Source organism: bacterium (assembly GCA_035419245.1).
In the GTDB taxonomy this organism is placed as follows: domain Bacteria; phylum Zhuqueibacterota; class Zhuqueibacteria; order Residuimicrobiales; family Residuimicrobiaceae; genus JAKPUX01.
The window spans coordinates 1-57,671 of sequence record DAOLSP010000019.1 but is presented as its reverse complement, the minus strand read 5'-3'; the positions used below and the strand labels follow the sequence as shown (position 1 = coordinate 57,671).

47 protein-coding genes, 1 tRNA gene and 1 pseudogene (1 of these 49 running past the window's edge) are annotated in these 57,671 nt (G+C 56.4%); 38 read left to right on the top strand and 11 right to left on the bottom strand.

What is annotated here, in order from left to right:
* From PLH32_15820 to rlmB, 33 genes are all read left to right on the top strand, one after another.
* A protein-coding gene (locus tag PLH32_15820; protein HQJ66074.1) for a redoxin family protein crosses the window boundary here: on the top strand, positions 1–416 show its 3' portion. 757 nt of this gene lie to the left of the window's left edge; 416 of the gene's 1,173 nt are visible here — the last part of the coding sequence; the start codon falls outside the window, past its left edge; its stop codon occupies positions 414–416.
* Between the two features lie 65 nt (positions 417–481).
* Positions 482–1,258 carry a glycerophosphodiester phosphodiesterase family protein gene (locus tag PLH32_15815; protein HQJ66073.1) on the top strand — a complete coding sequence of 259 codons (777 nt, stop codon included), beginning with the start codon at positions 482–484 and terminating at the stop codon, positions 1,256–1,258.
* A 41-nt stretch (positions 1,259–1,299) separates the two neighbouring features.
* Positions 1,300–1,371: transfer RNA gene (locus PLH32_15810), tRNA-Glu, on the top strand.
* Positions 1,372–1,524: 153 nt separating this feature from the next.
* A complete protein-coding gene (locus PLH32_15805; protein ID HQJ66072.1) occupies positions 1,525–3,633 on the top strand; it encodes a glycosyltransferase in 2,109 nt (702 codons plus the stop codon).
* The gene (locus tag PLH32_15800) at positions 3,621–4,577 is read left to right on the top strand and encodes an acetyl-CoA carboxylase carboxyltransferase subunit alpha (GenBank protein ID HQJ66071.1); all 957 of its coding nucleotides are present in this window, start codon (positions 3,621–3,623) and stop codon (positions 4,575–4,577) included. Before PLH32_15805 ends, PLH32_15800 begins: the two co-directional genes overlap by 13 nt.
* Positions 4,578–4,589: 12 nt before the next feature.
* On the top strand, positions 4,590–4,844 hold the full coding sequence (locus tag PLH32_15795) for a hypothetical protein (GenBank protein ID HQJ66070.1): 255 nt from the start codon (positions 4,590–4,592) through the stop codon (positions 4,842–4,844).
* Positions 4,845–5,054: 210 nt separating this feature from the next.
* Complete coding sequence (locus PLH32_15790) at positions 5,055–5,558, top strand: HNH endonuclease (protein ID HQJ66069.1); 504 nt, start codon at positions 5,055–5,057, stop codon at positions 5,556–5,558.
* Positions 5,559–5,703: 145 nt separating this feature from the next.
* On the top strand, positions 5,704–6,453 hold the full coding sequence (locus PLH32_15785) for a segregation/condensation protein A (GenBank protein ID HQJ66068.1): 750 nt from the start codon (positions 5,704–5,706) through the stop codon (positions 6,451–6,453).
* Positions 6,422–7,120: an SMC-Scp complex subunit ScpB gene (gene scpB / locus PLH32_15780; GenBank protein HQJ66067.1), complete on the top strand. Its 699-nt coding sequence runs from the start codon at positions 6,422–6,424 to the stop codon at positions 7,118–7,120. Before PLH32_15785 ends, scpB begins: the two co-directional genes overlap by 32 nt.
* Entirely contained in the window at positions 7,065–7,820 is a 756-nt protein-coding gene (locus tag PLH32_15775; protein HQJ66066.1) for a pseudouridine synthase, read from the top strand. Before scpB ends, PLH32_15775 begins: the two co-directional genes overlap by 56 nt.
* Positions 7,821–7,835: 15 nt before the next feature.
* Positions 7,836–8,525: a (d)CMP kinase gene (gene cmk, locus PLH32_15770; protein ID HQJ66065.1), complete on the top strand. Its 690-nt coding sequence runs from the start codon at positions 7,836–7,838 to the stop codon at positions 8,523–8,525.
* Positions 8,522–9,409: a 4-hydroxy-3-methylbut-2-enyl diphosphate reductase gene (gene ispH, locus PLH32_15765; protein ID HQJ66064.1), complete on the top strand. Its 888-nt coding sequence runs from the start codon at positions 8,522–8,524 to the stop codon at positions 9,407–9,409. Before cmk ends, ispH begins: the two co-directional genes overlap by 4 nt.
* Positions 9,410–9,451: 42 nt before the next feature.
* Entirely contained in the window at positions 9,452–11,410 is a 1,959-nt protein-coding gene (gene rpsA, locus PLH32_15760; protein HQJ66063.1) for a 30S ribosomal protein S1, read from the top strand.
* A gap of 170 nt (positions 11,411–11,580) precedes the next feature.
* Positions 11,581–12,402, top strand: coding sequence for an SPOR domain-containing protein (locus tag PLH32_15755; GenBank protein ID HQJ66062.1), 822 nt, complete (start codon positions 11,581–11,583; stop codon positions 12,400–12,402).
* 8 nt (positions 12,403–12,410) lie between these two features.
* The gene (locus tag PLH32_15750; GenBank protein ID HQJ66061.1) at positions 12,411–13,301 is read left to right on the top strand and encodes a homocysteine S-methyltransferase family protein; all 891 of its coding nucleotides are present in this window, start codon (positions 12,411–12,413) and stop codon (positions 13,299–13,301) included.
* Positions 13,294–14,046 (top strand): universal stress protein, encoded by a 753-nt coding sequence (locus tag PLH32_15745; GenBank protein HQJ66060.1) that lies wholly within the window; start codon positions 13,294–13,296, stop codon positions 14,044–14,046. The genes PLH32_15750 and PLH32_15745 overlap by 8 nt, the downstream gene beginning before the upstream one ends.
* Positions 14,047–14,175: 129 nt before the next feature.
* Positions 14,176–16,350, top strand: coding sequence for a PAS domain-containing protein (locus PLH32_15740; GenBank protein ID HQJ66059.1), 2,175 nt, complete (start codon positions 14,176–14,178; stop codon positions 16,348–16,350).
* 180 nt (positions 16,351–16,530) lie between these two features.
* Complete coding sequence (locus tag PLH32_15735; GenBank protein ID HQJ66058.1) at positions 16,531–17,403, top strand: DUF362 domain-containing protein; 873 nt, start codon at positions 16,531–16,533, stop codon at positions 17,401–17,403.
* Positions 17,404–17,443: 40 nt separating this feature from the next.
* Entirely contained in the window at positions 17,444–18,559 is a 1,116-nt protein-coding gene (amrS, locus tag PLH32_15730) for an AmmeMemoRadiSam system radical SAM enzyme (protein ID HQJ66057.1), read from the top strand.
* Between the two features lie 47 nt (positions 18,560–18,606).
* Positions 18,607–20,085, top strand: coding sequence for an AmmeMemoRadiSam system protein B (gene amrB / locus PLH32_15725; protein HQJ66056.1), 1,479 nt, complete (start codon positions 18,607–18,609; stop codon positions 20,083–20,085).
* 179 nt (positions 20,086–20,264) lie between these two features.
* Complete coding sequence (locus tag PLH32_15720; GenBank protein HQJ66055.1) at positions 20,265–22,685, top strand: PP2C family protein-serine/threonine phosphatase; 2,421 nt, start codon at positions 20,265–20,267, stop codon at positions 22,683–22,685.
* A gap of 10 nt (positions 22,686–22,695) precedes the next feature.
* On the top strand, positions 22,696–24,771 hold the full coding sequence (locus PLH32_15715; GenBank protein HQJ66054.1) for a SpoIIE family protein phosphatase: 2,076 nt from the start codon (positions 22,696–22,698) through the stop codon (positions 24,769–24,771).
* Positions 24,772–24,809: 38 nt separating this feature from the next.
* Entirely contained in the window at positions 24,810–25,181 is a 372-nt protein-coding gene (locus PLH32_15710; protein HQJ66053.1) for an STAS domain-containing protein, read from the top strand.
* An 80-nt stretch (positions 25,182–25,261) separates the two neighbouring features.
* On the top strand, positions 25,262–25,723 hold the full coding sequence (locus PLH32_15705) for an ATP-binding protein (GenBank protein ID HQJ66052.1): 462 nt from the start codon (positions 25,262–25,264) through the stop codon (positions 25,721–25,723).
* Between the two features lie 10 nt (positions 25,724–25,733).
* Entirely contained in the window at positions 25,734–27,491 is a 1,758-nt protein-coding gene (locus tag PLH32_15700) for a SpoIIE family protein phosphatase (protein ID HQJ66051.1), read from the top strand.
* Positions 27,479–28,657, top strand: a complete 1,179-nt coding sequence (locus PLH32_15695) for a SpoIIE family protein phosphatase (GenBank protein HQJ66050.1) — start codon at positions 27,479–27,481, stop codon at positions 28,655–28,657. The genes PLH32_15700 and PLH32_15695 overlap by 13 nt, the downstream gene beginning before the upstream one ends.
* 12 nt (positions 28,658–28,669) lie before the next feature.
* Positions 28,670–30,073 carry a radical SAM protein gene (locus PLH32_15690; GenBank protein HQJ66049.1) on the top strand — a complete coding sequence of 468 codons (1,404 nt, stop codon included), beginning with the start codon at positions 28,670–28,672 and terminating at the stop codon, positions 30,071–30,073.
* Entirely contained in the window at positions 30,043–30,723 is a 681-nt protein-coding gene (locus PLH32_15685) for a deoxynucleoside kinase (protein ID HQJ66048.1), read from the top strand. The genes PLH32_15690 and PLH32_15685 overlap by 31 nt, the downstream gene beginning before the upstream one ends.
* 5 nt (positions 30,724–30,728) lie before the next feature.
* The gene (locus tag PLH32_15680) at positions 30,729–31,610 is read left to right on the top strand and encodes a site-2 protease family protein (GenBank protein ID HQJ66047.1); all 882 of its coding nucleotides are present in this window, start codon (positions 30,729–30,731) and stop codon (positions 31,608–31,610) included.
* A gap of 13 nt (positions 31,611–31,623) precedes the next feature.
* On the top strand, positions 31,624–32,499 hold the full coding sequence (locus PLH32_15675) for a hypothetical protein (protein HQJ66046.1): 876 nt from the start codon (positions 31,624–31,626) through the stop codon (positions 32,497–32,499).
* A complete protein-coding gene (locus PLH32_15670) occupies positions 32,492–34,453 on the top strand; it encodes a PBP1A family penicillin-binding protein (GenBank protein ID HQJ66045.1) in 1,962 nt (653 codons plus the stop codon). Before PLH32_15675 ends, PLH32_15670 begins: the two co-directional genes overlap by 8 nt.
* Entirely contained in the window at positions 34,450–35,370 is a 921-nt protein-coding gene (locus PLH32_15665) for a carbohydrate kinase (GenBank protein HQJ66044.1), read from the top strand. The genes PLH32_15670 and PLH32_15665 overlap by 4 nt, the downstream gene beginning before the upstream one ends.
* On the top strand, positions 35,351–36,115 hold the full coding sequence (gene rlmB / locus PLH32_15660) for a 23S rRNA (guanosine(2251)-2'-O)-methyltransferase RlmB (GenBank protein ID HQJ66043.1): 765 nt from the start codon (positions 35,351–35,353) through the stop codon (positions 36,113–36,115). The genes PLH32_15665 and rlmB overlap by 20 nt, the downstream gene beginning before the upstream one ends.
* Positions 36,116–36,158: 43 nt before the next feature.
* On the opposite strand, the gene PLH32_15655 is transcribed toward rlmB, so the two are convergent.
* The 5 genes and pseudogenes from PLH32_15655 to rfaE1 form a co-directional block, all read right to left on the bottom strand.
* Positions 36,159–37,382, bottom strand: a complete 1,224-nt coding sequence (locus tag PLH32_15655) for a hypothetical protein (protein HQJ66042.1) — start codon at positions 37,380–37,382, stop codon at positions 36,159–36,161.
* Between the two features lie 15 nt (positions 37,383–37,397).
* A complete protein-coding gene (locus PLH32_15650) occupies positions 37,398–38,741 on the bottom strand; it encodes a multiheme c-type cytochrome (protein ID HQJ66041.1) in 1,344 nt (447 codons plus the stop codon).
* Positions 38,742–38,783: 42 nt separating this feature from the next.
* Positions 38,784–39,155, bottom strand: a complete 372-nt coding sequence (locus PLH32_15645) for a desulfoferrodoxin (GenBank protein HQJ66040.1) — start codon at positions 39,153–39,155, stop codon at positions 38,784–38,786.
* 90 nt (positions 39,156–39,245) lie between these two features.
* A pseudogene (locus PLH32_15640) lies at positions 39,246–39,746 on the bottom strand (HAD family hydrolase).
* Positions 39,739–40,740, bottom strand: a complete 1,002-nt coding sequence (rfaE1, locus tag PLH32_15635) for a D-glycero-beta-D-manno-heptose-7-phosphate kinase (protein ID HQJ66039.1) — start codon at positions 40,738–40,740, stop codon at positions 39,739–39,741. The pseudogene PLH32_15640 and the gene rfaE1 overlap by 8 nt, the downstream one beginning before the upstream one ends.
* Before the next feature lie 311 nt (positions 40,741–41,051).
* Between rfaE1 and PLH32_15630 the strand changes: the two genes are divergently transcribed.
* The 4 genes from PLH32_15630 to PLH32_15615 all read left to right on the top strand — a co-directional run bounded on the left by PLH32_15630 (position 41,052) and on the right by PLH32_15615 (position 47,127).
* Entirely contained in the window at positions 41,052–42,002 is a 951-nt protein-coding gene (locus PLH32_15630; protein HQJ66038.1) for a hypothetical protein, read from the top strand.
* A 41-nt stretch (positions 42,003–42,043) separates the two neighbouring features.
* Positions 42,044–44,554, top strand: a complete 2,511-nt coding sequence (locus tag PLH32_15625) for an Ig-like domain-containing protein (GenBank protein HQJ66037.1) — start codon at positions 42,044–42,046, stop codon at positions 44,552–44,554.
* Positions 44,555–45,537: 983 nt separating this feature from the next.
* The gene (locus tag PLH32_15620) at positions 45,538–46,506 is read left to right on the top strand and encodes a carboxypeptidase-like regulatory domain-containing protein (protein ID HQJ66036.1); all 969 of its coding nucleotides are present in this window, start codon (positions 45,538–45,540) and stop codon (positions 46,504–46,506) included.
* Between the two features lie 87 nt (positions 46,507–46,593).
* Positions 46,594–47,127, top strand: a complete 534-nt coding sequence (locus PLH32_15615; protein HQJ66035.1) for a hypothetical protein — start codon at positions 46,594–46,596, stop codon at positions 47,125–47,127.
* 47 nt (positions 47,128–47,174) lie between these two features.
* Here PLH32_15615 and pepF read toward each other — a convergent pair whose 3' ends face one another.
* Positions 47,175–49,052 carry an oligoendopeptidase F gene (pepF, locus tag PLH32_15610; protein ID HQJ66034.1) on the bottom strand — a complete coding sequence of 626 codons (1,878 nt, stop codon included), beginning with the start codon at positions 49,050–49,052 and terminating at the stop codon, positions 47,175–47,177.
* A 208-nt stretch (positions 49,053–49,260) separates the two neighbouring features.
* Between pepF and PLH32_15605 the strand changes: the two genes are divergently transcribed.
* Positions 49,261–51,621 carry a 6-phosphogluconolactonase gene (locus tag PLH32_15605; GenBank protein ID HQJ66033.1) on the top strand — a complete coding sequence of 787 codons (2,361 nt, stop codon included), beginning with the start codon at positions 49,261–49,263 and terminating at the stop codon, positions 51,619–51,621.
* Positions 51,622–51,638: 17 nt separating this feature from the next.
* Here the strand turns inward: PLH32_15605 and PLH32_15600 are convergent, their stop codons facing one another.
* From PLH32_15600 to nrfD, 5 genes are all read right to left on the bottom strand, one after another.
* Positions 51,639–52,199 (bottom strand): archaemetzincin, encoded by a 561-nt coding sequence (locus PLH32_15600; GenBank protein HQJ66032.1) that lies wholly within the window; start codon positions 52,197–52,199, stop codon positions 51,639–51,641.
* A 5-nt stretch (positions 52,200–52,204) separates the two neighbouring features.
* Positions 52,205–53,548: a sigma-54 dependent transcriptional regulator gene (locus tag PLH32_15595; GenBank protein HQJ66031.1), complete on the bottom strand. Its 1,344-nt coding sequence runs from the start codon at positions 53,546–53,548 to the stop codon at positions 52,205–52,207.
* A 55-nt stretch (positions 53,549–53,603) separates the two neighbouring features.
* Complete coding sequence (locus tag PLH32_15590; protein HQJ66030.1) at positions 53,604–55,244, bottom strand: ATP-binding protein; 1,641 nt, start codon at positions 55,242–55,244, stop codon at positions 53,604–53,606.
* 234 nt (positions 55,245–55,478) lie between these two features.
* Complete coding sequence (locus PLH32_15585; GenBank protein HQJ66029.1) at positions 55,479–56,042, bottom strand: hypothetical protein; 564 nt, start codon at positions 56,040–56,042, stop codon at positions 55,479–55,481.
* A 289-nt stretch (positions 56,043–56,331) separates the two neighbouring features.
* Positions 56,332–57,671 (bottom strand): polysulfide reductase NrfD (gene nrfD / locus PLH32_15580; protein HQJ66028.1); only part of this gene is annotated, 1,340 nt, incomplete at its 5' end.

Here is a 57,671-nt window from a genome sequence, read left to right as displayed (position 1 = left end):
TGCGCGGCAAGGTTGTCTTCCTCGATTTCTGGGCGCCCTGGTGCGGCCCTTGCCGTGCCATGTTTCCCCATGTTAAGAAGCTCTATGAGGAATATGCCGGCAAAGGTCTGGTTATCATCGGCCTGACCCGCTATTACGGCCGCTTCAATCAACTCGGCCAGAACCTCCGCGACATCAAACCGGCCGAGGAACTGGACTGGATCAAGAAATTTAAGAGCTTCCACCAGATTCCCTTCGCTTATGCCATTGCCGGCGGTGACCAGGCTGCCACCAACGAGTTGAGTTATGGCGTCTATGGCATCCCGCACATGGTCCTCATCGATAAAAAGGGCATTGTGCGCGAGTATGCGATCGGTTCCGGTCCCGCTTCTGAATTAAAGCTGAGCCAGGCTGTGGCCCGTTTGATCGCTGAATGACTGGAAATCGGTCGATCTAGCAAAATCCAGAGAGTGGATACCGAGCTGCAAGGGAAGAGATACCGATGGATCCCTTCTTCATCCCGCACCGGCCGCTGCTGCTCGCCCATCGCGGAGCCTCCGGGCATGCCCCTGAACTTACGATGGCCGCTTTCCGGCTCGCCGCAGCGATGCATGCAGATGGTTGTGAGCTGGATGTCCAACTTTCCGCTGATGGCCACGTCGCTGTCTTCCACGATGAGACACTGCGCCGCACCACCGGCCGACCGGAGCGGCTCGACAGCCTGAACTGGACCGATTTGCAGGAGTTGGATGCAGGCCGCTGGTTCTCCAGCACCTTCACCGGCGAGCGCATCCCCGGTCTCGAGCAAATTCTGCGACTGGAACCCCGTACCTGGCGTCTCAACATCGAGCTGAAAGGAACACCTTCCCCACGGCTCCTTGCTGAGCGGGTCGCGGAACTGGTTCATCATGAGCCGCATCCGGAGCGCTTGATTTTCACCTCTTTTGATCCGGAAGCCCTTAGCCATCTCGCGACCCTGATGCCGAAGGCGCGTCGGGGCCTGATCTTCGCACATCAATGGCCGCAGGATGAAGCCCTCGCGGCGTGGCCAATCTGGAGCGTGGAACAGAGTCTGCTGACACGGACGCGAATCCAGCAGGCGCATGCGCGCGGGATCCGGGTGTGCGCATGGACCGTAAATTCGGTCGAGGCGATGCGCCATCTGATGGCACTCGGCGTGGATGCGATCATCACCAACTATCCCGACCGATATCATCAAGCTTGGTCTATTTTTTCTGCAGAAAACGAGAATTCTCTTGATTTCAATGTAAAAAAATGATAAATTATAATTCTTAATGAATTTCATTGGCCTGTTTTAGCGTCCCCATCGTCTAGGGGTCAGGACTCGGGATTTTCGATCCCGTAACAGGGGTTCGAATCCCCTTGGGGACACGCGCATAGGGCGGCACCGATAGCCGCCCTTTTATTTTATGCTGGAAAAAATGAATACGACTCAGTCTGGCTGCACTATTCCATTGCGAAAGTGCGCCTTTTTTTGTATGTTTAAAATCAAAGCAGCAGATGGACGCGATAAATGGCGCTTGCATGACCCTGAGCATCATCATCGTCAGCTATAATGTCCGCGAATTCCTCGAACAGGCCTTAATCTCGATCGAGCGGGCGACCGCCAATCTCGACTGTGAGATCCTGGTAGCCGATAATAATTCCATGGATGGCAGCGCCGAATTCGTGCGGCGCCGTTTTCCGACCGTTCGGCTCATCGCCAATTCGGAAAACCAGGGCTTTGCCCGCGCCAATAATCAGGCGATTGCACTCAGCCGTGGACGCTATATCTGCCTGATCAATCCCGACACCATTGTTCAGGAAGATACCTTTACTTCACTACTCGCGTTCTTTGAAAGCCATCCCCGGGCCGGATTGTTGGGATGCAAGATCCTAAATCCGGACGGCACACTGCAGCTCGCCTGCCGCCGTAGCTTCCCAACACCCTGGGTCGCTTTCACGAAAATCGTCGGGCTTGCCGCCGTATTCCCGCGCAGCCGCCTCTTCGGCCGCTACAATCTGACCTACCTGGATGAAGAGACTACTTGCGAGGTCGAGGCGATCTCCGGTTCCTTCATGCTCCTCCGCCGCGAGGTCGTCGACCAGGTCGGCCTGCTTGATGACGCCTTTTTCATGTATGGGGAGGACCTCGATTATTGTTTTCGTGTTCACTCCGCCGGCTGGAAGATCTATTACGTCCCTGAGACCCGCATCATTCATTTCAAGGGGGAGAGTTCGAAGCGCAGCCCCTTCGAACAGCGACGCCTCTTCTATGAAGCCATGCGCCTTTTTGTCAATAAGCACTTTGGCTCGAACCGCGCCTGGATGCCTTCCTGGGCACTGATCATCGCCATCCGCATGCGCGCTCTAGCGGCCTTTTGCAGTGCGCTGTTATCGCGGGCGGCCTGGCCGCTGCTCGACCTGGGCCTGATGACCCTCTCCCTGGGCGCTGCAATCTACTTCCGCTTTGCGCCGCGCTTTCCCTGGGACGCCTTTTTGATTGTGCACGCCATCTATAGCGCGTTCTGGCTGGCAGCACTGGCCGCACAAGGCGCCTATGGTGCATGGCGCCTCTCTGTGGCCCGAAGCGGCGTCGCTGTGCTGACCGGACTGGTCATCAACAGCGCGATCACCTTCTTCTTCAAAGAGATCGGCTTTTCGCGCCTGGTGGTCCTCTATGCCGGCGCCTTGAATCTTCTTGCGCTACCAGGCTGGCGTCTTCTGCTCAAGCTTGCGGCCCAGCTCCAGGGCCGTCGCTTTGGACGGAAACTGCAAACCTTGGGCCTGCATCGCTCCGTAATCCTGGCCGGTGACCTCCCCAGCTGTGAGGCCCTCAGCGCACGTCTCCGCCGCCGCATGGATCCGGTCTACGAAATCTGTGCGATGGTGTTGCCCGAGCAGCACGAGGAGGTCGTCGCTCTTCAAGGCATCCCGGTCTACGTCGGCTTATCCCATTTGCGCGAATTGCTGCAGCGCGAAAAGGTCCAAGAGGTCATCTTCGCCACCGACCGCCTGCCCTACCAGGAGATGCTCGCCGTCATTTCGTCCTGCACCGGCTCGGGTGTCAGTTTCAAATTGGTGCCCAGCAGCATGGATGTCATCATCGGCAAGGCTTCGGTGGAATATATCGAGGACATGCCCCTGATGGAGATCCGCTATACGCTGCAAAGCCCTCTCTATCGTCTGATCAAGCGGCTGAGCGACCTTTCCCTTGCCTCGCTCCTTCTGCTGATCACCTGGCCGGTCTGGCTATGGCTGAGGCTGGTCCGGGGGGTGCATCAAAAAGCAGTCCCCTACTTCAACGGCCGGCAGCAGCGGTTGGTGATTCATGAATGGGATGTACCCGCGGATACCCGCAAGTGGTGGCTGCTGTTGCCGTGGATTGCCGCAATCTGGCGGGGCGAAATGAGTTTTGTTGGCCCCCGGCCGGAGCGACAGGCCGCCAGCGTACCGCTCGCCTGGGCTCTGCGTCCGGGTTTGACAAGTCTTGAAGAGGTCGATTATCCACAACCCGCAACCGGGGAGGAGAGAGAGCGTTCACGCCTCTATTATCTGAAGAACTATTCTCCCTTTCTCGATGCGGAGATTCTGATTAAAACCCTGATCCATTATGGGCAAAAAAGAGAGCAGGTTTGGCCATGGCTGGATTGATACTGGAGTTTGAAAAACCTATCGCCGAAATTGAACGGCGCATCGCGGAACTACGCGAATACTCCGCAAGCGAGGATCTCGAGATGCACAAGGAGATCGAACGGCTGGAGGAAAAAGCCCGCCAGCTGCGCGAGGAGGTCTACAGCAATCTGACGCGTTGGCAGCGCGTCCAGCTTGCACGCCATCCTAACCGGCCCTATACGCTCGATTATGTCCGCTGGATGATGCCCGATTTCATGGAACTGCACGGCGATCGCGCTTTTGCCGACGACCCGGCCATAGTATGCGGCATCGGCACACTCGGCACCCGTCCGGTCACGCTGATCGGCCATCAAAAAGCGCGGGACACTCGCGAGAAAATCCGCCGTAATTTCGGCATGCCCAACCCAGAGGGGTACCGCAAGGCGCTGCGGCTGATGCGGATGTCGGCCCGTTTCAAACGTCCGGTAATTTGCCTGGTGGATACCCCTGGTGCGTTTCCCGGGACCGGCGGGGAAGAGCGCGGGCAGGCCGAAGCCATCGCCAGAAATCTGTTCGAGATGGCCCACCTGCCGGTGCCGATTGTCGTGGTCATCATCGGCGAAGGGGCCAGCGGCGGCGCACTCGGAATCGGGGTCGGCGACCGCATCCTGATGCTGGAAAACACCTGGTACTCGGTCATCACCCCGGAAGGATGTGCAGCCATTCTCTACCGCGACAGCGCCAATGCACCCCTGGCGGCGGAAGCAATGAAAGTGGCCCCGGCCGATCTCCTGGAATTGGGCGTAATCGACCGTATTCTCAAGGAACCGCGCGGCGGCGCCCACAACGACCACGAAGGCGCGGCTGCGCTGGTCAAGGAAGCCCTGGTAGAAGAACTGGAAGCACTTGCCGAAATCAAACCCGCGGAGCTGGTGCGTCGGCGTATCGATAAATTTGCCCATATGGGCGTCTGGGACGAATAACTGGAGGAAATGATGGTCAGCAAGGAACTTTTGGAGATTTTGATCTGTCCGTCCTGTCACGGCGAACTGGAGTACGATGCCACCATCGATGCCCTGACCTGCCGGGGACCCCACTGCCCCATTTGCGGCATGCCGGCTGGTGCAGAGGGGCGTTGTAGCAACGGCGACTGCAGCTGGAAAGGGGAGGTTCCGGTGGGGTTACGCTATCGGGTTGAGGAAAATATACCGGTGATGCTCATCGATGAGGCGGAAAGAATACAGATGTAGCCCCTCTGTGGTCCGGGTGGCCCGAGGTGTTGGGCTGGAGCCGGATGGCACCGGTCGGATGAAGAGAAAAAACTTGACTATTTCATTATTTAATCATATATTTTTTAATATTTTTGGGACATCCAGGCCCGGCATACGGCCGGCGTGGGATGACCGGAATGCGGCCGGACTTGGCTAAGCGCCAGATGGATCCTTGTGAGAGGATCGTCCATGCAAAATGTCAAAGTATTGCTTCTCAACCAGAATTACGAGCCGGTGACTGTGGTCAGCGCTCAGAAGGCGATCATCCTGACCTTTCTCGAAAAGGTGGAGATCGTCGAACGCCACGACCGCTGGGTTCATTCGCAACACATGGCCCTCCCCTTGCCGAGCATTGTGCGGCTGCTGCGCTATATCCGAATTCCGCACCAGCACGTTGAACTGTCGCGCCGCAATATTCTGAAGCGGGATAACTTTCGCTGCCAGTATTGCGGCACAACCAAGGGGCCCTTTACCGTGGATCACATTATCCCCAGGGTCAAAGGCGGGGGGGATAGTTGGGAAAATCTGGTTTGTGCCTGCGTACGCTGCAATAACCGCAAGGGAGACCGCACCCCAGAACAGGCCAATCTCAAACTGGTCAAATCGCCGCGACGGCCCAGCCATCTTTTTTTTATCCAGCATCACATGGGCGTCAGCGACGATTGCTGGAAGCCCTACATATTTTTAAATTGATCGAGCCTATCCAGATACAGCGCATCTCCTTTTCTGCTGCCAAGGCCGTGCTTTTAGCGGCCTTCGTCATGTCAGGCGGAAACAATGCTGTCGTCGGTCCTAACGAGCAAATGTGCAGCGCACCAAAAGGCAATCCTGATTCATTATGAGCTATAAGGTCAAACTGGAAAGCTTTGAAGGACCACTGGATCTGCTCCTCTTCCTTATCAAAAAGGAAGAGGTTGATATTTACGATATTCCGATCGCCAAGATCACCCAGCAATATCTGCAATATATCGAAATCATCCAGTTGCTTGATCTAGAGGCGGCCAGCGATTTTATCCTCATGGCGGCCACGCTGATGCGTATAAAGGCTCAGATGCTCCTGCCCAAGCCCGATCTCGGGGAGGAACAGGCCGAGATTTCCGATCCCCGACAGGAACTGGTGCAGCGGCTGTTGGAGTACAAACGTTTTAAGGATGTCGCCGAGGACCTCGGCGAGAAGGAGACACGATCCCTCAAACAGTACAACCGTGGCAGCTATAAGGTCGAGGAAGAGATACTGGGTGAGGAGTTTCAGGCCAGCTCAGAAGTCACTCTGTTCGATCTGGTCGCCGCTTTCAAGAAGATCGTCGATCAATCGCAAAAAAAAGTCACCGTCCATCGCGTTGTCGAGATCAATGTCACCCTCGAGGAGTGCATGGCCCGAATCCTCGACGCCCTGGACAAAACACCGCAAATGGCATTCCGCGAACTCTTCGCTCCCGACACCGACAAGATTGTCCTGGTGGTGACCTTTATCGCGATCCTCGAATTGATCAAGCGCAGCGAGATTCAGGCCGTGCAGGATGAACCCTTTGCTGAAATTATGATCAGAAGGATAGATGGAACAGGAGAAACTCAAATCGGTTCTTGAGGCGCTGATCTTCGCCTCTGATGTTCCGATCTCCCTCAACCAGCTCCAGGTAATCCTTGAAGGGGTGGATAAGTCGGAGATCGAAAAGGCGCTGGCAGCGCTCTCTGACGAACTTAAGAGTCGGGCCTTTTTCTTGAAAAAGGTGGGCGGCGGCTGGCAGTTCGCCACCCGGCCGGAGTATTATCGCTGGATCAAACAGATGTTCGCCGGCCGCGAACGCAATCGCCTCACCCGAGCCGCGCTGGAAACCCTGGCCATCATCGCCTTCAAGCAGCCGATCAGCAGGGTGGAGGTGGCGGCGATTCGCGGCGTTAATTCCGATGGCGTCATGCAAACCCTGCTTGAACGCAAGCTCATTGCCATCACCGGGCGCGATGAGGGGCAGGGACGCGCCTTGCTCTTCAGCACCACCAAGGAGTTCTTGCTGTACTTCGGAATCGACGACATCGCCGATTTGCCCAAGCCCAAGGAGATCGAGGAACTGCTGGCCAGCGGCGAGGGCCAGAAGATCATCCAGGAGATCCCGGAAGAGGAGATCCTCGAGCAGGAGGTTGCAGCGGAGAATTCGCTCGATTCGGAATTCGTTGCTGCGCCTGATCCGGAGTCCGCTGTTGCGGCTGATCAGGCGGCATCTACAGAATCCATCCCGGCCGACGATGCGCATTAACCGCTATCTGGCCGGCTGCGGCGTGGCGTCGAGACGGGCAGCCGAAGGCCTGGTGCTGAAGGGACGTATCACCGTCAACGGGGTGGTGGTTACCAGCCTGGCCACCCAGATCGATGAGGGCAAAGATCAGGTCGCTCTGGACGGACAGCCGATTGCGCCGCAAGCGGAAAAGATCTATGTTCTTTTGAATAAGCCCAAAGGATATATAACAACGGCCAGCGATGAGCGCGGCCGTCGCACTGTCCTCGAACTCGTACCCTTGCCGCAGCGTCTCTTTCCGGTAGGCCGGCTTGACTACAATACCACCGGCGCACTCCTCCTCACCAACGATGGCGAACTGGCCTTCCGGTTGATGCATCCCCGGTATAAGGTTCCCAAACGGTATCATGCCCGGCTTGAGGAGGCTTTCAATCCGGATCATTTCGCCCGGCTGACCGGAGGCCTTTTTCTAGAAGATGGCCCCACGCAACCCTGCGTGGCGCGCTTTTATTCGCCATCGCGGAATGAGGTGGAAATCGAATTGAAAGAGGGACGTCAGCAGCAGGTGCGGCGCATGTTTGCCGCCCTGGGCTATCGCGTCAAGGAGTTGAAGCGGGTGCGCTTCGGCCCGATCCCGCTCGGGCGTCTCGAACGCGGTGACTGGCGCGAACTGGATGCGCAGGAGATCCATGCTCTGCGCAAGATGGTTGGATTGGATTGAGAGCCCCCTCGACGCATGTCTGCTGCTATTAAAAAGGTGACCATCACCATCGACGGGCCCGCTGGGTCCGGCAAGAGCACCACAGCGCGCCGGGTGGCAGCGCGTCTCGGCTACCTGTATCTCGATTCGGGCGCGCTCTATCGCGCAGTTACGCTCGCCGCCCTGCGCCGCCAATGCGACTTTCATGATTCTGAAGCGCTCGCTCAAATCGCCCGCACCTGCCGGATCGAGCTGATCCCCGGGCCGGAAGGCCTGCTGGTGCTGCTGGAGGGAGAGGACGTCAGCACAGCGATCCGGACTCCGGAAGTTGCGGCAGCGATTGGGCCGGTTGCAGCGAATGCCGGAGTTCGCCAGGCCCTGCTGGCGCAGCAGCGCCGGATGGGAGAACGCGGCGGCATTGTCGCTGAAGGGCGAGACATGGGAAGTGTGGTCTTCCCCCGGGCTGAGGTCAAGATCTACCTCGTCGCCTCGATCGAAGAGCGCGCCCGCCGACGGCAGAAGGAATTGGCTGAGCGAGGCCGCTATGTGGAGTTAGATGACCTGGTTCGTTCCATCCGCAAACGCGACGAGGACGACAGCCAACGGGATGTCAGTCCCCTGATCAAACCCGAGGATGCTCTTGAACTCGACACGACCCGGCTCAGCATCGACGAGCAAGTGGACTGGATCGTCGCGATCGCGAAGGAACGGGGCGCTGTAAAATGAAGATTATAATCGACAGACGGGCTGGCTTTTGTCCTGGAGTGAGCAAAGCAGTACGCATGGTGGAAGAAGAGCTGTCTCAGGGCAAGGCGGTGACCGCGCTCGGCGCCCTGATCCACAATCCGCGTGAAATCGCACGTCTCGAGGCGATGGGTTTGCAGACCATCGCCCAGGATTTCGCCGGCGATCCGGAAAAACAGGCAGAGCTGCAGGGCCGGGAGCTTTTCGTACGCACCCATGGCGTCGGCGTAAGGCTCCGTGACCAACTGGAAGCTGCGGCCTTTTGTGTCGTCGATGGCACCTGCGGGACGGTGAGCCGGGTCCAGAAACTGATTGCTGAACATCATGCCCTCGGCGAACAGATCGTGATCATCGGTAAAAAAGGGCATGCGGAAGTTGTCGGGCTTCTGGGTCATTGCGATGAGCAGGGCATCGTCGTCGAGAAGGAAGCGGACGTGGAATCGATTCCGGAGAATCGTCCGACCTTCGTCGTCGCCCAAACGACCATCGGACGCGATCGGTTCACCGTGTTGAGCGGTCTGATCCGCGCCCGTGTGCGGCAAACGCAGGTACTGGATACTACCTGCGGTTATATCGACCGGCGCTATGATCAGATCAGGGAATTTGCTGCGAGTGTGGATGTTATACTTTTCGTCGGCGGCAAGGAGAGCTCGAACTCCAGGGTTCTCTATGAAATCTGCCGTCAGGCCAATCCCAGAAGCTATGCGATCGAATCTCCACAGCAGATCGCACCGGATTGGATAGGTGCCGAGGAGAGGGTTGGTTTGACTGGCGGCGCCTCAACCCCGCTATGGCAGCTCGAGGAGATCCGCGATCTGCTGTTGAAGCGGGAAACCGTACCCAACCAGCAGGACAAAAAAACTTGACCCAGTTGGGCAAGTATTCATACAAAAGGAGAAATAAAACCAATGGACGAACTAACCAACACCAACCCGGCTGAAGAGGCTGGACAGACCCCATCACAACCCGAAACGGAAATGCCGGAACCCACCGTCACTGTTGACGAGCCCCAATCGGCTCCCGCTGTTGCTGAACCCGTCGCTACTGCACCGGTTATCGACCCGATTGAAAAATCACCCACCATCGAAGAACTCGACCAAATGGAGAATGAGTACACCCCCCAGGAACGCGAGAGCATGCTCAAGCTCTATGAAGAGACCCTGGCCGATTTTGTCTCCGGTGTCGTGGTCACTGGCAAGGTACTCGCTATCAATGAGAAGGAAGTCGCCGTCGATATCGGTTTCAAATCGGAAGGCACCATTCCAATTGAAGAGTTTCCCGATCCCAAGGAGATCAACGTCGGTGATAACATCCAGGTTTTCATTGACAACATCGAAGACTCGGATGGGATGCTCATTCTCTCCAAGAAAAAGGCCGATTTCATGCGCGTTTGGGAGATGGTCAACCGCTCCTACGACAAGGGTGAAATCATTCAGGGCCGCTGCGTACGCCGCATCAAGGGCGGCATCGTTGTGGATCTTTCCGGAGTTGATGCCTTCCTTCCGGGCTCGCAAATCGATGTTCGCCCGATCCGTGATTTCGATGCCCTGATCGGACAGACCATGGATTTCAAGATTGTCAAAATCAATAATCTGCGCAAGAATATCGTCGTCTCGCACCGCGTCCTCGTGGAAGAGGAGATGAAGGGCCAGCGCGAAAAGATCCTTGAAGATCTGCAGAAAGGCCAGATCCTCGAAGGCACTGTCAAGAATATCACCGATTTCGGCGTCTTCATCGACCTCGGCGGCGTCGACGGCCTGCTCCATATCAACGACCTCTCCTGGGGCCGTGTGGCCCATCCCTCCGAAGTGGTCGCCCTCGACGAAAAAATCAAGGTCGTCGTCCTTGATTTCAATGAGGACAAGGACCGCATATCCCTCGGTCTGAAACAGCTGCAGCCTCATCCGTGGGAGGATGTCGAGAAAAAGTACCCGGTCGGTTCGGTCATTCGCGGCAAGGTCGTCAGCATCTCCGACTATGGCGCCTTTGTCGAGTTGGAGAAAGGCGTTGAAGGCCTTATCCATATCTCGGAAATGTCCTGGACTCAGCACATCAAACACCCCTCCAAGGTGCTTTCGGTCGGCGAGATGGTCGATGCCAAGGTGCTCAATATCATGAAAGAGGAGCGCAAGATCAGCCTTGGTCTGAAACAGCTGGAGCCCGATCCCTGGCAAACCCTCTCGGAGCGCTATCCGGTCGGCTCGCGCCACAAGGGCAAGGTGCGCAATCTGACCAACTTCGGCGCCTTTGTCGAGTTGGAGGACGGCATCGATGGCCTGATCCATATCTCCGATCTCTCCTGGACCAAAAAGATCCGTCACCCCGGCGAAGTGGTCAAGAAAGGCGACGAAATTGACGTGGTGGTTCTCAACGTTGACCGTGATAACCGCCGCATCTCTCTGGGCTATAAGCAAACCCAGGACAATCCATGGGACTTTTTCGAAGACAAGTATCACCCCGGCGCTCTGGTCGAGGGCAAGGTGGTGCGCCTAATCGAAAAAGGGTTGATCGTCGAACTTCCCGACGCCGTGGACGGTTTTGTGCCCATGTCCCAGCTGGCCAAGGATAATCTCAGCAAGCCGGCTGATGCCTATCAGATCGATGATGCACTCACCCTCTCGGTGATCGAATTCAACAAGGAGAATAAAAAGATCGTCCTCTCCGAGAAAAATGCAATCAAGCTGGAAAACCGTGAGGCCCGGGCCGCTGCGGCTGCTGCTGAGAAGGCTGCTGCTGCCGAAAATGCGGCGGTTGACGTGCCGGAAGCGGTGAGCGAGGCCGAACCGGCTGCCGCTGAAGAGGTCGAAGCACCTGCCGAGGAGGGCGCTGAAAAGCCCAAGCGCACCCGCAAGAAGAAAGCCGAGTAAAACCACCCCGGCTGACAGCAGGGTTCTGCAACGGGAGCCGAGTTCTCAGGAATTCGGCTCCTTTTTTTTAGGGCCACCGGGTAAAAAGCTGTTTGAAATGTCCCGGAATTGTGATACATTGCGGCGGAACCACGCTATTGATCCCCTCTTGAGAGATGAGGTCACTTTCTATGTACCGTTGGCAACGCTGCATCATCGGGATGCTTATTGGCCTGGCCGGGTTGATGACCCGCCCCTGTGCAGCACAGAACGGTATCATCGCGCTGGAGCTTGCCTGGCAGGAAGACCGTTTTGATGATATCGAAAAATTGCTTCCAGCTGCTGAGAAAGAGGACCCGAAAAATCCTGATGTGGCATTCTTCCGCGCCCTGATCCAGGCGGATGCCGAAGCGGCTGTGAACAACTATAAAAAGGTTTTCGAAAGTGAAGAGATGAGCCGGTTTGCCGACACCGCCCTCTTCAAAATGGCCCAGTATCAGTATGCGCGCGAGCGTTATGCGGTTGCCCGAAAGTCCTTTCGGATGCTGCAAAAGCGTTTTCCACAGAGCAAATGGGTTGATGACAGTGCCTATTTGACAGGTCAGTGTTATATGGCTGAAGGGAAACCGGATTCAGCGCGACAGGAATGGAAACTTTTCATCAAGCGCTTTCCCCGTTCGCCCTATTGCGACATGGCCGTCGCTGATCTGGAGGCGCAGGCGGAGTCGACCGCGTCGAGCGGCCAGCCGACTCAACCTGCCGCCGCCGACACCAAAACGCCCTGGTATACCATCCAGGTCGGTGCTTTCGCCAATCCGGATAACGCCCGCACGATTCTAAGCGGTCTTGAAAAAGTGGGCTATGAGGGTCTGATCTCCCAAAAGACAGTCGGCAGCCGCACCTTTTATCTGGTGTGGATCGGACGTTTCACCGATCGTGCTGCAGCGGAAGATTATGCGAAACGGTTTATCGTCAAGTTGACCAAGGAATACAGCATCATCAAAAACCAGTGAGGGCCCTCATGCGACCAGATCTTCTGCTCGCTGTCCAGAAACGAACCTTGCTTTTCGATGGCGGACTTGGAACCCAATTACAGGCCCGAGGGCTTCCCGTCGGCTCTTCCCCTGAACTCTGGAACCAGCTTCATCCGGACCAGATCGCCGCGGTCCATCAGGATTATCTCAAGGCGGGCGCGGAAATCCTCACCACCAACTCCTTCGGGGGCTCGCCCAAAAAGCTGCAAATGGATAAGGTTTCCGGCGATCCGGAAGAGATCAACCTTATCGCCGCCCGAATCGCGCGCGAGGCGGCCGGAGAGCGCGCCTGGGTCGCCGGATCGGTCGGGCCGACCGGGGTCATACTGGCTCTGGGTGACCAGTCGGAGGCGGAGATTCAGGCCGGATTCGAACAGCAGACCCGCGGTCTGGCACGCGGCGGAGCCGATTTCATTCTCCTTGAGACGATGTCCGATCTGGGTGAGGCCTTGCTGGCTGTACGCGGAGCGCAGGCCGGTTGCGCTTTGCCGATTTTTGCCTCTTTCACCTTCTCGCCCGGCCAACGCGGTTATCGCACTCTTATGGGCAACAGCATCCCGGAAGTCGCTGCTGCCCTCGCGAATGCCGGGGTTGCCGGGATGGGATGCAACTGCGGCACGGGGATCGAGGATGCTATCGCCATTGTTCAGGAGATCCGCCGCGTGTGGAGCGGACCAGTGCTCGCTGAGCCCAATGCTGGGCTGCCGCAGTGGGTGGATGGTATGATGCGCTATAACGAAACCCCTGAAAAAATGGCTGCCCAACTCCCGGGCCTGATAGCTGCCGGGGCCTCTGCGGTAGGCGGATGCTGCGGCACCACGCCGGCCCATATCCTCGCCTTTCACAAGGTTCTCATGGAGATGCACCAAGATGATTAAGCGAATCCTGCTGATACTGGACGGCTCGCCGCAAATGCCGGCTGCAGTAGGCTATACCCTCAACCTGGCCCGGGATCTCGGAAGTGAGATCCTGCTTTATCCCCTCGCCACAAAACGGGCTTCCGGGAGTGCCGCGATGGTCGGAGAAGAATGGATTGGCCCCGTCATCCGGAATGCCGAGAAGGAGGGGATTGAACTGCAGGTGTTGTCCGCTGCAGCTGCATCGTTCAAGGAGAGCCTCGAGTGGGCAACCAGCTGCGATCTGACTGTATTACCCCCGGCAATTCCTGATGATGTGATTCGGTCCGAAAGACGGCTGGTGCTGCTGCTGACCGCGGGTGGGAGCGCCGTGATGCTACCCTGTACCAACCAAAGGAGTTCCCGGACCGTGGCCATCGCCTGGGACGGATCAGTGGCCTGTGCACGGGCACTCAAGCTCCATCTGCAGCTCTTCCACCGGCCCCATCTCCATTATCTGCTTTTGCATATCGGCGGTGAACCGGAAGCCGCTGAAGCGCTCCTCGATCGGGGGGGAGCCTTGATCCGGGCGCATGGCGCATCGGTTGAAACATTGGCGCGTTCGGGAAAACCGGCAGAACGCCTCCTCGAAATCACGGCGTCCCTCAAACCGGATCACCTCCTGTTAGCACCCCATTGGCGCCGTCTCCTGGACAAAAAACGCCTGGGCCGGACCAGCCGGAAGATGCTGCAAGCCGGCACGGTTTCGCTCTTCATGGCCGTGTAGACGAGGGGACCGGCTGATAAATAATATATTATTTATTATTCGCTTGATTATTTTTTAATCTTTCGCTAATTTTAACTATAACTAACGCCAACGACGTGTTGTGACGGGAAAACGGGAGAGCACGGTGGCATGAAAGTCCAGATAGCGCACCCCATCACCTCTTATTTTGATGCAACCAGCCAGCTCTTGAAAGCCCAGGGCGAAGATTTCCAGCTTGCTGGCGCTACCTCTTTGACTCAGGTCCTGGAATCGAGCGCCCAGAATCGTGAAGACGTCTATGTGATCGACAGCATCATGCTGCGAGATGAGCCAGGGGAAACCTTTAAGAAACTCGCCGCCATGAGCCGGCAGGTTCCGGCCATCGTTATGATTGAGGAGAATGAGGAAGCGCTCGCCGAGGAACTGCGCAACTGTGGTCCCTTCACGCTGCTCTACAAACGCAAGGGCTATCTCACCGCCCTGGCAGAAGCCATCCGCCAATCGTATTCGGAACATCTCAAACGCCTCGAGGCCGCTCGGGCAGAAGCGCTGAAAGCAGAGACCTTGCGTGCCGAAGCCGCCAGGGCGGAAGCGTTGCGTCTGGACGCCCTAAAGGCCGAAGCGCTCAAGGCGGAGGCTTTGAAAAAAGCGGAGAGCACAAGAGCGGCAGCGGAACAGCGTCAGCGACTGACAATGGAGACAGCCCCGACGCCGGCAGCTACACAGGAACCAGCCGAGGAAGGTTTTTTTATTTGCGATCGCCGCGGACGCTTCCTTTCGGCCAATAAAATATTGCAGACCATGCTCAATTACACCGAGGATGAGTTGCTCGAGTTATCGCTGGCCGATCTGCTCTCCCGGGAGGAAGAAACCCGTCTTTTCAATGAGATTTTTGCTGACATGGGCACCCGGGAAAGTTTCCCTGTTCAGCTTCAGTTCATTGACAAGGTGGGCACGCGACGTCCGGTCAATCTGAAAATCCGCATGCTGCGCGATGAATCGAAGGAAAAACGGATCATCGGATTCCGAGGCAGTGTTACGCTCATGGCTCCGCGCTTGATGGAAACCGGACTGCCTGCCAGCCCGGTAGACCAGCAAATCATGATCCATGATCTCATGGATCTGGTGCAGATGAGCTATACGGAGCCGCTGAATGTGCTTCTCAAGCGCATCGGCGAAGTCGTGTGCCAGGTGTTTGGCTTCCAGCGCGCCACTGTTGCCATTCTCGACCGCCGTAAAAAAGCCTATGTCAAGCAGGCTATGATCGGCTATGGGCAAAGTGGTGATTCCGCGGGCGAATCCAGGATCCTTGAGGTCCCGCAAGACCTCCTCGATCGCCTCTTCATTGACCGGGAACCGGTCAAGGTCATCTATTATAACCAGGAAAGCCGTTCCGCCCATGCAGGCCTTGATGCCCTGGATACGACGGCGGCCTTGATCCGGCAGCCAGAGATGCCCGCCGAAACCCAGTGGCACCCCCGCGATCTCGTTCTGCTCCGCCTCGCGGATCACCGTGGCCAGCAGTTTGGCTACATCTCCATCGATGAGCCGCTCGATAGCGTGGCGCCCTCCCGTGCTCTTTTTTTCAATCTCGAACTCTTCAGCCAGATGGCTGCGATGGTCATCGAGAACTACTACCGTTTCTCGACCATCGAACGCCGCAGCCGCCGCCTCAAACAGATCCTGATCAACAGCAATATCTTCAAGCTCTATCTGAGTCTGAATGAACTTCTCAAAGAGGTGGTCTGGGCGGTCAAATTCTCCCTCGAATTCAATCTGGTCAGCCTCGTTTTGATCAGTAAAAAAAGCGGCCAGCTGGAAACCAAAGCCGTTGCCTGTGATGACCGCATCAAACTGGGGCAAATACATGATCTGGCTTTTGATCTCAAGGACTTTAGCGGCCTTTTGAGAGAAGAATATCGGCGTGGCAGGTCCTTTCTCATCAGCAGTGAGGAGAAGGTACTGCAGCATCTTAAACAAATCTATTATGGTAGCTTTACAAACGGTCATTACATAGATGGTTGGCCTCGGTATGCCCTGCTGCTGGTCCCTATCAAAAGCCGGGAGGGCAAGATCATCGGCTTTATCCTCGCTGATGACCCGGCCGACGGTCGGCTGCCCACGACCGAAAGCGTGCAGATTCTCGAGATCCTCGCCAATCAGGTGGCCATTGCCATCGACAACCGGATGCTCTATGTGCAGTCCAGAGAGAAACCGCAGACCGCCATACCGCCTGAGGAGCCCGCACCGGCTCCTGCGACGGAGGAGTATCCCGAAGAAAATAGCAGTGGATTGCGCAGACTGGTGGACCGGTTTCTGCGCTGACCGGCATACGACCGCATCGTTTCCAGTTCAACCGTGATCTCGTGCGGCCTGCAGGGGATCACGGTTTTTTATTGGGATAGGGGCACCATGAACCGACGGCAATTTTTGCGTAACGGGGCTTTGCTGGGCGCCGGCACCTGCCTGCTTTCCGGTCATCGGCGGGCAGGGGAGGAAGCATCCATGTCATCAGCCCGCGTGGTCCTTGCCCAGTCGCCTGCTCAGAGCCGTTCTGACGGTACAGAAGCGCTTGGGATAGTCCTTGATCGCGGCATCTCAGCGCTCACCGGCCTGCCGGCTCGAGAGGCCTGGAAAAGCCTCTTTTCGCCGCATGATGTGGTCGGACTCAAAATCAACGGACTCGCCGGCCGGGGCATTTCAACGACGCCGGCCCTGGCGGCTGCCGTTGCTGCCAAACTCCAGGAAGCCGGAATACCGGCCGGTCATATCATTGTCTGGGATCGGCTGAATGATGATCTCAAACGCGCCGGCTATGCCATCGCCATGAATCCGGACAAGGTCCGCTGCTTCGGGAACGACGCCGCGGGCTATTCGGACCGGCTCTACGAAACGGGGATGATTTGCAGCCGGCTATCGCGCGTCGTGACTGAATTATGCTCCGCCCTTATCAATCTGCCGGTGCTCAAAGACCATGGCATAGTCGGATTGAGCGCCGGTATGAAAAATTACTTCGGGGCCATTGATAATCCGAACAAGTACCATTCTCATGCGGGCGATCCCTATGTTGCTGATGTCAGCCGGCTGCCGATCTTGCGGCAGAAAACCAGGCTGGTGATTTGCGATGCTATGACCGCGCAATACGAAGGCGGTCCACCATATAGGCCACAGTGGTGCTGGCCCCTCCAGCGATTGATCCTTGCAACCGATGTTGTGGCTCACGACCAAATCGCTTGGCAACTGATCGAGGAGAAGCGCAGGAGTGCCGGGATGCCCTCCCTCAAGGAAGCAAACCGTGAGCCCCGCTATATCAAGAGCGCTGCCGAGGCGGGACTGGGCATCGCCGATCCCGGACGGATCGAGATCCATCCTGTCTAAACGAAAAGGTGGTGCCTGTAGAATTGCCATGGAGAAGCCTATGATCACACGCAGAGCCTTCGTCGGATCCATGGCGGGTGCAGGCTGCTGGCTGCTCACGGGCCGGAGCAGCACGGCCGGTGCCCGGCCTGCTACAGTCCCAGAGGCGCTGGTAGAGGCTCGTTATTATAAAAAACTCCCCAACCGCAAGATCCAGTGCACGCTCTGCCCGCGAGGCTGTCTGATCGATGATCTTGAGCGCGGGTACTGCGGCGTTCGCGAGAATCGCAGCGGCACCTATTATAGTCTGGTATACGGACGGCCCTGCTCCATCCATGTCGATCCCATCGAAAAGAAGCCGTTCTTCCACTTTCTTCCCGCCAGAAAGGCGCTCTCGCTTGCTACCGCCGGCTGCAACGTCTTTTGCAAATTCTGCCAGAATTGGGAGATTTCACAATCCCGTCCGGAGCAGGTGGAATCGGTCTCCATGCCGCCGGATCAGGTGGCTACACTCGCCGTCCGGCAAAACTGTCCGGTCCTTGCGTTCACTTATAATGAACCGGTCGTATTTGCTGAGTATATGTCCGATATCGCCAGGGCAGCCGGACAACACAGCCTGCGCAGTGTGATGATCTCCAATGGCTACATCCAGAAAGAGCCGATGCTGGACCTCTGCAAGATCCTTGCAGCTGTCAAGATCGATCTCAAGGCTTTCAGCGAGCGGTTCTACCGTGAACTGGTTGATGGCCAGCTGCAACCTGTTCTCGATACCCTCATCCTGCTGCGCCAGCAAAAAATCTGGTTTGAGGTGGTTTACCTGGTCCTTCCCGGTGAAAATGATGCACCCGAGGAGATTGCAGCGCTCTGCCGTTGGATGATCGCCCAACTCGGCCCTGATGTACCACTTCATTTTACCCGCTTCTACCCCCAGTACCGGATGACCAATCTGCCGCCGACGCCCATAAAGACCCTACAGCAGGTACGAAACATCGCACTTGAAGCCGGCGTACACTTTGTCTATACGGGGAATGTTCCCGGAGATGCGGGAGAAAACACCTACTGCCCCGGCTGTGGCAAGCTGCTCATTGGACGAATGGGCTATACCGTGACGGAAAATCATCTCAAGTCGGGTAATTGCCCCGGTTGTGGACGCAGTATTCCCGGAGTCTGGTACTGAACCTCCGCTGCACCTGGCGGAGCCACCGATTATAGAAGGAGGGCGCCATGTCTGTAAAATGGCATGCAGCCGGCTTTTTGCTGTCAGTCATTCTGCTGCCGGCTTGCTCCGCACTTCACGCCCAGATTCGCAAGCCGGGTGTTGCAGGACAGTTTTATCCCGCAGACCCGTCGCAGCTGCGCGCTGAAATCGAGGGCTTCCTGAAACAGACCTCCGCTGCCGCCCTCCCCGGTGATTTGGTCGGACTCAGCGTCTCACATGCTGGCTATCCCTATTCAGGTGCCACTGCCGCAGCCGGTTTCAAGGCAGCCGCCGGAAAAGAATACGATCTGATCGTTGTTTTGGCTCCCAGCCATCAAGAGTATTTTCGGGGCGGCTCCATCTATCCCGGGGAGGCCTATGATACGCCGCTCGGAAACCTGCCCATTGATCATGACGCCGCGGTTCAGTTAGCCCGCAAGTGCGATCTTTTCAAGTTATCGATGATCGGTCATGGGGATAAGGAACATAGCCTTGAGGTCCAGCTGCCATTTTTGCAGGTTCTCTTTAAGAAATGCCGGATTTTGCCGCTGGAGATCGGTGACTGCAGCTGGGATGAATGCGAGACCATGGGCAAGGCTCTAGCAGCGCTTCTCAAAGGGCGAAAAAGCTTGATGGTAGCCAGCACCGATCTCTACCACGGCTACTCCTACAGCGCATGTAAGGAGAGCGATGCGGCAACGCTCGCTGCCTTTACGCGGCTTGACCCGCGATCGCTCTGGACGGGCTTGCATAACGCAACATATCAGGCCTGTGGCGGGTTGCCGGTGGTAGTCATGCAGGTGGCGCTTAATCAGCGCGGTGCCTGCGGAGCCAGGGTGCTCGCCCGGACCAACTCCAACGATGTCACTGGCGAGCGGGGCGGCTATGTCGTTGGGTATGCTGCAGTGGCCTATTATCTTCAGGAGAAAAACATGAACAAGATAACCTACGCTCCGCTCTCAATAGCTGCACAAAAAGAACTAATGCGGCTTGCCAAGGAAAGCATAAAGTATTACTTGATGCATGGCGCCCTTCCGGAAAGCCACAGTACCAATCCCGAACTTCAAGAACGCCGCGGCGTCTTCGTGACGATCACCAAAGACGGCGACTTGCGAGGCTGCATCGGTATGCACGAGTCCGACAAGCCTCTTTACCAATTGGTCCCCGACCGGGCTGTCGCAGCGGCTTTCGACGACCCACGCTTCATGCCGCTTCAGGCCGAAGAACTCGATCGTATCAAGATTAAAGTCTCCGTCTATTTGAGCAACGTCTATGAGGCGACTCTCGATGATTTTGTCATGGGCAAACACGGCATTATCCTGATGAAAGGCGGCCGGGGCGCTACCTATCTGCCGGAGGTGCCCCTCGAAGCCGGATGGCGGAGCAAGGAGGAGGAGATGACCAGCCTCTGCCGGAAAGCCGGCCTGCCGCCGGACGGCTGGAAACAGGGAGCGCAAATCTATCTCTACGAAACCCAGGTTTTCGATGAAAGTGTGCTCCAATAGCCCTCTATTTATTCACACGCCGGTGGAAATGCGCGATGCACCCGATGCTCACCATGATGGTGCCGCAGTCCGCTAAGGCGTTCCGCTGATATTTATCTTGATTTGAAGCTCTAATTTCAGTACAATAAAGAAATTTGTCACACCCAGACCCCATTTGTGAAGGAATCGCCATCTCTGCCATGACCAGCGAGAAGAAAGGATACCATTGGCCGATGCTGCTGGGGGTTGCATTGACCGGTGCTTTGGTCTTCGCTCTCTTTGCGCCCCGCATCCTCTCCGTCTTGCCGCGCCAGGTTGCCCTCAATCGCAACGAGGCCCTCAAGACCGCTGCGCGGCAGCTTTCCTCCTTCGGGTTGCAACCCGATGAGTATCGCCCCGATGTAACGATGCAGGTTCGCCGGGATCTGATTCAGTACATCGAGAGCCAGTATCAGCCAACAGAACGCGATTCCGCTTTGCGCCAGCTGCCGGCGTATACCTGGCAGATCAGCTGGACGCGTCCTGAGGATTTCGAACTGGCGCCTGGCCGCACCACCAAATCCGCTGCCTCCAGTTTCAAGCAGTTTGTGCTGCAAATCGACCTTTACGGCAAGCCAGTCGCCTTCTGGTCGGAATTGAGCAAGGAAAGCCTGGGCGTCAATCTGACCGACTCTATGGCCCGCGTGCTCGCCGATTCATCCCTGCGGAAGGCTATGGGATCCGAGTTCGGCAAGTACACCCTGGCCCGATCGAGCAGCAATAAGCTCGATTCGTACACTGAACATCAGTTCACCTATACCCGCAGTGAACCGGTATGCGGATTGCAGCAGCAGCTCAATATTGTCATCAGCGGCACCCTGGTGAGCAAATTCGCCCGCCAGTATAATCCTCCGGTCACCTCCTCGTCCTGGCAAAATGGCCGGGCCTTGCAGCTTTTCCCCTTCATCCTGCTGATGATTGGCCTCAGTCTGATCTATCTGGCACAGCTGATTCGCCGACTGCGGAACGACAGCATCAATTTCCGTTACGCCCTGATACCGGCCCTGATGGCCAGCGGCTTGACCATCCTGATGATCCTGCTCGATCCGGACCATCGTGACATGACCACCCTGATATTCAGCACCGCCGTTTCGGCCTTCATGGTTGGCATGGCCATGCTGCTGGCGGTTGCGGTAGGTGAATCCTCAGCCCGTTCGCTCTCCGGTGAGAAATTGCTCAATCTTGATGCCATGCTCCGCGGTCAGGTCCGTCATCGCGCCCTCGCTGAAGCGCTGCTGCACGGCCTAAGCTATGGTCTTGGCCTCGCCGGGTTGATCTCACTCCTGTTGACGACGGCATCTCTTTTCTCAACCGTAAGTCTGGCGGAGTGGGCCGCGGAGCTGCATCGCGAAGGGAGCAGCAATCCCTTCCTTTTCAGCATTCTCCGGGTCTTGGACGAGGTACTATGGTATCAGTTCGCTCTGGTCCTGGCGTCGGTCTCCCTGCTGGCCAAATGGCTGCCGCGGCCGAACTGGGCGGCGCCGCTTTTTGGGTTGATGGCAGGCATTGGTCTGCACGATTCGATTCACCTTCCGAGCCAGCCGCTGGCGGTCAATCTCCTGATCGGCGTGGTGATGGGGCTGGTCTATGCCGCTATTTATCTGCGCTATGATTTCATCGCGGTGATCACGACCCATTTCACTTTTGCCGCTCTATTTGCTGCGGCACGGCTGATCACGCTGGGGCACCCCACCTTTTGGTACTCCGGCCTTTTTCTGCTGGCACCGTTGCTGGGCCTCGTGGTCTTTGCGGCCTGGGCCTGGCCGGTCTACTTGAGCCGGGAACAACTGCGCAACTATGTGCCGCGGCAGGCTATAAAAATGGTGGAGAACGAGCGCCTCAAACGGGAGCTGGAAATCGCACGGCGCGTGCAAATGAGCTTCTTGCCTAAGGGAAATCCTCGGCTGCAGGGTCTGGAAATTGCCAGTGCCTGCGTTCCCGCCTCGGAAGTGGGCGGGGACTATTTCGATTTTATCGACCTTGGCGGTAATCGTCTCGGTTTCGCGATCGGCGATGTCTCCGGCAAAGGTGTCTCGGCTGCATTCTATATGACGCTGACCAAAGGATTCCTCCGTTCTTTGAGCCGTACCACCTGGAGTCCCGCCCAGATTTTAATCGAGATGAACCGGCTCTTTTATGAAAATGTCGATCGCGGCCATTTTATCAGCCTCATCTTTGGCGTTCTCGATCTTACAGCCCAAAAAATGACAGTTGCCCGGGCAGGACATGACCCTATCCTCTGGTACCGGCCGCAGGATGATTTCTTCAAACGCTTGCTGCCTCCGGGCATCGCACTCGGGCTGGAGCCGGGGGAGATATTCGACGATATTATCAAGGAAGAGTGTATAGCCGTCCAGCCGGGCGATCTCTTTGTGCTGTACACCGACGGTTTTTCGGAGGCAATGAATCAGTATGCCAATGAGTTCAGCGAGGAGCGGCTCGTCCAGTCGATCCGGCGCTGTGCCGATCTCCCCGCTGAGGAGATCCTCGTCAAAATCAAAACGCAGGTGGCTCATTTCGTTGGACACTCGCCTCAGCACGACGATATGACCATGATCATCATGCGCATTCTGCCCACATAACGAGGACGCCATGAAGCGCTTTGGCAACATATCGCTGATCCTTCCGCTTGTTCTTTTCCTCTGCGGCGTTGTTATAGATCTCAACCTGCTTGGCGGCCTGTTTGACAATGCCCCTTTGCGCTATCTCCGGGAGGGTCTGATCACCCTGGCTTTGATCCTCTCCCTGCCGATCATCTACAGTCAGCGTTGGGCCTCGGACCGCAATATCGTTCGCGGACTGCGGTCGCTCTTTGCCCTGATCCTGGGGACCTTTCTGCTGCTTCTTTTCTCCGATCTCGAACCCTTTGCTGCCGAGAGCATCAGCACCGGACATAATGTCCTTTATGGCAGCATGGTCACCTACCTTATTCTGACGGCCTGGACCCTTTTTTCGACCCTTTTCGTATTGGTGATTCTGGGGACACTGCGCAATCTGATCTTCATCAAGCAGAAAAAGAATACCGCGCTCCATTTCCTGCTGCTGATGCTGGTTCTGGTTTTCTATGCCATCCTCAGTGTCTTTACAATCGGCGATTTGACGGTTCGTTTTTCATATAAACTGAGCGGCGAAAACATCGGCTATATCCTGCTCTTTCTCGTGATCAATCTGATGGTGCTCAATTCGTTTCGCGTTGGCTGGCTTAATTTTCTCAACCGCAGACAAAAGCTGACCCTTTTCTGGGGCGGTCTGGTTCTCGTGCCCGTCGAATGGCTCCTCTATATGAAGTACCATACCTCCAATCCTGCGGCCCTTTTCAGCCCGGTGCTCGGCCGCTTTGTCGACCTGGGCTTTCTTTTCCTCTCCATTTATATCACCATGGCTTTTATTGCCTTGATTTCCCGGCTTCCGACTGCCACTCTGCTCGATCGGCAATATAAACAGCTCTCTTCCCTGCACTCCCTGAGCCGTGCGATCAGCTCAGAGTTCGATCTCACCCGCCTGGCCGAGACCACTGTTGATCTGGCTTTGCAGGTAACCGAGTCCGACAGCAGCTGGTTGACCCTGATTAGCGCCAAGGGCGAGGACCGCCTGGCCGCTGCGCGAAATCTCTCCCCGGACGAACTGGCCACCGGTGTGCCGCAGCCGATCGCGGCATGGGGGTTGGCGCAGCTACAGCCCAAACTCATCAATCAGGTTGGAAAAAGCACTCTGAATGTCCCCTTGAGCGTCTGGAAACGGGACGTCCAGTCGGTCATCGCGGTCCCGCTCAAGAGCGCGGAAGAGGCTGTTGGCTGTCTCTATGTGGCCAAGCACATCGAATACGGCTTTGAGCAGGATGACCTCGATATGCTCCGGGCCTTCAGTGAACAGGTTGTCATCGCCATTCGTAACGCCCGCCTTGTCGAATCCTCCCTCGTGCGGGAGCGGCTTGAGGAGGAGTTGCGCATTGCCCATAACGCCCAGATGAAACTATTGCCTAAAAAGATGCCGCAGCTGCCAGGACTGGAGATCGAAGCGGTCTGCATCACAGCCAACGAGGTGGGCGGAGATTACTATGATTTTTTTCCGATCGACGCAAATCGTCTTGGTCTGGTGATCGGCGACGTTTCCGGCAAGGGGGCCTCGGCAGCATTTATAATGGCGGAATTGAAGGGCATTATGGAAGCGCTTGCTCCCAAAAATGATTCGCCGAAATCGCTGTTGCTCGCTGCGAACGAGACCCTGTACCGCAACATTGACCGCAATATCTTCGTCAGTTTAATCTACGGAATAATCGATGCCCGCGACCGGCTGTTCCGTTTTTGCCGGGCGGGGCAATGCCCGATCTTGCTGGCCACCTGCGAAGCCGCGGAGGTGCAGGTTCTGCGGCCGTCGGGAATGGGCCTGGGGCTGGATGGGGGCTCTGCCTTTGCAGGCGCCATCGAGGAGATACAAAGGCCCATCCGGCCTGGTGATACCTACCTGTTCTATACCGACGGCGCTGAAGAAGCCCGCAATCCGCGCGGCGAAGAGTTCACCGAGATCCGCCTGGTGGCGCTGTTCCAGCGCCACCACCAGAAGGGGCCACACGAGATCATCGATCGTCTGGTGGCCGAGATCAACGCTTTCGCCGGGTCCGCCCGTTCCCATGATGATTTGACCTTTTTGGTCGTGAAAGCTGTTTAGATAACTGTAGTGGATGCTACATGGATGGAGGAGTTTGAATGGAGAATTTTAAAGTAGTGCGCCAGGATGGAGTTGACCTTACGACGCTTAAAATCATCGGTTTTCTCGATGCCCATACCGCACCGATGCTCGAAGAGGCAATCCAGAAGCTGATTGACGATCAAAAGGTCAACATCCTGGTCGACTTCAAGGAACTGAATTACATCAGCAGCGCCGGACTCGGGGTCTTCATGGGATTCATCGAAGAAGTTAGAAGCCGAAACGGCGACATCAAGATGTGCAGCATGTCTCCCAAAATCTACCGCGTTTTTGATTTGTTGGGTTTCCCGACGATTTACCAGATCTTCGATAAACAGGATGAAGCGGCGGCGATGTTCCTGAAGGATTCGGCCGCCGCTTCGGATGAGTGACAGGACACCTGCTTGCTCTTCGGGCTGATGCCGGTCGTACAAGTCCTGAACTATTCCATGTAAATTAGGTGGAACCCTCGATGCCAAAAGAAAAAATTGAATACAAGCTGCGCATTCCCAGTCAGACCGAGAACCTGGAGTTAATCCGATTCTTTGTTGGCAAAGTCGCCGAAAAGGTGGGCTTTGTGGAGGATGATGTCGGCAAAATCGAACTGGCCGTGGACGAGGCCTGTACCAATGTCATAAAGCATGCCTATACGGACACCACACGCGACAAGACCCTCGATGTCGCAATCTGTATTGATTACCGCAAACTGACCCTGGTGGTCACCGACCATGGCAAGGGATTCAATCCTGATTCCATCCGGCCTCCGGATATGAAGGAGTATCTGGCTGAACTTCGCGTCGGAGGCCTTGGCATCTTTTTGATGCGGACGTTGATGGATGAGGTCGATTATGACATCAAACCCGGCGTGCGCAATCAGGTACGGATGGTAAAATATCTGATCAATCGTAAAAGCTCGAAAGTCATCAACTCATGATGGTTGCCCGGTGAAAGAACCGCTCCCGCAAAATCCTGTGGCCCGTGAGCTGGATGAGCGCCTGGTTGAGTTGCAGTCTCTCTTCGAGATGAGTCAGGTCCTCAATTCCTCTCTACAGCTGCGCACCACCCTCAATAACCTCCTGCTGACTCCGATGGGGCGCATGATGATCAGTCGCGGTGTCGTTCTGGTGGCCCAGGACAACCATCTCTTCGAACTCGCCGCGCTCAAGGGGCTGCCTCGCTCCCTCGCCGGCAAAAAGATCGCCTTCACCGGCGAGATGAGCGAACCCCTGGCCGTGACCGAACTCGCTCCAGGCAACGAGCCGCTTAGATCCTTCTTCGAAGAACACAGAATCAGCCTCATTATCCCCATCCTCAGCGTCCAGCGCACGGTAGGCATCATGGGGCTCGGACCCAAGCTCGGCGGCATCGCCTTCACACCCTCCGAGGTCGAGTACCTGATCTCGCTTTCCAACATCGCCTCCTCTGCCATCGAAAACGCCCTGATGTACCAGAAACTGGAGCTGGTCAATCGGCAACTGGACAAAAAGGTGCAGGAGCTGCGAACTCTCTTCGAAATCGGCAAGGAACTCAATGCCACGCTGGAGCGGGAGCGCATCGTCAATCTGCTCATCTATGCAGTAATGGGTGAACTGGTCGTCAGCCGGTGTTATCTCTTTTTACGCGGGGAGGAGGGACTGGCTCTATGCGCAGCCCGCGGGTTGCGGGTTGATGACCAGACCCGCCAGGAACTCTCCGCTCCTGCGGTCCTGACCGTTCTGAACCGGATCGAGAATGTCACCGCCGTCGATGCGCAGCAGACGCCTGCCGGACTAGAGATCCTCGGGGCGCACCAGCTCAGGCTGCTGGTACCGATGAAGATCCAGGAGGAGACCCGCGGTCTTCTCGCCATCGGCGACAAAATTACCCAGCAGCCCTTCCAGTCCGATGAGGTTGAGTTTCTTTCGACTCTTTGCAACCTCGCCATGATCTCCATCGAAAACGCACGGCTCTTCGAAGAGGCCCTTGAAAAAGAGCGCATCGAGGAAGAACTCAATATCGCCCGCGATATCCAGCAGCGGCTCCTACCTCACGAGTGCCCCCATTATGAAGGATGTGAGATCTACGGTCTGAATATACCGACGCGCCAGGTTGGTGGAGATTATTTTGACTGCATCGAGATCGATGCCGACAACGTCGCCGTAACCATCGCCGATGTCTCCGGCAAGGGCGTACCTGCCTCGCTCCTGATGTCTTCTCTCCACGCCGGATTACACAATCTGGTGACTCCCGGCGGGGATATCCCCGCCATGGTCGGCCGACTCAACAATTTCATCCAGGCCAACACCGGTTTCGACAAGTTCATCACCTTTTTTTATGGCGAATTCGATTTGCGGCATCAGGTCTTCAGATATGTCAACGCGGGACACAACTTGCCCTATCTTTTTCATGCGGATGGAACAATCGAACGCCTCGAAACCGGCGGACTTTTACTCGGCATGCTCCCGAATATGCCCTACGAGAGTGAGCAAATTGCGTTGCGGAAGGGGGACCTCCTTTTTCTTTTCACCGACGGCGTCACCGAGGCCAAGAATGCCGCGGACGAGGATTTCGAGGAGTCGGGTCTGGAGGCTGTACTCAAACCGGCTCTTGATTTACCACTGCGGGATCTGCTTGATCGCGTGGTCGAGGCGGTGCGCACCCATTGCACCGGCATGCCGCAATCCGATGATCTCACGATGATGGCGGTCCGATGGCTGATCTGAAGAAAGAGCAGCCCGGACTGCGGACCATTCTTGTGGTGGAGGATGACCCCCATCTCCGCCGCCTTTTCGTCGAAATCCTGCGACGTGATGCCTACCATGTGCTGGAGGCCGACAGCGGCGAAGCCGCCCTGACAATCCTCGAAAACTCGGCCTGTGATGTGGTCATCAGCGACATGCAAATGCAGCAGTTGAGCGGACTCGATGTCCTCCACGCGGCGCTCGCAAAGGATCCGATCACCCAGGTCCTGATCATCACCGGTTATGCTTCGGTGGGCACTGCGGTGCGAGCCATGCGCGAGGGCGCCTACGAGTACCTGACCAAACCGGTTCAACCAGAAGCCTTGTCCCTCAAGGTCCGAAATGCCTGCGAACGGCGGCGCCTCCTGCAAACCCTGGCGAAACAGGAATCGGCCCTCGAAGCGCATCATTCGATGATCGAGCGGGACCTCACCCTCGCCCGGCAGGTGCAAGCAAGCCTGGTGCCCGAGGGATATTCTTCGCCCTTGATCGACGTCGGGATCACCTATATTCCGATGATTGGTCTCGGTGGCGATTTTGCCGACATCCATGTCGCGAACGAAGAAAAAATCTATCTCGCGGTCATCGATGTCACCGGCCACGGGATCGCCGCAGCGCTGCTGGTCAGTCGAGTCTGCCATGAATGGCGGAGCCAGCTCCAGAGCGCTCCGGATCCGGCCGAGGTGCTCTGGCACCTCAACGAGTTCTTTTTACGCACCTTTGCGGATACCCCGCTCTTTCTGACGATCATGGCTGTAGAATGCGACCTCAGGAAGAAAACCCTGCGTTATGCCGGCAGCGCCCATCCGGCCGCGCTGCTCTGGCACGCCGACAACGAAAGCATCTCCAGACTTGACTCGCAGAACGCCATCATCGGTTTTGCCCATGCGGATCGCTCCGCTTTCCGCTCGGTTTGCCTTCCGTATGCGCCTGGTGATCTCCTGCTGGTTTACACAGACGGGGTCATCGAAGCGGAAACACGGGAGGGCAAAATTCTCGGCTTGCAGGGTTTGCAGCGCATCATCCGCCAGCAAAAGCGAGAGTTAAAAGCGCTGCAAACCTCCGCCGCCATTATCCGTCAGGTCGTCGAGTTCACCAAAACCGATCTGGGCGATGATGTATTGATGCTGGTTGCCCGGCTGACCTGATAGGGTGCCATGATGTCCCGTAACACGCATCACAGGATCCTGCTGGTCAATCCCTGGATCTATGATTTTTCTGCCTATGACTTTCGGCAGAAGCCCCTGGGCTTGCTTTATATCGGCGCCATACTCGCTAAACTTGGCTACCATATTGCGCTGCTCGATTGCATGGACCGGTACCAGCCGGCATGGGCGGATACGGTGGAGAGCAGCCCGGAACGGGAGGGTGCGGGCAGGTTCCCGCGTGAGGAACTCGCCAAGCCTGCCGCGCTGGCGGACATCCCCCGAAAGTACTGCCGGTATGGCGTGCCGCGCGACCGGCTCGAGACCTGGCTGCGCAACCAGCCGCCTCCGGATATCATCCTCATGACCTCTTTCATGACCTACTGGTATCCGGCGGTGGTTGATATGGCCGAACTCCTGCGATTGTTCTTTCCGCGCGCGGTATTGGTGTTGGGTGGCGTTTATTCAACCCTCTGCCCGGAGCATGCCCGGCAAAACGTACGGCCCGACTATTTGATCGAAGGGGAGGGTGAGCAGGCAGCCGTCCGGTTGATCGCGAGCCTCTGCGACGGACCCGGAGCCGATTTCGCCTTTTCACATTTGGACGAGCTGCCCTACCCCTGGTATCAGGGGTATCCTGTGCTGGCGAGTATCGCCCTGGTGACGTCTCGCGGTTGCCCCTATGCCTGCAGCTACTGCGCCTCCCGAATTCTCACGGCCGGATACCGGCGCCGCGAAGCGTCGGCCGTATTCCGCGAGATCCGGCACTGGCAGGAAATCCGCGGTGTCCGTCAGTTCGCCTTTTTTGATGACGCCCTGCTGCATCAGGCGGAGCACTACGCCAAACCCCTCTTGCGGCTCCTTACAGGCCTGGACGCGAGCCTATCCCTGCATACGCCCAATGGCGTTCAGCCGTGCTGTATTGATGCCGAACTGGCCGGACTCCTTTTTAGCGCGGGGACGAAGAGCCTGCGTCTCAGCTTTGAAAGCGGTAGCGCCCTGCGGCAACAGGGCAAGGTAAACGCCGATGAGCTGGAATCAGCGCTCAACCATCTCTACCGCGCGGGTTATAGCGCTGCCGAGATCGGCGTTTATATCTTGGCGGGAATGCCTGGCCAGCCGATGCGCGAAGTACGTGAAAGCGCGCGTCGGGTTCATGAAATGGGCGCACGCATCTATTTGGCTTCCTATTCGCCGATTCCGGGCACGCGGGAGTACCAGGAATGCGTGGCGCGTGGGGAATGGGACGCTCGCGAGGATCTGCTTCTGACCAATAATTCACTGTTCCCCTTCTGGCGCAAACGCTATTCCAGCGGGGAACTGGAAGAGCTGTCCTTGTGGGTCAAGCAGCTCAATCATTCACTTCTATCTTCGGATGAGGATACGCTATGCCGGAATCCCCAGACAGGCCCAGCCTGAATGGCGAAATCGAGCCCTTTTATCTGGCCATTGCGGGCAATATCGGTGTCGGTAAAACCACGCTCACCCAGATGATCAGCGAGCATTTTGGCTGGCGCGCCTATTTCGAGCGGGTCATAAATAATCCTTATCTTGATGATTTTTATGCGAACATGAACCGCTGGAGTTTCAACCTGCAGGTTTATTTCCTCTCGCGGCGCTTTATGGACCAACGCCTTATTTCTTCCAGCCGGGAGTCTTGTGTCCAGGATCGCACGATCTATGAAGACGCCGAAATTTTCGCCTATATCCTGCACAAGCAGGGCAACATGTCCGATCGTGATTATGACAACTATCGTGATCTCTTTTACACCATGACCGATTACCTGCGCAAGCCCCATCTGATTCTCTACCTTCGGGCATCGACCTGGACCCTTATCACCCGCATCCGCAAGCGCGGGCGCGACTTTGAAAAGAGCATAACCAACGAATATCTCTACGAACTTAATGCGGCGTATGAACGCTGGATCAACGAAATTCAAAAGACCATCCCGGTGCTGGTCGTTGAAGCCGACAAGATCGATTTCGAAAAATCGGCTTCTGATTTTGCCGCCATCTGCGCACAGATCAAGGGGCATGAGCTGGCTTACCGCACCGCACAAATCGAGTGACCCGCATGAAAGAATCAATACAGGAACAAAACATCTATAGACAGCCATTCGATCCCGCCCTTTATCCCTGGCACCTGCCCCGGCAAACCTGGCGGATTGTCGGGCGGAAATCCATCAATCTCATTCTCTTTCTGGCTACACTATTTTCCACCTGGCTGGTGGGCGGCCCCTGGTTCAGCCTGGCGATCATGTCGATCCTCGGCGCCCACGAGATGGGCCATTTCCTGATGTGCCGTAAATACCAGGTGCCCGCAACCTTGCCGTACTTTATCCCTTTTCCCTTTCCCAGTTATAATCCGTTCGGCACCCTGGGCGCGCTCATTTCCATGCGAGGCTTTTTCCCAAACCGCAAAGCTCTCTTTGATATCGGCGCCGGTGGGCCACTGGCCGGACTGGCGGTCACACTTCCCGTCCTGGCAATCGGCCTGGCGCTCTCCACTGTGACCCCGCTAAATCAAGAGACAGTCCATGGATTGACTCTGGGGGAATGCCTGCTCTTCAAGGCTCTCTCCTGGCTCATCCTAGGTTATAATACGAATCAGATGCAGGTGGTGCTCCACCCCGTCGCTTACGCCGGCTGGGCGGGACTCTTCGTAACCGGGCTCAATTTGATTCCGGTCGGTCAGCTCGATGGCGGACATGTGATGTATGCCCTTTTTGGACAACGTGTTAAATACATCACCTGGGGTCTCATTGCCGCCCTGGGCATCCTGACTTATTTTAACTACAGTTGGGCTCTTTTCTTCATCCTCTTGGTCATCTTCGGACGTCGTCATCCCGCCCCACTCGACGCATGGACGCCGCTCGATCCACGCCGCCGCTTCCTCGGCTACCTGTTTTTTCTGCTCTTCATCATCACCTTTACGCCCTTTCCCTTCCAACCCTAGGCGGAGCCGCAGTATGCCAACCAAGTACCGCTGGAATAGTTTGAGCCGTACCACCCGCAGCCTGTTGGGCCTGCTCGTGTTGGTGATCCTCCTCGAGTTCTGTTTTGATCTGTTCGAGAAGATCATCGGTCAGGTCATGCTCTGGACCAATGATAAGCGGCCCAAGGTCGGTCGATTATGGACAGAAGAGGAACGCGACCTGAACGGCCAGCGTCAGGCCTCGACCCGCATCGATTCACTGCGCATCCTGCCGGCTTATGAACGTTATATCCACTCCTTCGACGACCTGGTCGCCTATGTGACTTTCAAGACCGGATATCAACTCACCCGCGATGAATTCCTCGCACTCTATCGGCAACTACCGGCGGAAGATGCCGGCCGCCTCGTTGATCCTGTGCTTCTCCGCGATCTGGCCGGGTCCGCTGACTGGAACAGTGTCCGCATGACAAGGCTGGATGATCGTTTACAGCTTCTTTTTATCGATCCCTATGGTCAGCCCCTTCGCGACGCCCAGGCCTTGCTGCTCTCCAAGGAGGAACTGATGCAGGGGTCCCGTCTGAATACCAACCCGCTCTATACCGGACGGCTTCTCCCAGGATCACTTTTTACAGAAGCTCTGGAAACCATGCCCACCAACCTGCGCCTGCAGGTGATCAATGATCCCCAAAAATGGAATGATTGGCGGCAGCGCTTGATCTGCGCAGCGGTATCCCCGGCCGTCCGTCACGGTGCCGTCCTGATCGGGTTAGAATTGACCGAGGGGGGCCGAGCCGTCGTGGAAGAGGCGGAGGCCAGCGAGTTGGCTGCGAGCTACCTGGTTCAGGCCATCAATACGCTCAATCCCGATGTCCACTATGCCATGCCGGAGAAGGAGGAAAGCCATGAGTAAACGCTCGCGCTGGATTCTCTGGATCTTGCTCTTTCTGACCGGTTTGTTCCTGTGCACCTTGCTCTATCTATCCATACTGACTTTGCCGCGCGTTCCCAACGATCTCAATGACATCGCCCTTAGCAATCCAACTCTCATCTTGGGCGATGACGACCAACTGGCTAAGCGTCTTGCTGACCGTGAGGTCATTCCGTTTGAACAGATGCCTAAAACGGTATTGCAGGCCTTCATCGCCCTAGAAGACAACCGCTTTTATGACCACCATGGTATCAGCAAGCGCGACCTTTTACGCGCGGTCGTCGCCAATTTCACCCATCTGGGTGTACGGCAGGGGGGAAGCACCATCACTCAGCAGCTGGCCAAAAACCTCTTTTTCACCTTTGAACGCGACTGGGCGCGAAAATTCAAGGAGATGTTTGTTGCGTTCCAGATCGAACGCCAGTTCTCCAAGGAGAAAATCCTCGAAGCTTATGCTAACCAGATCAACTTCGGCTCAGGCGTCTATGGCATTGAGCTGGCGAGCCAGACCTATTTCGCCAAACATGCCAGTGATTTGACACTGGCTGAATCCGCTATGCTGGCCGGCATTCCGCGCTGGCCTGCACGCTACAATCCGAGCACCAATATCCAGGTCGCCAAAGAACGCCAGGCGTTCGTCCTCGGCCGAATGGTAGCTGAGGGTTTTATCACTCAGACAGAACGGACATCTGCTCTGGCGGAATCCCTGAGAGTCGACCGCGTCAACCGGATGCAGGGCAGTGCCGATTACTTTATCGAGGAGATTAAAAACCGCGTCTCAACCACCCTTAGTGCGGAAGCCGTCAACTTCGGTGGATTACGGATCTATACGACACTCAATACGAGAATGCAGCTGGAAGCGACACGAGCCGTGGGTGAAGGACTCTCGGCCCTCGATGAATCCATGGGATTGACACCCTATAACAAGGCCTCCTGGGAAACCAAGGCCGGCTATCCCCAGGCTGCCCTGGTGGCCCTTGATCCCCGAACGGGAGAGATCAAAGCGGTGGTGGGCGGGCGCGATTTCCGCAGGGCACCGTTCAACCGCGCTTTCGCCAACAACCGCCATGCCGGATCGGCTTTCAAACCCTTTATCTATTTCACTGCGCTGGAAAAAAACCTCATAACACCCGCCACTGTCCTGGTCGACGAACCGGTATCGTTCGACACCGGCTCGCAGAAATGGGCTCCAGACAATATCGACTTCAAGTACCTGGGACCAGTCACCATGAAATACGCGCTGGCCCGCTCCATCAATTCCATTTCGGCAAAACTTATCTTTCAGACAACCCCGGAAGCAGTCGTCGCAACATGCCATCGATTGGGAGTTAACAGCGATATCCAGCCGCTGCTCTCGCTGGCGCTTGGCGCTGCCGGGGTCTCTCCGCTGGAAATGGCCGCAGCCTTTGCTACCATTGCCGCAGGCGGCGTCTACCACCAACCTTATATGATTCGCTCCATCCACAACGAGCTCGATGAAGTAATCGAGGAGACCATCCCGAAAAGCCAGCACGTTGCCGATCCCCAAACCTGCTACCAGCTTCTGGATATGCTCTGCGGCGTTGTCGACAAGGGCGGAACGGGTGCGGCGGTGCGCACCTATGGCTATTATGGAACCTGCGGCGGCAAGACCGGCACCTCCAACGAGTACCGCGATGCCTGGTTCGTCGGGGTCACGCCCGAACTGGCGGTGGCCGTTTGGGTCGGTTTCGATGACAACCATCCCATGATCGATGCTAAAAATCGTGGGGTGACCGGCAGCCGCGCGGCCCTACCAATCTGGGCGCGCTTCGTCAACCGGGCCCTCTCCGGCCAACCGTACGGCCAATTCGCCATTCCCGACCATATCGTCTTCGCAACCATCGATCCGAGAACCGGCTCTGGGCGCATGCCGGGCGGACCCTCCATTACCGTTGCGCTCAAGGAGGCCCCATGAGAAAGGTTCTGAATATCGCCGGTCTGGGGGAGGTGCTCTGGGATTTCTATGAGGATGAACGCTTCGCCGGAGGTGCCCCGGCCAATTTTGCCTTTCACGCTACGCGCTGTGGTGCCCGGGGTTTTCTGATGAGCAGGGTCGGCCAGGATGAACTTGGCCGGTCGCTCATGGACCATTTCAAGCAAGCAGGGGTTAATATCACCGGTGTACAAACCAGCCCCCAGAAACCGACCGGCACGGTTCGCATCCATCTGGATGCATCCGGTCAGCCGAGCTTTGAGTGCAGCAGCGATACCGCATTTGATGAGATGGAGATGGACACCGCCTGGTTGAAACTAATCAACCGCCTGGATGTGATCCTCTTCGGCACCCTGGCGCAGCGCGCAGCGGCTTCGCGCCAGGCGATCCGCGCCCTGCTCGATCACGCCAAAGAGACAGTGCGCATTTTCGATCTGAACCTGCGTGGCTGGAACGCGGCGACCCGGGAGATCGTCGAAGAATCGCTCTGTCGCTGCCGAATTCTCAAACTCAATGAAACCGAACTGCAAATCCTGATCCGGGCGCAAAAAGCGGAACATTTAAAGCCCGAGGTTTTCCTTCGCGGGCTTCTGCGCTCCTGTAATATTGAACTGGCTGCGGTAACGCTGGGCAGCCGCGGCTGTTGGCTGCTGACTCCGGACGAGGAATACCGCCATCCGGGCTACCGGGTCGACGTGGTGGATACCACCGGCTGCGGCGATGCCTTTGCAGCGGGATTAGCCTGGTGCTATTTACATCATGAATCACTTGAAGAGACGGCCGGATATGCCAACCGAATAGCGGCATTTGTAGCGACCAAGAAAGGTGCCACGCCAGTATGGAACAACTCAGATCTCCTGAACCTGGACGAGACGGAACATGGAACAACTGGAAGGTAGAATCGGGGTGGAGGCGGCCCTCCGTGCCCGGCAGCGCAAGATCCACTTGCTGGTGCTGCGCAATTCGCTCCATGCTGAAATCATCAACCCGCTCGTTGAACTGGCTGAAGCCCGGAACATTCCCTGCAAACTCGTCAGCCGCGAAGAGCTGGATGCGATGGCGCATGGCCATACGCACGGTGGTGTTCTGGCCCTCTGTTCACCCAAGCCTCATCTCAACCTCGACCAACTTTTTCGTCATCTGCAAACTGCCGGATTTCCGCTGTTCCTGCTGCTTCTGGAGGGCATTGACGATAGCCAGAACCTGGGCTTCGTGCTGCGCTCAGCCGAAGCCTGCGGTGTGGATGCCGTTTTACTGAAGAAGCACCTTTGGGACTTCGACGGCGCGGCGGTTTCGCGCGCTTCCTCCGGCGCCTTTGAGAGGTTGCCGCTCTGTGTCTTCGACGAGGCCACTGCGGTCTTGCCGCGTCTTTCCGCCATGGGCATCCATATTTATGGCTGTCTCGCGAATGCCCAGCGCACCATGTATCAGGTCGATCTCGCTGAATCGGTACTGATCGCCTTGGGAGGTGAAAAACGCGGCCTTTCAGCGGTGGTGCGCAGCCATTGTGACCGGTTCATCAAGATCCCGATGCTTTCCTCCACCGGCTCACTCAGTCTCAGCCATGCCTCCGCTATCCTCCTGGCGGAAGTGATGCGCCAGCGCTTTGATCGAACAACACCGTCTGGTGCGAAGACAAAATAGAAAAAGAAGGATCGCACCTCCTTGTCAGAATAGCGCCAAACGCTCAGAATCCGCTGACCAGTCCGAGCACCGCCCGGTTGGCTTTGCGCTCCAGATCGCGGGTGTACTCCAAGGTGAGCCTGAGATTGCGCTGGACCAGGTAGGTGGCGCCGAGCGTAGCGGTCTGGTAGAGTGTCCCGCTGGTGGTGGTGTGCAGCGCACCCACGGAGCGGCTGGCTTCCTGGTGGATGCCGTTATACAGTGCGATGAGATAGTAGCGTGAACGGTCGAGTTGCGGGGAGAAAATCGCTTCGATCACCGCGCCGTTGGTTTTGGTCTCGCTCCCACTGCGCGTCAGCCAGGGATTGGTATCCTTGCGGTAGAGATACTGTCCGGTGAACTCAAATGGACCGAAGGTGGCATTGAAGTCGGGCCCGATATAGGTCACCTTGTTTTTAAAGGACACACCCTCCCCGTAGATCATCTCCGCGCCGTAATAGTAATAGCCACCCAGGCTCATTTTATCGGTAATCTCCTGATGGAGGCGCAGTCCCAGATTCTTGTTGTTGTCATAATCGAAGGCGCCGGTCTCCTCATTGGCCATATTCTTGCCGTTGCCGTTTGTGAGGGAGAGCACCAGATCGGTGCCGGTCGCTGTGAGGCTGTACAGAAACATCAGCCCGCGATCATAGGAGAGGTTGATCCTGGAAAAGCCGATATTCTGCTTATAAATCTGGTAATCCTCATATGTAAGCCGTAGTTCTCTTTTCATCAATGGATCGCTGGTTTGGAATTGACCGGCCATGATATCCAAAGGGATGCCAAACACATTATCGAAATGGACATAGGCGTCCTCGATTCCGGAGACCTCGCCTCGTTCGGTCATGTAAAAATAGAAATAATAGCCGATCTTGCGGGAAAGGTTGCCTCCAGATAGCAGTTTGATGCCCCACGGCGACTGCAGGTCATTCTCGACGAGGGCTTTCGACCTATGCACCGCGTATGCATCGAAACGGACGGCTACCGGGAAGCTTTTATTAAGCCAGAGCAGTTCATCGCCCGCAGAGATATAATCGCGTTCTTTCTCATTCTCAGGGATGATGAAACCGTTGCCGGCAAACTCGGCTCCGTAAGGCTTGAGTTTGGGGATCGGAGCATGACAGGTAGAACAGGAGAGATTGTAACGCCGTGCAAAGGCAGGAATGGCGTAGCTGTTGCCGGGCAGGATGATCCATTGCACCGCAACCAGCAGGGATACCAGAACGAAAAGCCGATCTGAATGTCTCATGGCGTTGCCTCCTGGTTACTCGTAGATCTCGAAATGGGTGGTTGCACGGTTGACAGGGATGATTTCGCTCTCGTCGGCCGGGACACCGAGAAAGTCGGCAACCGGTTTGACCAGTTTTTGATAATTGAGTTGTGCGGTTACAACCACGGGGCCGATGGCGATATCATCCGGCAGTTTCCAGGTGAAGTTTTCGATCTTGGTTTCACGGGGGCCGATGCGGTAGTCGACACCCAGGAACTTGGTATTCCATTGCAGGATGGTCATCCGGCCTTTGGGATCAAAATAGGCCATACGAAAGATTCGGTCACCAACCGGTACCCCGTCACGCTGTACCCCCGCAAAGTCGGGAATGGCTTTGGGTACCCCCATATCCTGATAGGCCAGAGCGTCGGCTGCAATGGTGTATTCCTCGCCCTCAAAGCCCTTGCGATCCACCGGCAGATGATAAACCTTTCCGGCTGCATCGGTGGCGGTGACGTGCAACCAGACAATGCGATCCTCGACCGAACCGGACGGAAATTTGTGTCCGGTTTTGGCATTGAAAAGTTGGGCGGTTAGAACAACATTTCCGTCATAAGGCACCTCGCGTTCAGAAGGGTGGATGCGCAGTTCGATGGTACCGGCGACCTTGCCGGGATCGTGGGCGCCATGAAAAAGATGCTGTGCAACCATCTCCTCCTTGGACATCGTGGCGTTTTTACCCCAGGCTTTGGGCATGTGGCATTGCTGGCAGGGCACGCCCTGAGCGGCATACGGGCCCTCTTTCCACTCGATTTGGGTCGATTTGACCCAGATCCCGAAGGGATTTCTCTCGTTATGGCAGTTGCCACAGAGTTCGGCTTGTTCGAAAAGCGGATTTTTTTCGGTATCATGATGGGGGGAAACCACTCCCGGCTTGGGGCCGTATTTTATGCGCCCTGGCGTGGAGATGAAGTTGAAGTTATGAGGTACATCGCCACTCCAGCCACTGATGGTGTGGCAAACCTCGCAGCTAACACCTTCATTGGCGCGTGATTTGGCTTCAGGGCGCGGTGGCGTGACATCTCCAGCCATGAAAGCGAGCGGCGTATGGCAGCCGTTGCAGCCATCCACTGGTCCCTTGAGTTCCGGCACTTTTTGCGCATGAGCCACGGCCAGATCAAAATATTCGATCTCATCCCAATGGTGGGTGTAGGCCTGCGACATCATGGCCTGCCGCCATTGCTCATAATAGTCGGGATGGCAGCTCCGGCAGACCTCGGGCTTTTCGTATTGCGCATAGCTCTTGCTGCCCTTGAGGCTCTCTCCCGAGAGCCCAGTTTGCGCCCGAAGCGGAGCGGCCAAAAACAAACAGATTGCGACGATCTGCAGCTTTCTCATGCTCCCTCCTGATGTAATGAAAATAAACCGGCGTTGCAGAACTCAGGCCGTCCACAGCCCGTGCAGGTTGCAGTATTCGCGCACTTTCAACACCGGCTCATCCACCGCGAAAACCGCCACAGGTTCATCTCCCGGCTTAAGATACTTGCGCAGAACCTTGCTCGCCGTCACCACCTCAATCCACTGGATGTAGTGGGCTTCCGTCATGGGGTGCAAGACGCTGCCGACGGTCACTTTGACGCTGCCGTTTTTCTCGACTACGGGAACATGTTTCTCAACAGCGCCATCCGAGGTGTTCTCTTCCTGCAAGTTCATCTTCTGCCCGCAGCAGACCAGGGTGCCCCCGCCAACGGCGATGACTTCCACCATGTTGCCGCAGACACCACAGCGATAAATCTGATTTTTACTGATCATGATGCACTCCTTTTTTGATTTGAACTTTTGTCGCAGGGATTGAATCCTGGTGTTATGCTCGTGAACGATCCATTCCGCCGCCTCAACCAGGGATGTGGCGGCGTGATCAGCCACGGCAGCTGCCGCACGGCGATTTTCCGGATCATCCTTGGGATTGATCAGGAGCACCGGACGGCAGCCGGCGTTTCGGGCGCACAGCAGATCGCTGAGCTTGTCGCCGATCATAAAGGAATCGCTCAGGTCCAGATCGTGATCCGCGCTCGCCTGCAACAGCATGCCCGGATTGGGCTTGCGGCAATTGCCATCGTCTTCGCCGGGCGCGGCGAAACAGCTGTATATGGCTGTAAAAAAAGGCTTTCCCAGCTGCCGGATCATCTCCCGGTTGACCGCTTCCACTTGATCGGGCGTGATCAGCCCGCGCCCGACGCCGGATTGATTGGAGACGACGATGAGTAGAAAACCGGCATCCAGGAGGCGCTGCAGGGCTGCTCCAGCCCCGGGCAACAATTCGACCCGGTGGGGATCTCCATTGTAAGGGACATCCCGAATGAGGGTATCGTCCCGATCAAAAAATACAGCAGAGTTAGCCATTCTCGGCATAACTCCTGATCAGCTCTTCTTCCGCCACCGTGGCGGTGCCCAGCTTGCCGACCACGATCCCCGCTGCATGGTTGGCAATCTCGGTCGCCTCTTCGGCGCTGATGCCGGCGGCCAGCGCAGCAGTCAGAAAAGCGATCGCGGTATCGCCAGCGCCGGAGACATCATAGACCTCCCGGGCTCGGGTCGGACTGTGGTAGGGCCGGTTAGGAGGGTGGAAGAGCAACATGCCATCTTCTCCCAGGGTGATAAGGAGGTAGGGAACCTGCCATTTCTCCAGCAACGCCTCGCCGGCCTTCTCCAGGGCTTCGTGTTCTTCCTGGTAGGGAACACCCAGTACCGCAAAGGCCTCCTGACGGTTCGGCTTGATCAGCGTGGCGCCCCGCCAAACCAACGGATTGGCAGGGTTGGGGTCTACTGTCACGATCACTTTGTGCAGCTGGGCCAGCCGTAGCACATGATCGACCAGCTCCTGAGTAATCAGCCCCTTGCCGTAATCCTCGATGACCACCGCACTGGCCTGCGGGATGCGTTTGTCTAGGATCGAAGCCAACCGGCGTAGTTCTGGCGCTTTCAGGGTGTTACGCTCTTCCCGGTCAACGCGGACCACTTGCTGATTCCGTGCGATGATCCGGGTTTTGACGATGGTGTGAAATAACCCGCTGAGCAGGATACCCTGGGCGTCGATCCGGGCTGCGGTGAGCAGTTTGACCAGTTTGTGGCCATTGAAATCACGCCCGGCCAGCCCGAACATAGAGGTCGTGATGCCGAATTCGGCCAGATTGCGGGCCACATTAGCCGCGCCGCCAGGATAGGAATTTTCCCGTGTGACGTGCACGACAGGCACGGGCGCTTCGGGAGAGATGCGGGAGACCTTTCCCCATATATACTCATCGAGCATCAGATCGCCGATGACCATGATGCGCTGGCGCTGCATGGCTGCGATATGCTCCCGTATCCGTTTTTCGCGCGCGATTTTGGGTGTCATGGGGAACGAAAGTCAGGATGATAGGAAGGGTGACGTTAGCGTTAATTACGTGTTATTATACCAAACCTCGGCCCAACAAGCAAGCCCTTTTTTCAAGACGAGCAAAACAGCCCTGCGTTTCCGGTGGGCCGTATGGCCCGGTGCGGTTATTACCGCCGCTGTCGGGCCAATCTTGATACCGCCAAAATCTGATTCATACCTTGGCGTCAGGTGGTAGCCAGGTTTCGGGGCTCACGGCCAGGCAATTCGCTTGACTTTTGGCCAAATATTGTCTAAACTATTTGAACTTGGAATTAGCATGGAGTCGCTTCATGATCCGAACTATAGCTTTATTGGTACTCGCCCTTGCCAGCCATGTGCTCGCGGAGGTCAGGGTGACCGCGGCGCCGGCTAAACTGGCTGGTGACGAGAACACCCGCTTGAGCAGCCCCCTCTGGGCGCCGGATGGCGCAACCATCGCCGTCACCAGCCCGGATTACACCGGCATCTGGCTGATGCGTCCGGACGGTTCTGATCTACGCCAGATCAACGCGGAACGCGGAGCCGGATTCGGGATGCAATGGTCGCCCGACAGCCGCGCGCTCGTGGCCCGCGTCAGCCGGCAAGAGGGCCACCGGATGCAGCATGCCCTGCGTGTTTTCGATCTGCCCCAGCAACGGGATTCGCTGCTTTCCACCTTCAGGGTGGGCCCAGTCAGCCTGCCGGAATGGACGCCGGACGGCGGGCAGGTACTGGCTTTTGTCGATGGACATCTACTCTATCTTGAAACCGGACTGCTTCCGGTGAGTCTGCTGCGACCGAGCCCCCGCCCCCTATGCCTGCTCGACCTCGATAGGCCCCTGCTGCTGAACGCCGCGGCAGCAGAGCCGGTGGCTATACCAGCTTTGGCCGGGAAACACCTCTTCAACCTGGTTCACTCGGCGGATGGGAGCCGGATCGCCTTTCAGACGCTGGGCGGCCCCCTCTGCGTCATGCAGAGTGACGGTACGGGCTTGATTGAACTGGGAACAGGGGAGTGGCCCAGCTTTTCACCAGATGGACGCTATCTCGCCTATATGATTACTGAAGACGATGGTCATGTCATCACCGGATCGGATCTCTATGCCATCGCAGTCGACGGCGCCGGCAAGGTGAATTTGACGGCCACCAGTGGGCGAAGCGAAATGCATCCTTCCTGGTCACCGCTGGGGGATGCCATTCTTTTTGACGTGTGTGAAACCGGTGAGGTCTGGAAACTGCCAGTCGCGATCACTGAACCTTGAACCCGGCGTCGGGGGATGCGCTCTCTAGTCAGGACGATTCGATGAAGAAATTTGCGTTGATCAGTTTGTCCTTCTGCATGAATCTTGCTGCGGCTGCACAACAAATAACCGGACTCTCGGGCTGGAATATCGTCCTTGATCCTGGTCACAGCAAACGTGAAAATATGGGCGTCAGCGGCTATTCAGAAGCCGAAAAAAATGTCCGCGTCGCCTGGGCTTTGCGCGATCTGCTGCTGAAAACGACCGATATCGATACGGTTTATCTCACCCGCGAAGACGATTACGCCAATGTAAGCCTCAGTTCGCGCTCGCAATATGCCAATGCCCTGGGTGCGGACTGGTTCCACTCGATTCACAGCAATGCGACCGGCTCCGGCGGCGCTTCCGAGATTAATGCCGCCCTGCTTTTATGGGGGCAGATGCCGGATCACAGCGACCGGCCTCCCGCCGGCGGCAAAGCGATGTCCGATATCATGATCGTTAAGCTCAGCCGCGGCATGCGCATTCCTAGTGAGGGCTCGCGTGGAGATTGCTACTTTTACAACACCGGCTGGTGCCCCTATCTTTCGGTGACGCGCAATACCCTGATGCCGGCCGAACTCAGCGAAGCCGGCTATCATACCAATCCAGCCCAGAATATGCGGCAAATGAGCGCTGCCTTCAACAAACTCGAGGCCTATACATTCTACTGGTCGATCCTCGAGTATCATGGAATCCCTATGCCCGCCAATCCCATCCTCACCGGCATCGTCACCGACCGGGAAAGAAAGTTACCCATCAATGGGGCCACAATCAGCGCCGGTGGCCGAAGCTACACCACCGACAGCTTTGAATCCCTATTCCACCAGTACAGCAACGACCCCGAGGCTCTACGCAACGGATTTTACCTTATCGACGGCCTGCCCTCCGGTCCGGTCGAACGGATCGCATCAGCACCGGAGTATTATCCGGATACCTTGCGGATTACACCAGCTGATACCTTCTTCACCTTTGCCGATGTACAGCTGGTCTGGAAACGCCCGCCTGCAATTCTGGTCTCGAATCCGGCGGAGGGGTCTGCTCGCCATCCAGCCTGGGGGATCCTGAGCCTGACCTTCAATCGTCCTGTCGACCGCGCGAGCGTTGAGGCGGCCTTCCAGATCGCGCCTCCGGCTGCTGGAACCTTCAGTTGGGCGAACAATGACCAGCGGCTCCTCTTCAAACCCGACACACTGGCGTATGACACGGAGTATACGATCACCCTGGTTGCCGAGGCACAGGATCGCTATGGTCATCACCTGGATGGTAATGGGGATACGATCCCGGGCGACGACTACCGTCTTCACTTTCGCACGGGCCCGAGCGACATGACCCCCCCGCAAATCCTGGCGGTTTTCCCGACGACCAGCACCCCGGCGATCGATACCCGTCCGATCCTCAATATCACCTGGAACGAGGTCATCGACTCCCTCTCCGTGCAGCCGGAGATGTTCACGCTGCAAAAAAGCGGCAGCACAGCCAGTGTGCCGGTCACCTGCGTCCACCATGTCCTGAAGGACAAGAGCATTCTCTGTTTTACTCCGGCGACTGATCTGGAGCCGGGACAGTCGTATGCTCTCATCATGGCCCCGGGCATGCGGGACAAGCTGGGTAATGAAATTACTACCGTTAAAACCTACCGCTTCAAGACCGGCACCGCCTATTGGCGGACGCGATCCATTGACGATTTTGAATCGGGCATTCCGAACTGGTGGGCGCCTGTTACCAGCGGCACTACGACTGGAATCCTCGTGGACAGCACCCGCGCCTTTGCCGCTTCGGATGTGGTCAATCCCTTGACCTCTAGTACCCTTTCCCTCGGGGTTGACTATGGGTGGAATACCGGTGTCTCCGCCTGGTTATTGCGGGAATACCTTAACAGCGGCGCTCCCAAATCGGTCACCTTTGACAAGAACCAGCGGCTCCAGGTCTATCTCTTTGGCGACAACGGCGGCTCTCGTTTCCGATTTGCTGTGGATGATCATCTCCCGGCTATCGGCTCGGCGTACCACGAAGTGAGCCCATGGTACACGGTGGACTGGTACGGCTGGCGTTTGATCAGTTGGGATATGAGCAGCGAAGCCTGCGGCAGTTGGCTCGGCGACGGACAGCTGGACGGTATTCTCGGTTTCGACAGCATCCAACTCGACTACCAGCCCGGCGGACAGACCTCCGGAACGCTTCACTTTGATGATCTGCGGATTGCCGAGTATTACGGCGTTGGTGTGGATGAGAACGTGGTGCTGGCACCCTCGATTTTCACCTTGCAGCAGAACTACCCCAATCCATTCAATCCCGCCACGACGATACGGTACGAGTTGCCAGCAGGTTTGCATGAGGTCGAACTTTGTATCTTTGATATCATGGGCCGGCAAGTTCGTACCTTGATCAAGGGCCGTGAACAAGGTGGAAGTCATGGGGTGGAGTGGGACGGCCGTGACGACACCGGAAACACGGTGTCCTCGGGCATCTATCTCTACAAGATCACCACGCCAACCTTCCACGCAGCGCGCCGGATGGTATTCATCCGCTGACCTCTGCATCCTTTGTCGCATCCGCATCCGTACTTCCAGTTGATTGGGTACTGCACAATTAGAGATGACGAGTTCTTCGGGTGTCTTTCTTAAAATTTAGGACTTTCAATAGTAATCGGGTATTGGTTTTACAGGCGGACGGCGTTTCGTTCATTCGGCATTAGGATGCGAATGGAGAAGGCGAATGCGAATACGAATGCATGCCATCCCTATGCTATGTGATTTCATGAGTAAAGCAGTTTCCTGGAAACGATTTCCATGGTCCGTACGGCTGCCTTCCTTGCGCGATCACATTCTTATAACAGCTGCCATCTAGTTGGGAGGGCCTCCTCGCCCTCCTGATTGCAGGAGCCCGCATGTCGCTGCCTTCGAATTCGGTCGGAATTGGGCCGGAGAGAGTGTTAAGGTGGCGTGAACTTTATGTCTGGGAGGACAAGGATGGCGACAAGGTTCAGGACCAAAATGAATTTGGCATCCCCGGTGTGAGGGTATCGCCGCAATACGGTTTTCGACTATTGGCGCGAAGATGCCTGGGGCAAAAAGCTGGTTCCGGCTCGGCATAAACCATGATACAATTTCTCTGACGTCGCACAATCCCCTGGGCTATCTTTGCTTTCGCGATAGACAGTCTCTACCACCTTTACTATCTCGTACTACAGACCGGCAGCGGGAACGATGATGACAGCAAATCGTGACGTGAGGTATTGTCCTTCCGGCATCATTGTATTACGGCATCCTGGAAAAGATACAGCGTAGTTGGTATCGCCGGCGTTGGGCACAAGATGGAAGATAGATTTCAAGACACCCCGGTGAATAACCTGTTGCAGGGAAGCCCGCTTCGTCGTATATTAAGCATGCAGCAAAAATACCGAATAGTTGGAATCCCACGGCGGCTAGTCCGCCGGAGATCCCTCGTTTGGTCAGTGTGGACCCTGATCGCCCTGGTTCTGGTAACCGTAGTGGAAGCCGTGGATCCGGGTAGGATGAACCGTCTATCGGGCTCTATCACCGATGCCGCCTCTGAAGAACCGCTGCCGCATTGCAACGTCTTCCTCGCCAATACTACCATGGGCTGCGTGACCGATCTCAACGGGAAATTTAGCTTGCGCGAGATTCCGGACGGACGCTACCAGCTGGTGGCCAATCGTGTCGGGTATCATCGCTATGTGATCGACATCGAACTCCCTGCCGATTCAGATCGCACCTGGGTGATACGCCTGCAACAAAAACCAATCGAGGTGGGCGAAGTCACGGTGACCGCCACGGTACCCCGTCAGTGGCAAGCGCAACTCTCCCGATTCAAGAAAGCCTTCCTTGGAGAAACCCGCAACGCAAGCCACTGCCTGATCGACAATCCGGAGGTTCTCCGCTTCGAAAGCGATGCCCTCCAGAGTCAATTGATCGCATATTGCGACAGCACTCTGCACATCACTAACCGCGCTCTCGGATATCACCTTGATATTGTCCTCGACTCTTTCCACTGGGGAGGACTGGAGGGATTCTACCAGATCTACCCGAGATTCGAGCCATTGATTCCGGAGAGTGCCAGGGAAGCGGAACAATGGCAGGAGAACCGGGCTCGAACCTGGCGCGGTTCTTTCCGGCATTTCATCACCGCACTAGCCAGGGGCAGAGCGGAACAGGAGGGTTTCGAGATCTATCTCCGGGATCTGGAACAGAACGGCCGAAGTATGGGGGAACGGACCTTCTCGCAGTCTATCGTCGAGGAATCCGCCGGTCGGGCGGTCAAAATGCGGTTCAACGGATTGCTGGAGGTGCGCTTTCACAGCGACGAGATCAGCATGATCCGGCTTAAACAGAATTTTGTCTTGATCGGGGATACTGGAGAGGTCTATCCGCCGTTAAGTGTAGTGTTATTCGGACACTGGGCAAAGCAGCGCATCGCAGACACGCTGCCCCTCGACTTTGATGGTATGGCATTACAGCACTGAGCCAGCTCCGGCTTTTCAGCAAATCCGCTATTCTGCCGCTACAATTACAGTAAAATGAGCTGGGTCTCATCCATAACTGGAGCCGATATGAAAAGAGTGTTCATGCTTGTCCCTATGCTGGCAGCGGTGGCGTTGATGGCTGGATGTGAATTGTCCAGGGATTTTGTGGTCACCGTGCAAAAAGAGTTTACAGTCAACTACAACAGCACCGCCATCTCCAAGATCGAACTTATCGATGGCACCACCTACAGCGATGATTTGGAGAAATACGCAGCCGATCTTAAATCAGTCGACGTCACACGGGTAACCTATACCGTGACCTACTTCAATGGGACTAATACCCAGGAGATCACTTCTGCCGTGCTCTCGGTTGGACCCAGTGCGGGCAGCGACTTTACCACTCTCGCTTCCATGAGTCATGTGAATCTGATGAGTGTGGCTGCGATTGAAAAGGAACTCGAATACGACAAGGCGGGGGAAAACGTGCTGGAAGACGGACTGCTCGGCGATGGCCACTCCTTCCAGATGAAATTCACCGGAACCGCCAACCAGGCTCCGCTGAATTTCAAAATTAAATTCAAGATTGTTTGCAAGGTTAAATACGAGAAAAAGCTGATATAAGACAGGGCCCCTGAAAAGGGGCCTTTTTTTTGCTGGCCGCTCCAGAATCAGGGATGCCTGGCGAGGATCCGGTCGATTTCATCCATGGTGGCATTCATGGCGGCCATGGCCTGGGAGAACGGTTCCGCGGTCGTCATATCAACTCCGGCCCGCTTGAGCAGGTCGATCGGATAGGCGGATCCGCCTGATCGGATGAAGGCAAGATAGTCGGCGATAGCGTCCTCGTCTCCCTTCAGTATCTTCTGTGCAAGTGCAGTCGATGCCGTAAAGGCCGTCGAGTACTGATAAACATAGAAATTGTAGTAAAAATGAGGGATGAAAGCCCATTCCATGGTGTACAAATCGTTCACTTTGCAAATCCCGGCCTCATCGCCGTAATATTTTTTGAAAATCGCGCCATAGAGTTCGCACAGTCTGTCACCGGTCAGGGTTTCCCCCCGTTCCGCTGCCTCGTGAATGGCCAGTTCAAATTCCGCGAACTGGGTTTGCCGGAACAAGGTCCCCTTGATGCCATCGAGCCGGCTCATCAGCAGCGAAAGGCGCAGATCATCATCCTGAACCGTCTTGAGCACATGATCGATGAGCAGCGCTTCATTAAGGGTGCTGGCCACCTCAGCGACAAAGATGGGATATTCGGCCAGGTGATAGGGTTGCGCCTTGTTCGAGAAATAGCTGTGGAGGGCGTGCCCGAGTTCATGAGCCAGCGTGCTGACGTCATTATACTGGCCATTGTAATTCAACAGGATATAGGGATGAACATCATAGGCAGAACCGTTCGAATAGGCGCCCGAACGCTTGCCGGTTGTCGGATAAAAGTCGATCCAGCGTGCATTCAAACCCTTTTGCAGGACTACGTGGTAATCCGGACCGAGCGGTTTAAGGGCTTCGAGTACCAACTGCCGTGCCTCTGGGCAGGAATAGGAGAGTTCGGGACCCTTGACCACCGGGGCGTAAAGATCACTGTATTCCAGCTGCTCCAGATCGAGCATGCGCTGGCGCAGCCGGAGATAGCGATGGAAGGTGGGCAGATTGCTGTTGACGTTGTTGATCAGGCTGTGGTAAACTTCGGAAGGGATAGCATTGTCGTCCAGGGCGCTGGCCAAGCAGTCCCTGTAACGGCGTGCCCGGGCATAGAAGAGGTCGCGCTTGACATTGGCGTACAACTCGGTACCGAATGTGCGGCGGAAACGGTCAAGGGTTGAGAAAAAGGCCTCGAAGACCCGCCGGCGATCCTCGCGGTTGGGGAGTGTGCGGTAGCGGTTGTATCCCGCCTGATCCACCAGCACCGTTGTGCCGTCGCTCAGCTTGACCTCGGGATAAGGCAATTCGGCATTGGCAAAGATCGAGTAGGATGAATAGGCGGCATCGGCCATCAGACCCGCCTCGGCGATCAATTTTTCCTCTTTTTCGGAGAGCTTGTGCGCCTTGCGGCGCAGGACATCATGCAGATAGAAAGAATAGGTCTGCAATCCCTTCTCTTTGCGGATGAACTGGTCGATTTTGGCGGCAGAACAGGCCGCGATCTCGGGTTCGATAAAGGCAAATCGACTGGAGAGGTCGACTCCGAGCTGATCCATCTCCTGTTTCATGGCCAGCGCGTGGCTGTCGCGGGTATCCTGATCCGAAAGCAAGCTGGCATAGGTGGAAAGCCGCGAGAATTCCCGCACGATCTTGCTGCGCTCTTCAAGACAGGCGAGCAGGTCTGCAGCCGAACGGCCAAGCCGGCCACGATACTGCGAGACAGCCGCCATGGAGGCGATCAGGCTGGTTTTGGCGGTTTGCCAGTGTCCAGTATCCGTATATAAATCCGCGAGATTCCAGGTGTCCTCAAGGGCCACTTCTGCCCGGGCCCGAGTCTGACTCTGCACCTCTGCTGTGGCGGCACAAAGTAAAACGATCATACACAATACCTCAGCTCGTTTCATAGGCTTCGCTCCTTGCTGATGAATGTTCTGAAATATAGTCAATTCCCGGCAGCTGCACAAGCCTCTTTTACCTGGATGGGATTGATCATGGCGGCGGCAGCCGGCTGTGGTGATGCGGAGCAAGAAATAGGTTTTGATTTTTACAGAATTTTAATATATTGAATTGCCAGGATGTTTCACTGTACTGTACCCAAACTTGGATAGACTTATGTCAAAAAAAGAGCTCAAGATTCCCACTTCACGAGTTGAAGCAATTGCTGTTGAGCGGAGTGGCCGTAAATTCATTTATGGGCCGCAGGAGAAAATCGCTATAATCGAGGTGGATAACTTCCCCATGCTGGGCAAACTCACCGCGCTCCGCTTTCTGGAGTGGGTACAACAGAATCCTGAGGGCATCATCTCCCTGCCAACCGGGAAAACCCCCGAACATTTCATCAAATGGGTCAAAAAATACCTCCGGGACTGGGATCTGGTGGATGTTCGCAAGGATCTCGAGGCCAACGGCATCGATGTGGCGGTGAAACCGCAAATGAGCGGACTGCAATTTGTGCAGATCGATGAATTTTATCCAATCAGTCCCACCCAGGTGAACAGCTTCCACCATTATATCAACAATTTCTACATCCGCGGCTTCGGCCTGGATCCCAAAAAGGCGCTGCTGATCAATGCCTGGAACCTCGGTGTCCCTGAAGGGAAAACCCCGGCGGAGATCTTTCCGGATGAGATTGTCGATTTAACCCTGCGCACCCGCCAGCCCAAGACCCGGCTTGAACGGATCCAGCAAAAAGTCATCACCCGCGTTGACCAATATTGCACCGAATACGAGGCACAGATCCGCAATCTGGGCGGCATCGGCTTTTTCCTCGGCGGGATCGGCCCTGATGGGCACATCGGCTTCAACGTGCGCGGCTCCGACCATTTTTCAACCACCCGCCTCACGGCCACCAACTATGAGACCCAGGCCGCTGCTGCAACCGATCTGGGCGGCATCGAGGTCGCCCGTAATCGTCTGGTGATCACTATTGGCCTCTCCACCATCACCTTTAATCCCGAAGCCGTCGCGATCATCATCGCCGCCGGCGAAGCCAAAGCCAAAGTCGTCAAAGAGGCCATCGAGCAACAAGCCGATAATCAGTACCCTGCATCGGTACTGCACCAGCTGGCCAATGCGCGTTTTTATCTCACCCGCGGCGCCGCCGTCCTGCTGACAGAACGACGCTACGAGGACGTCACCCGGATGGAACCCATTCCGGATTATGAAATGGAACATATCGTCGTCGATCTCGCCAAGGAGCGGAAAAAGCATCTCTACGAACTCGATGAAGCCGATTATGCCTCCATCCGTTCCTCGGCCTGGATCCTTAAAAAGAGCGGGAAAACCCCCCAGGAATTGGGAGCCTTCATCTCCGGACGCTTGCAGGCCAAAATCGAGGAGGGTTTGGCTCCTCTCGAGGGACATACCTTCCTGCATACTGCCCCCCATCATGACGACATCATTCTGGGCTATTGGCCGTACATCATCCACCTGGTCCGCAGCGCGAAAAACAAACATCACTTCACCTACCTGACCAGCGGCTTTAATGCCGTCACCAATGCCTACGCCCGCGAAATGCTGGAGAATCTGCAAAAATTCATCGATACGCCCGAGTTCCTCCACCTTCTGGATCAGGGCTATTTCGATCCCAACAACGACGTCTGCCGCAACCGCGACATGTACCAGTATCTCGACGGCGTCGCCGCGCACAGTGATTACATGCGCGCCGAGGGCGAGGCACGCCGGCTGCTGCGTAACCTGATCTATATCTTCGAGGAGAGCAGTCCCAGCCAGTTGAAAAACCGCGTCGCTGAACTAATCCTCTACTTCAAGACCCAATACCCCGGGAAAAAGGATCTGCCCTATATCCAGCAGCTCAAAGGAATGATCCGCGAATGGGAATCGGATCTCAAATGGGGCCATCTGGGCTTCAACTCGAGCCATGTCCACCATCTGCGCCTCGGTTTCTACAAGGGAGAAATCTTTACGGAAGATCCGCTCGTCGACCGCGACGTCCTCCCGGTGCTGAATCTCCTTAAATATGTCAAACCCAGTGTCGTAACCCTGGCCTTCGACCCCGAGGGCAGCGGTCCCGATACCCATTATAAGGTTTTACAGACCATCGCTCAGGCACTTAAAATCTACGAGAAAGAGAGCGGCAAACATCATATTCAGGTCTGGGGCTACCGGAATGTCTGGTTCCGCTTCCATCCCTCGGAAGCCACTACCATGGTGCCGGTCTCACTCAATTCGCTGTCGGTGCTGGAATCGGTTTTTAACGACTGCTTTGGTTCGCAGCGCACCGCTTCGTTCCCGAGTTATGAGTTCGACGGCCCCTTCTCCCAGCTCTCACGCAAGGTGCTGGTCGAACAGTACCAGTGGATGAAGCTCTGCCTTGGCCGCAGCTACTTCAACGAGAACGAACATCCGCGACTGCGTGGAGCCCATGGCATGGTTTATCTGAAAAAGATGACGCTTGAAGAGTTCTATGCTCAGTCCATCGAGCTGCGCAAACGGATGGAGAGCGCGGTTTAAGTGGAGCGCTGGAAGCGTTAGGCCGTTTTGGAAGGAGAGAGGAGCGCGCTTTGACGCTCCTTCAGGAGGAGGGCGCAGCCGGGACAAAAAAGGTCGGACTTGAGATCGATCTCTTCGACATAGGTAGACGCATTGAGAACACACCCTTGCTGTTGGCAGTGGCGCAGCCCGAAGGTGTGTCCCAATTCGTGAATACTTTCCTTGACCAGACGCTCGACCACGAGGGCCGGAGCAGGGGGGAGGCCATAGAATTCCGGTCGCAGCCGTAGAAGGGAGACCACGGCAGCCGGTCCTTCGAGCTGAGCCTCCCCGAAAACAAAGGTAAGTATAGGGATGAAGAGGTCGAAAGGGACTATGGCCAGAATCTTGTCTTGCGCAGAGGCGAGCTTGCTGTTCAGACCGAGCAGAATTTGTGAGGAATGATATTGTCCGCGGATCTGGTCGAAGGCAAACCGGGGATCGAATTCAAGGGGCAGGAAGACGGCGGGCCAGTTCACCTGCTGCTGGATGGCCCCGAGCAGCCGCGATTGGGTATCCGGCTTGATTTCGAGCAGCGGCACAATATGAATGCGTCCCATGCCGGTTACTCTTTGAGCTGATATCGTTTGATTTTATTATACAGAGTCACCCGGTCAATCCCCAGCATTTTGGCGCTCCGGCTGATATTCCAGTTGGCCTTGCGCAACACCTGCGCAATGTGGCGTTTTTCCATTTCCGCCAGGGAATCCGTGCCCTGCGGCGGTTCCACCCCCTCCTCGGCCAGTTGAAACGGCAGATCATTCGGCTGGATGATCGGTGGCTTGCCCACCACCATTGCCCGCTCGATCGCATTCTCAAGTTCACGCACATTGCCCGGCCATTGGTGACGGATCAACAAATCCATGGCCTGTGGAGAGATATCCTTAATGTTTTTATTCATGCTCTGGTTGTATTTATTTATAAAATGGTACACCAGCAAGGGGATATCTGATTTGCGCTCACGCAGCGGCGGCAGGACGATCGTGAAGACGTTGATGCGATAATAGAGATCCTCCCGGAACGAGCCGTCGGCAACGGCCATTTCCAGATTCTTGTTGGTGGCGCAAATGAGCCGGATGTCGACATGGATGGTCTGGTTGCCCCCAACCCGCGTGAATTGCTTGGATTCCAGCACCCTCAACAGCTCCATCTGCATCTTCTGGCTGATATTGCCGATCTCGTCCAGGAAGAGGGTGCCCTTGTCCGCCATCTCAAATTTCCCCTTGCGCCGCGTCTGCGCACCCGTAAAGGCCCCCTTTTCATGACCAAACAGCTCGCTCTCCAATAGACTCTCCGCCAGTGCACCGCAGTTCACCGCAATGATCGGGTGATAACGCCGTTCGGAATGGGCGTGGATCGCACGAGCAATCAGTTCCTTGCCCGTACCACTTTCACCGCGGATGACCACAGTTGAATCAGACTGGGCCACAGTTTGGACCAGTTCCATGACACGGCGGATCTGCGGGCTGTCACCAATAATCTCGTTGGTGAGCGCCACCTGCTGCAAACTCTGGCGTAATTCGAGGTTTTCGCTGCGTAGGGAGAGCCGTTCCGCGGCATTGCGGATCATGTGGCTAAGATCATCCGGATTAAAGGGCTTGACGATGTAATCATAGGCGCCTTCCTTCAGGCTGGAGACCGCGGTATCGACCGACGCATAGGCCGTCATAATGATGATGATGATCTCCTTGTTGACCTCACGCACGCGCCGCTGCAGCTCTATGCCATCCATCCCGGGCATGCGGATATCAAGCAGCATGATATCCCAGTGCGCTCTTTCAAGGGCCGCCAGCGCCTCATAGGCATCCTTGGCGATGCCAACCTCATAGCCATCCTCACGAAACCAGTTGAACAAGGAGTGGCGTACGGATTCTTCATCATCGACGATGAGAATGGAAACAGCAGTCATGGTAGACCTCTGATGAATAATGTCAATATTGGTCAATCCCCCAACGGTCGCAAGGTCAGATCTCTTGGATTGTCTGCTTGCTGATCTTGACATCGCTGTCCGCGATTGGTTGCCGCGGCAGCGTGATGTAGAAGGTTGCGCCAGCACCAGGGCTGGATTCCACCGAAATACGGCCCTGGTGGCGCTGGATGATCCCGTAGACAACGGCCAAGCCCAGCCCCACGCCTTTGCCCTCTTTCTTCGTGGAGAAAAAGGGATCGAAGATATTGGGAAGGATTTGCTCCGGAATGCCGACACCGGTATCGGAGACCTGGATCGTCACATGCTCCCGATCCTGTCCTTCACTGGTGGTGATGGTCAGGATACCGCCGTTCTCCATCGCTTCCGTCGCATTGACAAAGAGGGCGACCAGCGCCTGGCGGATCTGGCCGCCATCGCAGATCACCAGGTCATCCGCCAGGGTCAGCTTTCGCACCGCCTCGATCCCCTTGAGCTCGAGATGGTGATGGACCAGCATCAGGCTGGAGGCAATCAGGTCGTGTAAATGTTCCTGAGCGAAGTTGCCACCGGTCTGCCGGGCGAAGATCAGCATGTTCTTGACGATGTCGCCGGAGCGTCCAACCTCGTTCTTGATGATGGTCAGATATTCCTGAAGAGCCACTTTGCGCTCCGGGGAGAGATTATCCTCGCGCAGCAGCCGCAATGCAAGAAAGGCATAATTGAGCACCCCGGCGAGAGGATTGTTTATCTCATGCGCCACCGTCGCCGAAAGTTTGCCCAACGAGGCCAGGCGTTCCATCTGCATCATATGCGACTGCGCCTGGGCCAGCTCGCGGCTTTTTTGTTCCGCCTTCTCCTCGAGATGGCTGGACCAATCGGTGATCTCCTGATAGGCTTTGGCGAGATCCTCGCTCATCCGGTTGAAGGAGTGTGCCAGCTGTCCGAGTTCATCCTTTCCAGATGAGGGGATACGGTAAGCGAGATTCCCCGAAGCGATCTCCCGGGTGCCCTTGATGAGCGCACGGACGCGACGCCGGACGGTAAGATAGATGAACATGCCGGCAGCCAGCCCGCTGCCAATGATCATAAAGCCGGCAAAAAGGATGAGCTGCCGGCGGCTCTGCTGCAGTTGGCGGTCGACCGCTTCCAGCGACATCTTGACATCGAGCACACCCAGCACCTTTTGTCCCTGCTCATGCGCGTGGCACTCCGCGGTATAGCAATCCTTTTCATTCTCGATCGGATTGATGACGCCAACTGTCCGGTGACCGTCGGGCAGCCGGAAGACACGCTGCCGTTCCGCCAGGGGCAGGGCCTGCAAGGGCTGTGATTCGGCATGGCAGATGATGCAGGCCTCCGCCCTAAAATCGGCCGTGCGTCCGATCTCCGCGGCGGTCGAGGAAAAAACGATCGTACCCTTCTTGTTGTAGATGCGAATGCCATCCACTCCAGGCTCATTGGCCACGGTGTTGATGATCTGATGCACATCCTCCTTGCGGTTGATCAGCATGCCGTACCGCATGGACCGTTTAAGGATATCACTGACCCGATTCACGCTGAGAAAAACGTTCTCCATCAGCTGCCGGCTGTGGGTCTGCACCGAGCGGTAGGAATAAATCGAGAATCCCATCATCATGATCAACATCATCCAGAGGAAGATGCGGATGCTCAGCGACTGGGCGGTTCTTTTCATCATGACGTTGGACACCTGCAGTGATCGGTATGGTAAAGCCAAGGCAAAATAGCAATTTAATCGACAAGGTGCAACTGATTTGGTGGCATTATGGCCAGGTGCAGCAAATCACAACATATTCTGTTTAAAATGTTGACAACACACGGACGGACCAAATGGTGACGCCGTCGGCAAGATTACGAGGGGTGGAAGAGGAGTGAACCATAACCGTTGAGCGGCCCTAACGCTGCGGGCCGCTCAACGGCGATAGAATTGGGCGACGAGGTGAAAATACCGCTGGCCGCCCAGCATGGCGGCGAGATTTGGCAGGCGTGTCCCACCATCGTGGCTGGTTGGCCCCAACGTTTTGCGCAGAGGATCCAGAGCGTCCTCGAGGATTTGCATCAGCTCCTTGTGCTGTGTCTGGAGATACTCTGCGGCCTTCGTCCCGCGCAGTAAACCGCGGCAAGCCGTGCGCACCGAGCTCACTTCGAGATCCATGAACCGAACCTGGCGGGCGGGCTCACTCCGGATGACCAGAGTATCGAGCAGGCGAGGGTTGACGCCGCGGATCACTCCCGCACAGGGTGCGGTGAGCCCCAGGGTGCCCTCGCTGGCGATCAACCACATGCTGGTCTGTGTCGCCGTCAGCGCCGTCCCTAAACGCGGCAAAATGACTTCGCGTACCGGCGGCAGGAAAAGGGCACCGATTTCATTCAAACCGATCTCGACCAGATGTTCATCCCGCCGGCGGACGTACCAGAAACCGGCGCCATACCAGGCTTCCGGATCAAAACAGAGCGCATCATCCGAAGGTTTCATCCTGACGGCTGGTGCAGGGGCTTCCGGTCCTGGTACTTCATTGTGGCGATGCCCTTTATCAGTGCCCCTGCGCATCAGCGCGTCGAAAGGGCAGTTTTCACACTCAAATGCGCGATCGCATAACTTGAAGGCCACGAGACCCGCCTGCATCCAGATGCAAGCGGATTCGCCTTCCGGCCAGATGCGATAAACTGCATCTGGAGATTTTTCAGTAGGATTTGTCATGGTGCGGACCATTTGCTCCTTAAGCACCAGTGGAAATTCCGGCTTGTCTTCAGCCACATCCATCTTATTCGGAGCTGACGTGGCAGCCGTCACAACTCTCTTCATAGTTAAATGCTTTTTCACCGTTATGACAGGTGCCGCACGGTTCATGACCGGCTTTGGCCGCACCGCCAGCCTCCTGTCCGACAGACCGGATGGAAAAGAGCACAGCATGACATGTCTTGCAGTTGGGCTCACTTTGATCCACATGCGATTCGTGATTGAAGGTGACCTGACCGGGACTGGCCTCCGATTTGGGGATTGCAATCGCCTCCGGAAAGGTGAGCGATTCAGCGGGCAACAGCTTGGCCGGATCGGGTATCTGCGCCGGCGTGTTGGGCTTTTTTGCGGCCAGAGACCAGCCGAATCCGGCGACCAGCAGCAGTAGAATCCCGAAGAGGGCAGCCATCGCCCATCGTCCGGACTTGCCGGCGGCCACCAGCGGCGGCTGGTGCACACCCAGCTTTTCCTCAGCCGGAAAGATAGGCAGAAATTTGACAGCGAAGCGAAAGGCCACCAGCCCTGCGGCAACCACCGACATGGTCACCGCCAGCTCCATCCAACTGGGCAGATATTCCACGCCGCTGTATCGCGTCATCCCCGTGATCGCCACGTTCAGTCGGTTCATGATGAAGCCAAACAGCACCAAAACTGCTCCGAAAAAGAGCCAGGCCTTGCTGGCGCGCACCCTGGCGCTGAAAAACAGGAGCATCGGCGTAACAAAACCGAGCAGAATCTCGACGAGAAAATAGAGGCTCTCGGCCGATCCGTCGAAAATATACCGCAAGGCACTGCGGCTCGACAGATCCTGGAGCCGCAGGACCAGATAGATCCCGATGACCACGGCGATCACCCGGCTGATATTGGCCAGGAGGCTGTGCTCCAGCTCCTTGCCGAAGGCGCGCGCACTCAGATAGGACTCGAATATGACCATGGCGAGCCCTCCGGCGATGGCCGAGATGAAAAAGAAGAGCGGCAGCAATCCGGAGTACCACAGCGGATGCAGCTTGCTGGCCACAAGGACGTAGAGGGTCCCGAGCGACGACTGGTGCAGAGTCGAGAGCAGCACCCCGACGATGACCAGAGGGACGGTGATGGTTTGGAATCGGCGTTGCCAACGCTCGAGGCGGAACCGTTCGAATACGACCGGCAGAAATTCAAGAAAGAGCACCGTCGTGTAGAGCATCACGCACCAGCCAACCTCGAACATGACCGAATGGGGGTTCCACATGACGATGACGTGCCAGACATTGTAGGGTTTCCCCAGATCGAACATCAGCGCCGTGATCACCAGGACATAACCCAGAAAGGCGGTCAAAATCGTCGAGCGGGCGATGGGCTTGTATTCCTTGAGATTAAAAATAT

Coding starts and splice junctions, on each gene's coding strand:
- PLH32_15690 (HQJ66049.1), top strand. CDS start 28,670: ATGTCCCGTAACACGCATCACAGGATCCTGCTGGTCAATCCCTGGATC.
- PLH32_15785 (HQJ66068.1), top strand. CDS start 5,704: ATGAGCTATAAGGTCAAACTGGAAAGCTTTGAAGGACCACTGGATCTG.
- PLH32_15805 (HQJ66072.1), top strand. CDS start 1,525: ATGACCCTGAGCATCATCATCGTCAGCTATAATGTCCGCGAATTCCTC.
- PLH32_15585 (HQJ66029.1), bottom strand. CDS start 56,042: ATGAAACCTTCGGATGATGCGCTCTGTTTTGATCCGGAAGCCTGGTAT.
- rlmB (HQJ66043.1), top strand. CDS start 35,351: ATGGAACAACTGGAAGGTAGAATCGGGGTGGAGGCGGCCCTCCGTGCC.
- PLH32_15590 (HQJ66030.1), bottom strand. CDS start 55,244: ATGATGAAAAGAACCGCCCAGTCGCTGAGCATCCGCATCTTCCTCTGG.
- PLH32_15655 (HQJ66042.1), bottom strand. CDS start 37,382: ATGAGACATTCAGATCGGCTTTTCGTTCTGGTATCCCTGCTGGTTGCG.
- PLH32_15720 (HQJ66055.1), top strand. CDS start 20,265: ATGACCAGCGAGAAGAAAGGATACCATTGGCCGATGCTGCTGGGGGTT.
- PLH32_15685 (HQJ66048.1), top strand. CDS start 30,043: ATGCCGGAATCCCCAGACAGGCCCAGCCTGAATGGCGAAATCGAGCCC.
- PLH32_15695 (HQJ66050.1), top strand. CDS start 27,479: ATGGCTGATCTGAAGAAAGAGCAGCCCGGACTGCGGACCATTCTTGTG.
- PLH32_15600 (HQJ66032.1), bottom strand. CDS start 52,199: ATGGGACGCATTCATATTGTGCCGCTGCTCGAAATCAAGCCGGATACC.
- ispH (HQJ66064.1), top strand. CDS start 8,522: ATGAAGATTATAATCGACAGACGGGCTGGCTTTTGTCCTGGAGTGAGC.
- PLH32_15650 (HQJ66041.1), bottom strand. CDS start 38,741: ATGAGAAAGCTGCAGATCGTCGCAATCTGTTTGTTTTTGGCCGCTCCG.
- PLH32_15680 (HQJ66047.1), top strand. CDS start 30,729: ATGAAAGAATCAATACAGGAACAAAACATCTATAGACAGCCATTCGAT.
- PLH32_15795 (HQJ66070.1), top strand. CDS start 4,590: ATGGTCAGCAAGGAACTTTTGGAGATTTTGATCTGTCCGTCCTGTCAC.
- PLH32_15815 (HQJ66073.1), top strand. CDS start 482: ATGGATCCCTTCTTCATCCCGCACCGGCCGCTGCTGCTCGCCCATCGC.
- amrS (HQJ66057.1), top strand. CDS start 17,444: ATGATCACACGCAGAGCCTTCGTCGGATCCATGGCGGGTGCAGGCTGC.
- pepF (HQJ66034.1), bottom strand. CDS start 49,052: ATGAAACGAGCTGAGGTATTGTGTATGATCGTTTTACTTTGTGCCGCC.
- PLH32_15800 (HQJ66071.1), top strand. CDS start 3,621: ATGGCTGGATTGATACTGGAGTTTGAAAAACCTATCGCCGAAATTGAA.
- PLH32_15675 (HQJ66046.1), top strand. CDS start 31,624: ATGCCAACCAAGTACCGCTGGAATAGTTTGAGCCGTACCACCCGCAGC.
- rfaE1 (HQJ66039.1), bottom strand. CDS start 40,740: ATGACACCCAAAATCGCGCGCGAAAAACGGATACGGGAGCATATCGCA.
- PLH32_15710 (HQJ66053.1), top strand. CDS start 24,810: ATGGAGAATTTTAAAGTAGTGCGCCAGGATGGAGTTGACCTTACGACG.
- PLH32_15645 (HQJ66040.1), bottom strand. CDS start 39,155: ATGATCAGTAAAAATCAGATTTATCGCTGTGGTGTCTGCGGCAACATG.
- PLH32_15605 (HQJ66033.1), top strand. CDS start 49,261: ATGTCAAAAAAAGAGCTCAAGATTCCCACTTCACGAGTTGAAGCAATT.
- PLH32_15715 (HQJ66054.1), top strand. CDS start 22,696: ATGAAGCGCTTTGGCAACATATCGCTGATCCTTCCGCTTGTTCTTTTC.
- PLH32_15790 (HQJ66069.1), top strand. CDS start 5,055: ATGCAAAATGTCAAAGTATTGCTTCTCAACCAGAATTACGAGCCGGTG.
- PLH32_15665 (HQJ66044.1), top strand. CDS start 34,450: ATGAGAAAGGTTCTGAATATCGCCGGTCTGGGGGAGGTGCTCTGGGAT.
- rpsA (HQJ66063.1), top strand. CDS start 9,452: ATGGACGAACTAACCAACACCAACCCGGCTGAAGAGGCTGGACAGACC.
- amrB (HQJ66056.1), top strand. CDS start 18,607: ATGTCTGTAAAATGGCATGCAGCCGGCTTTTTGCTGTCAGTCATTCTG.
- cmk (HQJ66065.1), top strand. CDS start 7,836: ATGTCTGCTGCTATTAAAAAGGTGACCATCACCATCGACGGGCCCGCT.
- PLH32_15630 (HQJ66038.1), top strand. CDS start 41,052: ATGATCCGAACTATAGCTTTATTGGTACTCGCCCTTGCCAGCCATGTG.
- PLH32_15620 (HQJ66036.1), top strand. CDS start 45,538: ATGAACCGTCTATCGGGCTCTATCACCGATGCCGCCTCTGAAGAACCG.
- PLH32_15755 (HQJ66062.1), top strand. CDS start 11,581: ATGTACCGTTGGCAACGCTGCATCATCGGGATGCTTATTGGCCTGGCC.
- PLH32_15615 (HQJ66035.1), top strand. CDS start 46,594: ATGAAAAGAGTGTTCATGCTTGTCCCTATGCTGGCAGCGGTGGCGTTG.
- PLH32_15625 (HQJ66037.1), top strand. CDS start 42,044: ATGAAGAAATTTGCGTTGATCAGTTTGTCCTTCTGCATGAATCTTGCT.
- PLH32_15705 (HQJ66052.1), top strand. CDS start 25,262: ATGCCAAAAGAAAAAATTGAATACAAGCTGCGCATTCCCAGTCAGACC.
- PLH32_15735 (HQJ66058.1), top strand. CDS start 16,531: ATGTCATCAGCCCGCGTGGTCCTTGCCCAGTCGCCTGCTCAGAGCCGT.
- PLH32_15670 (HQJ66045.1), top strand. CDS start 32,492: ATGAGTAAACGCTCGCGCTGGATTCTCTGGATCTTGCTCTTTCTGACC.
- PLH32_15745 (HQJ66060.1), top strand. CDS start 13,294: ATGATTAAGCGAATCCTGCTGATACTGGACGGCTCGCCGCAAATGCCG.
- PLH32_15740 (HQJ66059.1), top strand. CDS start 14,176: ATGAAAGTCCAGATAGCGCACCCCATCACCTCTTATTTTGATGCAACC.
- PLH32_15750 (HQJ66061.1), top strand. CDS start 12,411: ATGCGACCAGATCTTCTGCTCGCTGTCCAGAAACGAACCTTGCTTTTC.
- scpB (HQJ66067.1), top strand. CDS start 6,422: ATGGAACAGGAGAAACTCAAATCGGTTCTTGAGGCGCTGATCTTCGCC.
- PLH32_15595 (HQJ66031.1), bottom strand. CDS start 53,548: ATGACTGCTGTTTCCATTCTCATCGTCGATGATGAAGAATCCGTACGC.